Source organism: Kitasatospora sp. NPDC059973, assembly GCF_042737525.1.
Taxonomy (GTDB): Bacteria; Actinomycetota; Actinomycetes; order Streptomycetales; family Streptomycetaceae; genus Kitasatospora.
Map to the genome: position 1 here is coordinate 1 of NZ_JBHWUI010000021.1, position 53,016 is coordinate 53,016.

Sequence of the window (53,016 nt, forward strand, 5' to 3'; positions counted from 1 at the left end):
GCCCCGCCCCGCGCCGCCCAGCGTCAGCGCCGCCCCCGCTACCGCGCCGCCCGGCGCACCCGGCCGCGCCCGGCGGCCAGCACCGCCCCGGCCGTCACCAGCAGGGCGGCGGCCGGCACCACGTCACCGATCCGGTCGTACCAGGTCAGCGTCGACGGCGCGGTGAGCGGCAGCCGCACCGTCAGCGCGCCGGTGCGGTCCGTCCCGAACCGGGCCAGCTCGCGGCCCTGCGCGTCGAAGGCGGCCGAGACCCCGGTGAGCGAGGCCTGGACGGCCGGCCGGCCGGTCTCGGCGGCGCGGATGGCGGCCAGCGAGACGTGCTGCTCGGGCGCCCAGGTGTCCTGGAAGGTCGAGGTCGAGGACTGGTAGACCAGCACCCGGGCGCCGTCCCGGGCGGCCGTCCGGGACATGTCGGGGAAGGCCGACTCGAAGCAGATCAGCGCCCCGACCGGCAGCGGCGCCCCCGTGCGGTCGGTGGCGGGGAGGACGTGGAACGCGTTCCCCGGGGCCCGGTTCTCGCCCGCCGCCCGGCTGACGCCGGCGATCCAGCCCAGCAGCGGGCGCAGCGGGATGTACTCGCCGAACGGCACCAGCCGGATCTTGCGGTAGCGGTCGACCGTCCCGGCGGGGGAGACCAGCACCGCGTCCTTGGAGATCCGCCCGTCGGCCTTGCGGGCGTCCTCCCCGGCCAGGATCTCGGCGCCGGTGACGGCGGAGAGCCGGCTCAGCCGGGCCGCGGCGGCCGGGTCGCGCTCCAGGTCGGCGGTGGTGCTGCTCTCGCCCCAGACGATCAGGTCGACCGGCCGCCCGCCCAGGGCGGCGGTGGCGGCGGCACTCGCCTCGAACCGGGCCTGCGGGTCCTCGACGATGCCGGGCTGGACCAGGGCCACGGTGACCGCCCCGGCGCCGGCGGGCGCGGCGCGCAGCGCGAACAGCAGCGGGCCGGCCGCCAGCACCAGTACGGTGGCCAGCGCCGCCAGGGCGCGCGGCCGCCACCCGGTGGCGGTCAGCACGATCAGCACACCGGTGTTCACGGCCACCACGGCCGCGCTGACCAGCCAGATCCCGCCGGCCGAGGCCAGCGCCAGGACGGCCGGGTGCCGCCACTGGGTGGCGCCGAGCAGCGCCCACGGGCCGCCGAGGGCGTGCCACGAGCGGGCGTACTCGGTGGTCAGCCAGACCGCGGGGACGACGGCCAGGGCGAGCAGCGCGCGCCGGGCGGTCAGCGGCGGGTGCAGCAGCCGGTGGACGGCGAGGCCGACCCCGGCCTGGAGCACGCCGAAGACCACCGCGAGCAGCGGCAGCGCCGGGCCGATGGAGGGGATCAGCCAGTACATCCCGGTGAGGATGAACCCCGCGCCGAACCACCAGCCCCGGACGGCGGCCTCCCGGGCGCTCGGCGCCCGCTGCATCAGCAGCAGGCCGGGCACCAGGGCGACCCAGGCGAGCGCGGCCAGCCCGGGGGCCGGGAAGGCGAACACCGGCAACGCCCCGGCGGCCAGGGCGGCCCCCCGCTCGCGGTAACGGTGGGCCCGGACGGCACGGTCCGGAGGGGTGGGCGCCCGGAGGGCGGGCCGGGGCAGCGTGAGGCGGCGGGACATGCCCCGTATTGTCCGCTTCAGCGGCGATCACTGCCAGGGTCCTGTCACCCGAATGGGTGAAGGACCCTGGCAGGACAGGCCCCGGGAAGAACCGGCCCGGGACTTCCGAGCGCCCGTCAGGCCTCGTCAGGCCTCGCCGGCCCTCGTCGGCTCCCGTCAGCCCTCGTCGCCCTCCAGGTCGCCCTCGGTCTCCAGGAAGGCGGCCTGGAGCTGCTCGATCAGCTCCGGGTCGGGCTGCTCCCAGAGACCGCGCTCGGCCGCCTCCAGCAGGCGCTCGCTGATGCCGTGCAGCGCCCAGGGGTTGGCGTCGGCCAGGAACTCGCGGTTCACCGGGTCGAGGACGTACTCCTGGGTCAGCTTCTCGTACATCCAGTCGGCGACCACGCCGGTGGTGGCGTCGTAGCCGAAGAGGTAGTCGACGGTGGCCGCCATCTCGAAGGCGCCCTTGTAGCCGTGGCGGCGCATCGCCTCCATCCACCGCGGGTTGACGACCCGGGCGCGGAACACCCGGGCCGCCTCCTCGGTCAGGGTGCGGGTGCGGACGGTCTCCGGGCGGGTCGAGTCGCCGATGTAGGCGGTCGGGGCCTTGCCGGTGAGCGCCCGCACGGTGGCCACCATGCCGCCGTGGTACTGGAAGTAGTCGTCCGAGTCGGCGATGTCGTGCTCGCGGGTGTCGGTGTTCTTCGCGGCGACGGTGATCCGCTTGTACGCCGTCTCCATCTCCTCGCGGGCCGGCCGCCCGTCCAGGCCGCGACCGTACGCGTAGCCGCCCCAGACCGTGTACACCTCGGCGAGGTCGGCGTCGGTGCGCCAGTCGCGGCTGTCGATCAGCTGGAGCAGACCGGCGCCGTAGGTGCCCGGGCGGGAGCCGAAGACGCGGACGGTGGCCTTGCGCTCGTCGCCGTGCACGGCGAGGTCGGCCTGGACGTGGGCGCGGACGTAATTGTCCGCGGCGTCCTCCTCCTGGGCGGCGGCCAGGCGCACCGCGTCGTCCAGCAGGGCGACCACGTGCGGGAAGGCGTCCCGGAAGAAGCCGGAGATGCGCAGGGTGACGTCGATCCGCGGGCGGCCCAGCTCCTCCAGGGAGATCGCCTCCAGGCCGGTGACCCGGCGCGAGGCGTCGTCCCAGACCGGGCGCACGCCCAGCAGCGCGAAGGCCTCGGCGATGTCGTCGCCGGCGGTGCGCATCGCGCTGGTGCCCCAGAGCGAGAGCCCGACCGAGGGCGGGCAGGCGCCGTCGTTGTCGGCCCGGTAGCGCTCGACGAGGGAGGCCGCCAGCGCCTGGCCGGTCTCCCAGGCGAGCTTGCTGGGCACGGCCTTCGGGTCGACCGAGTAGAAGTTGCGGCCGGTCGGCAGCACGTTGACCAGGCCGCGCAGCGGCGAGCCCGAGGGCCCGGCCGGGACGAAGCCGCCACCGAGCGCGTGCAGCACGGCGTCGAGCTCGTCGGTGGTGGCCGCCAGGCGCGGCACCACCTGGGTGGCGGCGAAGGCGAGCACGTCGGCGACGGCGGCCGGCAGTCCGGCGGCGACCTTCTCGACGGCCTCCGGCGCCCAGTCCTCGGCCTCCATCGCCTCGACCAGCGCGCGCGCCTGGGCCTCGGCCGCGTCGGTGGCGCCCAGCGTCAGCGCGGCCTCGTCCAGGCCGAGCGCCTCGCGCAGGCCGGGCAGGGCGCTGACGCCGCCCCAGATCTGCCGGGCGCGCAGGATGGCGAGCACGATGTTGACCCGGTCGGTGCCGGCCGGCGCCTGGCCGAGGACGTGCAGGCCGTCCCGGATCTGGGCGTCCTTGATCTCGCAGAGCCAGCCGTCGACGTGCAGCAGGAAGTCGTCGAAGCCGTCGTCCTCGGGGCGCTCGTCCAGGCCGAGGTCGTGGTCGAGCTTGGCGGCCTGGATCAGCGTCCAGATCTGGGCCCGGATCGCGGGCAGCTTGGCCGGGTCCATCGCGGCGATGTTGGAGTGCTCGTCGAGCAGCTGCTCCAGCCGCGCGATGTCGCCGTAGGAGTCGGCGCGGGCCATCGGCGGGACGAGGTGGTCGACCAGGGTGGCGTGGGCGCGGCGCTTGGCCTGGGTGCCCTCGCCCGGGTCGTTGACCAGGAACGGGTAGATCAGCGGGAGGTCGCCGAGGACGGCGTCCGGTCCGCACTCGGCGGAGAGCGCGGCGGTCTTGCCGGGCAGCCACTCCAGGTTGCCGTGCTTGCCGAGGTGGATCACGGCGTCGGCGCCGAACCCGCCGTCCTGCCGCGCGGCCGCGATCCAGCGGTACGCGGCCAGGTAGTGGTGCGAGGGCGGGAGGTCGGGGTCGTGGTAGATCGCGACCGGGTTCTCGCCGAAGCCGCGCGGCGGCTGGATCAGCACCAGCAGGTTGCCGGAGCGGACCGCGGCCAGCACGATGTCGCCGTCCGGGTTCTGCGAGCGGTCGACGTAGAGCTCGCCGGGGGCCGGGCCCCAGTGCTCCTCGACGCGGGTGCGCAGGGCCTCGGGGAGGGTCGCGTACCAGCGGCGGTAGTCGGCGGCCGGGATGCGCACCGGGTTGCGGGCCAGCTGGTCCTCGGTGAGCCAGTCCTGGTCGTAGCCGCCGGCCGCGATCAGCGCGTGGATCAGCGCGTCGCCCTCGTGCATGTTCTCGGGGACGGTGTCCAGCCCCGGCAGGTCCGAGCCGAGGTCCATGCCCTCCGCGCGCAGCCGCGCCAGCAGGCGCATCGCGCTGGCCGGGGTGTCCAGGCCGACGGCGTTGCCGACCCTGGCGTGCTTGGTCGGGTACGCGGACAGCACCAGCGCCAGCCGCCGCTCGGCGGCCGGGATGTGCCGCAGCCGGGCGTGCCGGACGGCGGTGCCGGCGACCCGGGCGGCGCGCTCGGGGTCGGCCGCGTAGACGGTGAGGCCGTCCTCGTCCAGCTCCTTGAAGGAGAACGGGACGCTGATCAGCCGGCCGTCGAACTCCGGGACGGCGATCTGGGTGGCGGTGTCCAGCGGGGAGAGGCCGTCGTCGCTGGCCTCCCACTGCGCGCGCGACCAGGTGAGGCAGAGCGCCTGGAGGATCGGGCGGTCCAGCGCGGCCAGCGCGCCGGCGTCCCAGGCCTCCTCGTCGCCGCCGGCCTGCGCGTCGGCCGGGCGGGTGCCGCCGGCCGCCAGCACGGTGGTGACCAGCGCGTCGGCCTCGCCCAGCGCGGCCAGCAGCGCCGGCTCGGCGCCGCGCAGCGAGGCGCAGTAGTACGCCCTGGCGCGCGCGCCCTGGTCCTCGATCGCCCGGCAGAGGGTGTCGACGAAGGCGGTGTTCCCGCTCATGTGGTGGGCGCGGTAGTAGAGCACCGCGACGATCGGGCCCTCGGTCGTCCGGGCCTCGCGCTCCAGCGGTCCCCAGGCGGGGGCGGAGGCGGGCGGGGCGAAGCCGTGGCCGGTGAGCAGCACCGTGTCGGAGAGGAAGGCGCCCAGCTCGGCCAGGTTGGCGGCGCCGCCGTGGGCGAGGTAGGCGTGCGCCTCGGCCGCGATGCCGGCCGGGACGGTCGACAGCTCCATCAGCTGGGCGTCCGGCGCCTGCTCGCCGGTGAGCACGATCACCGGGCGGGGGCCGGCCAGCAGCGCGTCCAGGCCCTCCTGCCAGGCGCGGCGGCCGCCGAGCAGGCGCACCACGACCAGTTCGACGCCCTCCAGCAGGGCGGGCAGCTCTTCGGGCGAGAGCCGGGCCGGGTTGCCGAGGCGGTACGGGACGGGGCCCTCGGCGGCCCGGGCACTGAGCAGGTCGGTGTCTGACGTCGACAGCAGCAGGATCATGCGAAGGCCCTCCCGGCCTCGATGGCGGGCAAGGGCAAGGTCACGGGCGACGACGGGGTCGCCCGTGGAGGCACGTGCGACGGCGGGGTCGCGGGCATGCGGCGGCGCATGGCGTCAAGCCTTCCTCGGGGTCCGCGCCCCGGGCCGGTGGAGGACGGCAGGAGTTCCTGGCTCCCACGGTTGAACCGTGGTCACAGTGGCGGGACCGCACCGGGTTTGCACCGGCTTCCTCCCCTGCGCCGTCGCTGGCGTGCGGGCGGCCCCGCGGGGCCGCCCGGCAGCATCGTACGGGGTGCGGCTGACCAGGGGGAGAGCGGCCGGGAGTGTGACCCGCGGGACAGCGGCAAGCGATCGGATCATCTGTATGCTCGCGGCCATGCCACCCACACCCGACGCGACCGCGCCGCACCCCGCCGTGTCCGGCCGGGGCCGCGAGGACGCCTGCCCGGGGGCGCTTCGTCTGCACACCGCGGCCGACGGCGCCCTGGCCCGGGTCCGGCTGCCCGGCGGACTGCTGACGGAGGATCAGGCGCTGGCCCTGGCCGGGGCCGCCGAGTCGCTGGGCGACGGCCACCTGGAGATCACCTCGCGCGGCAACGTCCAGCTGCGGGGCCTGGCTTCGGAGTGCGGCGCCGAACTCGGCGGGCGGCTGCGGGCGGTCGGGCTGCTGCCCTCCGACACCCATGAGAGGGTCCGCAACATCGTCGCCTCGCCGGGCCCGGCCGGCGGCTTCGCCGACGTCCGGGCCTGGGCGCGCGAACTGGACGCGAAGCTGTGCGCGAGCCCCTGGGCGGCCGCGCTCTCCGGCAAGTTCCTGTTCGCCCTGGACGACGGACGCGGCGACGTGGCCGCCCTGAACGCCGATGTGACGTTGATCGCAGGCCCGGACGGCAGCGCGCTGCTGCGCCTCGCCCGCGCGGACACCGCCCGGCCCGTCCCCGCCGAGCGGGCCGTCGACACGGCGCTGGCGGTCGCCCGGGACTTCGTGGCCGTGCTGCGCGCCACCGGCCGCGAGGCCTGGCACCTGCGGGACGTACCCGACCTGGTGCCGCCGGGTTCGGTGAAGCTGCCGGCGTTCGCCGGTACGCCGCCGCCGCTCGGCGCGGTGCCCGGCGGCCTCTCGGTCGCCCTGCGGTTCGGCTCCGCCTCCGGCGCGCAGTGGCGGGCGCTGGTCGACGCCGCCGAGGGGGAGCTGCGGCTCACCCCGTGGCGCGGTGCGGTGCTGCCCGCCGCCGCCCCCGGGCGGCTCGCCGGCCTGGCGGCGGCCGGCTTCCGGACCGCGCCCGGAGCCGCCTGGGAGCGGGCCACCGCCTGTACCGGGCTGCCCGGTTGCGGGTCGTCCCGGGCCGACGTCCGGGCCGACGCCGCGCGCGCCCTGGAGGCGGCCGGGACGGGGGGCCTGCCCGTGCACTGGTCGGGCTGTGAACGGCGCTGCGGCCACCCGGCCGGGCGGTGGGTGGACGTGCTCGCCACCGGGCAGGGCTACCGGGTGACGGTGAACGGTCCGGCAGCCGCCGGGGCGGCCGTGGACGTGACGAACGAGGAGACGGCCGAGGCGGTCGCCGAGGCCAGGAGGACCACGAAGTGATCGAGTACGAGAAGGACGGCGCGTCCATCTACCGCCAGTCCTTTGCCACCATCCGGGCCGAGGCCGACCTCGCCGCCCTGCCCGCCGACGTGGCCCAGGTCGCGGTGCGGATGATCCATGCCTGCGGCATGACCGACCTGGTCGAGGACCTGGTGTACTCGCCGGGCGCGGTCGCCTCCGCCCGTGCCGCGCTGCGCGCCGGGGCGCCGATCCTCTGCGACGTGAACATGGTCGCCAGCGGTGTCACCCGCAAGCGGCTGCCCGCCGACAACGAGGTCATCTGCACCCTGACCGACCCGTCGGTGCCCGAGCTGGCCCGGCGGATGGGCAACACCCGCAGCGCCGCCGCGATGGAGCTGTGGCTGCCCCGGCTGGAGGGCGCGGTGGTGGCCGTCGGCAACGCGCCGACCTCGCTGTTCCGGCTGCTGGAGCTGATCGAGGCGGGCGCGCCGCGCCCGGCCGCGGTGATCGGCGTCCCGGTGGGCTTCATCGGCGCCGCCGAGTCCAAGGAGGCCCTGGCGGCGCACCCGTCCGGCCTGGAGCACCTGGTGGTGCGCGGCCGGCGGGGCGGCAGTGCCATGGCCGCGGCGGCCATCAACGCGATTGCGAGTGAGGAAGAGTGACGGACGCTCAGCAGACCGGCCGGCTGTACGGGGTCGGGCTCGGCCCGGGGGACCCTTCGCTGGTCACCGTCCGCGCCGCCGAACTCATCGGCAAGGCCGACGTGGTGGCGTACCACAGCGCCCGGCACGGCCGGTCCATCGCCCGGTCCATCGCCGAGCGCTATCTGACGGGCGGTCAGATCGAGGAGAAGCTGGTCTACCCGCTCACCGTCGAGACCACCGACCACCCGGGCGGCTACCGGGGTGCGCTGGACGACTTCTACCAGGAGGCCGCCGACCGGCTGGCCGCCCACCTCGACGCCGGCCGCAGCGTGGTGGTGCTCGCCGAGGGGGACCCGCTCTTCTACGGCTCCTACCAGCACATGCACAAGCGCCTCGCGCACCGCTACCCCACCGAGGTGGTCCCCGGCGTGACCTCGGTCAGCGCCGCCGCCGCCCGGCTCGGGGTGCCGCTCACCGAGGCGGAGGAGACGCTCACCGTCATCCCGGGCACGCTGCCCGAGGAGGAGCTGACCGCGCGGATCGCCTCCGCCGACTCCGCCGTCATCATGAAGCTGGGCCGCACCTTCCCCGCCGTCCGCCGCGCCCTGGAGCGGGCCGGCCGGCTGGCCGACGCCCAGTACGTCGAGCGGGCCTTCATGGCGGGCGAGCGCACCGGCCCGCTGGCCGACGTCGACCCCGAGAGCGTCCCCTACTTCTCGGTCGCCGTGCTGCCCAGCAAGGTCGCGCCCTTGGAGCGGCCGGCCCCGCCGGCCGCGGGCCCCGGCAGCGTGACGGTCATCGGCACCGGCCCGGCCGGCCCGCTCTGGCTCACCCCCGAGGCGCGCGGCGCCCTCGCCGCCGCCACCGACCTGGTCGGCTACACCACCTACCTGGACCGGGTGCCCGAGCGCCCCGGCCAGCAGCGCCACGGCTCCGACAACAAGGTGGAGTCCGAGCGGGCCGAGTTCGCGCTGGACCTCGCCCGGCGCGGGCACCACGTCGCGGTGGTCTCCTCCGGCGACCCGGGCGTCTTCGCGATGGCCACCGCCGTCCTGGAGGTCGCCTGCGAGGAGGCCTACGGCGACGTCCCGGTCCGGATCGTGCCGGGGATGACGGCCGCCCACGCCGCCGCCTCCCGGGCCGGCGCCCCGCTCGGCCACGACTACGCGGTGGTCTCGCTCTCCGACCGCCTCAAGCCCTGGGAGGTGGTCGCCAAGCGGCTGCGCGCGGCGGCCGAGGCCGACCTGGTGCTGGCCCTGTACAACCCCGGTTCGCAGTCCCGCACCACCCAGGTCGGCCTGACCCGGGACCTGCTGCTGGAGTACCGCGACCCCGGGACGCCGGTGGTGATGGCCCGCGATGTCGGCGGCCCGACCGAGCGCGTGCGCACCGTCCGCCTCGGCGACCTCGACCCCGCCGAGGTCGACATGCGCACCATCCTGCTGATCGGCTCCTCCCAGACCCGGGCCGTCCGGCGCGGCAACGGCACCCAGGTGGTCTGGACGCCCCGCCGCTACCCGGAGGTGTGAGCCCCGCCCTCCTCCCCGCCCGCGGCGGGGAGGAGGGCGGCCGGGGACGACGGAGGCCGGCGGGCCGGTTCAATGGTCCGCGCGAGGTGAGGAGCGGGCGGCGTGGCGGAGGTCGGTGGACGGGCCGGGCAGCTGAGGAGCAGCGGGCTGCGGCCCGGGTGGACGACGGGCGCCTGTGCGACGGCGGCGACCAAGGCGGCCTACCAGGCGCTGCTGACCGGGGCCTTCCCGGATCCGGTGGTGATCACCCTGCCGAAGGGCCAGCGGCCCGGCTTCGCGCTGGCGGCGGAGGAGCGGGCGGCCGACCGGGCGATGGCCGCGGTGGTGAAGGACGCCGGGGACGATCCGGACGTGACGCACGGTGCGCTGATCCGCTCGACGGTGTGGGCGGGGGAGCCGGGCAGCGGGGTGGTGTTCCGGGCCGGTCCCGGCGTCGGGACGGTCACCAAGGCCGGACTGCCGCTGGCCGTCGGCGAGCCGGCCGTCAACCCGGTGCCCCGGCAGATGATCCGGGACGCGGTCGCCGAGGTGGCGGCCGAGTTCGGCGGCGGCGGGGACGTCGTGGTGGAGGTCTCGGTGGACCACGGCGAGGAGATCGCCCGCTCCACCTGGAACCCGCGCCTGGGCATCCTCGGCGGGCTCTCGATCCTCGGCACGACCGGGATCGTCGTCCCCTACTCCTGCTCCGCCTGGATCGACTCCATCCGGCGCGGGGTGGACGTGGCCCGGGCCGCCGGGCGCGCCCATGTCGCGGGCTGCACCGGTTCGACCTCGGAGAAGGTGGCCGCCACCGTGCACGGCCTGCCCGAGGACGCGCTGCTCGACATGGGCGACTTCGCCGGGGCGGTGCTCAAGTACCTGAAGCGCCACCCGGTACCGCGGCTGACGGTCGCGGGCGGCTTCGCCAAGCTCTCCAAGCTGGCCGCCGGTCACCTGGACCTGCACTCGGCCCGCTCCCAGGTCGACCAGGGCTACCTCGCGGGCCTGGCCCGAACCGGCGGCGCCGGGCCCGAGCTGGTCGCGGCGGTCGCGGCCGCCAACACGGCCCTGGAGGCGATCCAGCTCTGCCGCACGGCCGGCGTTCCGCTCGGTGATCTCGTCGCCGAGGCGGCCCGGGCCACCGCGCTCGGGGTGCTGGTCGGCTCGCCGGTCGCGGTGGACGTCATCTGCATCGACCGGGCCGGCACGATCGTGGGCCGGGCGGAGCCGCTCGGCCCGTGAGGTCGCGGGGCGCCGGATCCGTAACAGGAGTGTGGCGGTGGTGTGCCGATGCCTCGTCAATCCGGAGCAGAAATGGACAAAGGTGACGCATTGCCTGCCCCTGACCCTGTTGCTATCTCAAGCATGAGATATGGTCTGGCGAGTGACAGGCGACTATCTCACCCGCATCGGCACCCTCATCCGCACCGCGCGTCAGCACCGTGGTTGGTCCCAGGCCCAGCTCGGCGAGGCCCTCGGCACCAGCCAGAGCGCGGTCAACCGCATCGAACAGGGCAAGCAGAACGTCAGCCTTGAGATGATCGCCCGCATCGGCGAAGCCCTCGACAGCGAGATCGTCTCCCTCGGCTACGCCGGCCCCATGCACCTGCGGGTCGCCGGCGGCACCCAGCTCTCCGGCGCGATCGACGTCCGCAGCAGCAAGAACGCCTGCGTCGCGATCCTCTGCGCCTCGCTGCTGACCACCGGCCGCACCACGATCCGCCAGGTCGCCCGGATCGAGGAGGTGTACCGGATCCTCGAAGTGCTCACCAGCATCGGCGTCAAGAGCCGCTGGACCAACGAGGGCCGCGACCTCGAACTCACCCCGCCCGCCGAGCTCGACCTCGCGGCGATGGACGTCGAGGCCGCCCGCCGCACCCGCAGCGTGCTGATGTTCCTCGGCCCGCTGATGCACCGCGCCGACCGCTTCGCCATCCCGTACGCGGGCGGCTGCGACCTCGGCACCCGCACCGTCCAGCCGCACCTGACCGCGCTGCGCCGCTTCGGCCTGGAGGTCGCCACCACCTCCGGCGCCTACCACGCCTCCGTCCAGCCCGGCGCGCCGATGGACCGGCCGATCGTGCTGACCGAGCGCGGCGACACCGTCACCGAGAACGCCCTGCTCGCCGCCGCCCGGCACGACGGCATCAGCGTCATCCGCAACGCCTCCCCCAACTACATGGTCCAGGACCTCTGCTTCTTCCTGGAGCGGCTGGGCGTGAAGATCGAGGGCATCGGCACCACCACCCTCACCGTGCACGGCGTCCCCGAGATCACCCGCGACGTCGACTACACCCCGGCCGAGGACCCGGTGGAGGCGATGAGCCTGCTCGCCGCCGCGGTGGTCACCTCCTCCGAGCTGACGATCCGCCGGGTGCCGATCGAGTTCCTGGAGATCGAGCTCGCGGTGCTGGAGGGGATGGGCCTCGACTACGACCGGACCCCCGAGTACCGGGCCCACAACGGCTACACCCGGCTGGTCGACCTCACCGTGCGCCCCTCCAAGCTGACCGCGCCGGTCGACACCATCCACCCGATGCCGTTCCCCGGCATCAACATCGACAACGTGCCGTTCTTCGCCGCGATCGCCGCGGCCGCCAACGGCACCACGATGATCCACGACTGGGTGTACGACAACCGCGCCATCTACCTGACCGAACTCACCCGGCTCGGCGCGGACATCAAGCTGCTCGACCCGCACCGGGTGCTCGTCCAGGGCCCGACCCGCTGGCGCGCCGCCGAGATGGTCTGCCCGCCGGCGCTGCGCCCGGCCGTGGTCATCCTGCTCGCGATGCTCGCCGCGAAGGGCACCTCGGTGCTGCGCAACGTGTACGTCATCAACCGCGGCTACGAGGACCTCGCCGAGCGCCTCAACTCGATCGGCGCCCAGATCGAGACCTTCCGCGACATCTGACGGACCGCTCGCCGGCCGGCCTCACCCGTCGAGGCCGGCCAGCAGGCCGGCGACCTCCGGCCCGTGGGTCCGCATCGGGTCTCCGTCGCTGCTCGTGGCCCGGCTACTCGCCGGTCGCGCCGTCCAGGTGCTCGCGCAGCAGGTCGGCGTGGCCGTTGTGGCGGGCGTACTCCTCGATCATGTGGGTGAGGATCCAGCGGAGCGAGAAGGCCTCCTCGCCGTGGTGTCCGAGGGAGTCCAACGACTCGGCGGCGGCGACCAGTTCCCGGGCGTGGTCGCACTCGCCGCGCCAGACGGCGAAGGCCTCCGCCGGGTCGGCCGTGTCGACGTCGAACTCGGCGAAGCTGCCGTCGGGGTGCTTCCAGAAGCCGGGCCTGGCCTCGTCGGCGAAGGTGTTGCGGAACCAGCCGCGCTCCACCTCGGCGAGGTGGCGGACCAGGCCGAGCAGCGAGAGCGCGGACGGCCGCAGGACGCGCGCGCGGAGCTGCTCGGTGCTCAGCCCGGCGCATTTCATCGCCAGCGTGTCCCGCTGGAAGTCCAGGAAGCTGACCAGGGTGGCGCGTTCGTCGGCGGTCTGTTCGGTCCGGGTGCGCTCTTCGGCTCTCATCGGCCCATCCTGGCAGGGCCGCCGCCGGCCGTCGCCCGGTTTACCGGGGAGCGAGACCGCGCGCCGCGAGCCAGTCCAGGGCGGCCGGCACCGATGCGGCGACCGGCACCCCGGCCGGCGGCGCCGGCCGCTCCACGACCACCACCGGCAGGCCGAGTTCGCGCGCCGCGGTGAGCTTGGGGGCGGTGGCGGCGCCGCCGCTGTCCTTGGTGACCACGACGTCGATCCGGTGCTCGCGCAGCAGCGCCCGCTCGCCGTCCAGGGTGAACGGGCCGCGGTCGAGCAGCACGTCGAGGGCGGCGGGCACCGGCGGCTCGGGCGGGTCGACCGAGCGGGCCAGGAAGCGCAGGCCGTCGAGGTGGGCGAAGGCGCCGATGCCCTGGCGGCCGGTGGTGAGGAAGACCCGCCGGCCCAGCCCGGGCAGCACGGCGGCGGCGGCGTCCAGCGACTCCACCGGATGCCAGCGGTCGCCGTCCACCGGCGACCAGCCGGGCCGGCGCAGCGCCAGCAGCGGGACGCCGGTGGCCGCGGCGGCCAGCGCGGCGTTGCGCGACATGACGGCCGCGAACGGGTGGGTGGCGTCGACCACCGCGTCCACCCGCTCCGCGCGCAGCCAGGCGGCGAGCCCGTCCGGTCCGCCGAAGCCGCCGATCCGGACCTCGCCCGCGGGCAGCCGCGGTGCGGCGACCCGCCCGGCGAGCGAGCTGGTGACCCTCGGCCCGGTGGTCCCCGGCCGAGTGAGCCCCGGCCCGGGGCCTTCCGGCGCCGGGTCGGAGGCCAGGGCGGCGGCGAGGGCCCGCGCCTCGGTCGTGCCGCCGAGGACGAGCAGGTGGGCCCTCACGCGCCGCAGGGCTCGTGCGGGCGCTCGCGGTCCGCCGAGTAGAGGTGGCTGTCCCGGAACTGCTCGGCGGTCAGCGTGCGGCCGATCAGGATGACGGCGGTGCGCACCACGCCCGCCGCCTTCACCTGCTCGGCGATGCCGGCGACGGTGCCGCGCAGCACCAGCTCGTCCGGGCGGCTCGCCATCGCCACGACGGCGACCGGGCAGTCGGCGCCGTAGTGCGGCAGCACCTGCTCGACCACGTCGTCGATGTACCCGGCGGCGAGGTGCAGCACCAGCAGCGCGCCGCTGCGGCCGAGCGTGGCGAGGTCCTCGCCCTCGGGCATCGGGGTGGCCCGCTTGGCGATCCGGGTGAGGATGACGGTCTGGCCGACGGTCGGCACCGTCAGTTCCCGCTTGAGTGCGGCCGCCGCAGCGGCGAAGGCGGGCACGCCGGGCACGATCTCGTAGGGCACGCCGGCCGCGTCGAGCCGGCGCATCTGCTCGGCGACGGCGCTGAACACGGACGGGTCGCCGGAGTGCAGCCGGGCCACGTCCTGCCCGGCCTCGTGGGCGGCGACCAGCTCGGCGACGATCCGGTCCAGGTCGAGCTGGGCCGTGTCGACCAGCCGGGCACCGGCCGGGCACTCGTCCAGCAGCTCGCGCGGCACCAGGCTGCCGGCGTACAGGCAGACCTCGGCGCGGGCCAGGATGCGCGCACCGCGCAGGGTGATCAGGTCGGCGGCGCCCGGGCCGGCCCCGATGAAGTAGACGGTCACGAGCTCGCTCCTGGATCGGTCGAAGGTTTGACGGCGGACCACTGGGTGACCGGCATCGCCTGCCGCCAGCCGGTGAAGCCGCCCACGGGCACGGCGTGCGCCACGGCGAGGCGCAGCAGCTCGCCGCCGTGCCGCCGGTACCAGCTGGTCAGCAGGGCCTCGGACTCCAGCGTCACGGTGTTGGCGACCAGCCGGCCGCCCGGCGGCAGCGCCGCCCAGCAGGCGTCCAGCAGGCCGGGCGCGGTGAGGCCGCCGCCGATGAACACGGCGTCCGGGGCGGGCAGCCCGGCGAGCGCGTCCGGCGCCGCGCCGGTGACCACCCGCAGCCGGGGCACGCCCAGCGCGGCGGCGTTGCGGCCGATCCGCTCGGCCCGGACGGGGCTCCGCTCGACGGTCACCGCCCGGTTGTCCCGGTGGGCGCGCAGCCACTCGATCGCGATCGAGCCGGAGCCGCCGCCGACGTCCCAGAGCAGCTCGCCGGGGGCGGGCGCGAGGGTGGCCAGGGTGGCGGCGCGCACGTGCCGCTTGGTCAGCTGGCCGTCGCTCTCGTAGGCGCTGTCGGGCAGGCCGGGCACCAGTGAGGTCCGGGGGCCGTCCGCCAGCTCGACGGCGATGACGTTCAGCGGGTCGCCCGCGGGGTGCGGCCAGCCGTCGGCCGGGCCGTCCAGCCGCCGCTCGCCGGGGGAGCCGAGCTGTTCCAGCACGTGCAGCCGGGCGGTGCCGAAGCCGCGTGCGGTGAGCAGCGCGGCGACGGCGGCGGGCGTCCGGGCGTCGGCGCCGAGGACGAGCAGCCGGCGGCCGGCGTGCAGGGCGAGCGCCAGGGTGTCCAGGGGGCGGCCGACCAGGCTGACCACCTCGGTGCCCTCCAGCGGCCAGCCGAGCCGGGCGCAGGCGTAGGAGACGGAGGAGGGGTGCGGCAGGACGCGCAGCCGTTCGGCGCCGACGGTCTCGGCGAGGGTGCGGCCGATGCCGAAGAACATCGGGTCGCCGCTGGCCAGCACGGCCACCCGACGGGCGGCGTGCTCGGCGAGCAGCCCGGGGACGGCCGGGCGCAGCGGGGACGGCCACGGCACCCGTTCGGCGGCCACCTCGGCGGCGGGGAGCAGGGCCAGCTGGCGCGGGCCGCCGATCACCACCTCGGCCGTCCGCAGCGCCGCCCGGGAGGTGGTGGCGAGGCCGGGCCAGCCGTCGGCGCCGATCCCGACGACGGTGATCGGCGGTGGCAGCTCGGGCACCGGGGGCTCCTCATTCGGTCAGTGTCGTGCGGGTCTGCGGGTCTGCGGTCTGTGTGCCACAGCCGGCCGGTCGGTCGGCCTGCCGGTCGGCGCCGCTCGGCCGACGAAGGCGTGGCCGGGGCAGCCTACCTGGCGGTACGCGGCCACCACCCGGTCAGGGTGCACGCCCCGGTGGCCGCGGTCAGCGTCGTCCGGGGGCAGTTCAGCGCCCCCCGCGTGCGATCCGGTCCGGTGCCCGGCCTGCCCCGTTCAGCGTTCGGTGCGGCGGGTCCAGTCCCCGGAGGGGATCAGCGCCGGGTGGGCCCGCAGACGGGCGGCGACGGCGGGGCCGGCCAGGTAGACCCAGGCGTCCTCGGTGGACCCGGCCGCCGTCCGGACGGCCAGCCGCTCGCGCACGTACTCGCCGGTGCCGTCGGCCCGGCAGTCCTCCAGCCGGTCGAGCGCGGCGAGCGCGGCGGCGTACCCGCCGGGGCGCACGGTGATCAGCTCGCCGAGGATCCGCCGACCCGGTGTGCCGTCCGGCACCGCGTACGGGAACCCCGGGCCGTCGTGCAGCGCGGCACCCTCCAGTACGGCCGGCCGGATGTCCGCGCAGCGCCCGGCGAGGTGCACGGCGTGGTTGCGGCCGCCGGTGCGGAGCGTGCCGTAGACGAAGAACGGCAGGGCGCTTGGCCGGGCGCCCGGCGGGCCGGCCGTCGGTGCGTCGGCTGTCGGCCCGTCGGTTGTCGGTGCGTCGGACAAGGGGCCTCCCGGTGCGTGCTCCCCCGGCCGGGGGAGCGCCCACCGTAGCGCCCGCGCCGCGCGCGCCCCCGGGGCGGCGGCGACCGTCTGGTGATACCCACTGGCGCGCGGGTGCGGTGATGCGCTGTCATGGCGGTTGACCGCCAGTACCGTCCTAGGGGGACACCCATGACAGCACCCGTCTCACGCACGCTCGCCAAGGCCCCGGCCGGCGGACCCGCCGACGCCGTCCCCGGTCCGGCCGGCCTGGGGAAGGCGGTCTGGCTGGCGCTCGCCGTGGTGTACGTGGTGTGGGGCTCGACGTACCTGGCGATCCGGATCGCCCTGGAGACGATGCCCTCCTTCCTCTCCGCCGGGGCGCGCTTCCTCGTCGCCGGGCTGGTGCTGGGCGGCTTCGTGCTGTTCCGCGAGGGGCGGGCCGGGCTCCGGCTGGACCAGCGGCAGTTCGGCTCCTCCGCGCTGGTCGGCCTGTTGCTGCTGACCGGCGGCAACGGGCTGGTGGTGCTCGGCGAGAACTCCATCCCGTCGGGGTTGACGGCGCTGCTGGTGGCGGCCGTCCCGCTCTGGATGGTGCTGCTCACGGCGGCCACCGGTGACCGGCCCAAGCCCGTGGAGCTGTCCGGGGTGCTGCTCGGGCTGGCCGGGCTCGCGGTGCTCTCCGCGCCCGCGATCGGCGGGGACATCGCACCGGCCGGCGTGATCGCGGTCATCTGCGCCACGCTGACCTGGGCGGCCGGCTCGTTCGCCGCCAAGCGGATCCCGATGCCGGGCAACGTCTTCGCGGGGAGCGCGTACCAGATGATCGTGGGCGGGCTGGGCAACGTGGTGATCGGACTGGCCCGCGGGGAGCAGCACGGGCTGGACGTCGGCGCCTTCTCCACCCGGTCCTGGCTGGCGCTCGGCTACCTGGTGGTGGTCGGTTCGCTGGTCGGCTTCACCGCCTACGCCTGGCTGCTGCAGTCCGCGCCGCTGACCCTGGTCGCCACGTACGCCTACGTGAACCCGGTGGTGGCCGTGCTGCTCGGCTCGCTGGTGCTGGCCGAACCGCTGACCGGCCCCACCCTGGTGGGTGGGGCGATCGTGGTGGTCGGCGTCTGTCTGGTGGTCAGCGTCAGCCGGCTGCCGGCGCGGGCACCCCGGACGCCTTCGCGTAGGTGAGGACGAGCACGCCGTTGGCCAGCACCCGGGTGTCGACCAGGGTGAAGGCGTTCGGCGAGAACCCGGCCCGGAAGAGCGGGATGCCGGAGCCGACCGCGACGGGGTTGAGCTTGACGATCAACTCGTCGATCTCGGGCAGCAGTTGACCGGCGAGGTCGCCGCCGCCGCAGAGGTAGATGCCGAGGCCCTCCTCCTGCTTCAGCCGGCGCACCAGGTCGAGCGGCTCCTCCGCGGTGACCTCGACGGCCGGGTCCGGGCTGCTGGTGAGCGAGCGGGAGACCACGATCTGGCGCAGGTGGGCGTAGGGGCTGGAGAGGCCCGCGGCCAGGCCCGGCTCGTAGCTGGCGCGGCCCATCAGGACGGTGTCGAAGCGCTCGTTGGGCGCGTCCGCCAGGCCGAACGCGGCCCGGGCGGGGGTGGGCAGTGCGTCGCCCATCTCGCCGGTCAGGAAGGGGAGGGCCCCGGGGATGTAGGGGTCGAAGAACCCGAAGTCGCCGTCCGGGGCGGCGATGTAACCGTCGAGGGTGGCGGCGACGTAGTAGGTGAGCTTGCGCATTCACGTCCTTGGAGACCCGGTCGAAAGCCCTGCGCCCTCAACCACTCCGGCTATAGTACTCAGTCTGTAGTGGTTGTCCAGATGTTTCTGAAGGAGGATCAGGGCCGTGGTCCAGAACCCCGCTCGCCGTACCGCCCTCACCGACGCCGCGATCGACGTCCTCGCCCGCGAGGGCGCCCGGGGACTCACCTTTCGCGCGGTCGACGTACAGGCGGGCGTCCCCGCCGGCACCGCGTCCAACTACTTCGCCAACCGCGACGACCTGCTCCACCAGACCGCCCGTCACATCCACCACCGGCTCATCCCGGACCCGGCCGTCATCGCCGAGCTGCTGCGGGCCCCGCGCGACCGCGCCCTGGTCACCGCCCTGATGCACGACCTGCTGGGCCGGATCACCGCCGAGCGGGCCGGGTACCTGGCGCTGCTCGAACTGCGGCTGGAGGCCACCCGTCGGCCGGACCTGCGCGCCGAGCTCACCGGGACGATCCGCGAGCAGTTGGAGGCGAACATCGCCTACCACGTGGGCGAGGGCCTCCCCGGCGACCGGGAGACGGTCGTCGTCCTCTACCTCGCGATGACCGGCCTGCTGGTCGAACACCTCACCCTCCCCGAGGTGCTGGGCGTCGACGGCCTCGCCGCGCTGGTCGGGACGATGGTCGAGCGGATCGTGCCGAGCGCCTAGCGGGAGCGGGCGGGCCGCGGCTCGGCGTCCCGCCGCGGCTCGCACTCCTGGCGACCTGCTGGCGACCTCCTGGCGACGCCAAGGGGGGTGGCGGCGGCGCCCCTCCGCCGCCCGCTCAGTCGGCGGGGCCGTCGGCCCAGGTGACGAGCAGGGCGCTGAGGGCGACCCCCGGCCCGAGGCCGAAGACCAGGCCGCGCCCACCGGCGGCCGGGGGCGTCCGGTGGGTCCGGGCCAGGACGGAGAAGACCGTCGCCCCGCCCAGGTTGCCCTCCTCGGCGAGCACCGCCTTGGAGTGCCGGAGGAAGTCCTCGTCCACGCCGAGCAAAGTGCCGAGCCGGTCGAGGATCGCGGGGCCGCCCGGGTGCAGCACACCGAAGTCGAGCTCCCGGGCGTCGTGCCGGTCCAGCCAGTCGAGCAGGGCCGGCCCCAGGTCGGTGACCGAGCGGAGCGAGGCCCGGGTGGAGGCGAAGTGGTCGCCGCGGTCGTCGGTCAGCTTGCGGTACCGGTCGGTGGACCCCGGCACGGTGTACTCGAAGCGGTGGCCGAGGCGCAGCCCGGGCGTGCGCCGCTCGCTCGTGACGACGGCCGCGCCGACGAGGTCCCCCCAGAGCCCCTTGTAGATCTGGTCCTCGATCGACGTCCGGCTGTCCTGGTAGAGCGAGGAGAGCGACTCGCCCGCGACCACCAGGACGACGCCGCCCGGGTTTCCGGCCAGGTACTCCTGGGCCGCGATCAGGACGTGCGCGCCGCCCGCGCAGGCCAGCTGCGTCATCGGCCGGCGGCTGATGTCCGGGCGGAGCCCGAGCCGCTGCTGGAGCAGGATGTCCAGCCCCGGCACCCCGTCACCGGTGGCGCTGCTGACGACGACGCAGTCGACGTCCCCGGTGCCCGCCCCCGCGTTGGCCAGCGCCTCGCGGGCGGCGCTCTCGGCGGCGGCCAGCAGGTCGGCCATGGTGGTGGTCTTGCGCTCGGCGGCGGTGCGGTCGGGCGAGGTGACGACCTCGTACGGCTGGAAGTACCGGCGGGTGCCGGGCAGGTTGCTCAGGGCCATCCGTACCGTCTGGGCCTGCCGGGGCGAGTAGCCGGGATTGCGGGCGAGGATGTCGTCGCGTATCCGTTCGGCCCGGACGAGGTGGGGGCCCGCGACCACGGCCGGTCGGCCGACGTACGCGGTGGTCGGGGTAGGCATGTCGCGGCGTCCTCGGAGCGTCCGTACCGCACCCGGGCGGGTGCGGCAGTCGGCACCCGTGCGGTGGCCGTACGGAGCGCGTCGACACGCTGTGACGCACCGTGACACTCGCGGGATCCCCCCACCGGATACTGACGTCCCCACGCTACCTGTCCCGCTCCGGGACTTCCGCCGGATGGTGGGCCTGATGGGGGTCGGGTGACCGTGGGTGCGCACGGTACGGCCCCGGGCGGAGCACCGCCGCGACTACGCAGAGTCGCTGTCGTGGGGCGGGTCTCGGTGCACGGGACGGTCGGGGGCCCCGTGCACCGGGCCGGCTCAGCCGGCGTTCCCCAGCGCGGCCTCGCAGAGCCGCTCCGCCAGTTCGCCGAAGGCGGCGCCCAGTTCCTCGTCCGCGATCCCGGTCGCGTAGGCCTGGAAGGCGAGCGCCGCCTGGGCCTGGACGGCCGGCGTGGCGTAGCCCGGGTCGATCGGGTACGGCTCGCCGGGCGGCCAGGGGAGCGGCCAGTGCCGCGGCCACGGCAGCCGCCGGTCCGGCGGGGTCGGGCACCAGTCGTCCCCCACCTCGGTGAGGATGCCGCCCGGGTCGCCGCCGGACAGCCGGGCGGTGATGGCCGCGTTGGCCACCGCGTTGACCGTCCCGGCGACGGCCAGCCGCAGCTCGGTGGCGCCGGGCGGCAGCGGCTGGGGGTTGAGCCCGGCCTGCCCGCCGCCGTGCGCGGCCAGGTGGACGTGCCGGGTGGGCCCGAGGACGGGCAGGTGCGGGCGGATGCCGTCCAGGGCCTCGGGGTGGAGCCGGCCCAACAGCTGGAGCAGGGTGGCGGATTGGCTGACGAGGGTCATCGGGAACCCCTTCCGGGGTGACGGGGGTCGCTGCCGGTAGCCGATCGTATGCGGATCGTGCCGTCAGGCGGCCGCCGACACACCCTCAGTGCGCGGCGGCGAGCAGCTCCCGGGTGTAGTCGGTGTGCGGGGCGGCGAACAGCCGGTCGCGGTCGGCCGATTCGACCAGCCGGCCGCCGTGCATCACCGCGACGCGGTCGCAGAAGTGCCGTACCACGGCGAGGTCGTGCGAGACGAAGAGGAAGGCGACGCCCAGGCGTTCGCGCAGCTCCATCAGCAGGTTGAGCACCTGGGCGCGGACCGAGACGTCCAGCGCGGAGACCGGTTCGTCGGCGATGATCAGGCGCGGTTCGGGGGCGAGTGCCCGGGCGATGCCGATCCGCTGGCGCTGGCCGCCGGAGAACTCGTGCGGATAGCGGTCCAGGTGGCCGGCCGCCAGCCCGACCTGCTCCAGCAACTCGGCGGACCGCTCGCGCCGTTCGGCGGGGCCGAGGGCGGTGTGCAGGCGCAGCGGCGTGTCCAGGGTCTGGGCGACGGTGCGGCGCGGGTTGAGCGAGGCGTACGGATCCTGGAAGACCAGCTGGATCTCGCGGGCGAGCCGGCGGCGCAGCGCCCGGTCGGGCGCGGTGACGTCGATCCCGTCGTAGCGCACCCGGCCGGCGGTCACCGGCTGCAGGCCGGCCAGCACGCGTGAGGTGGTGGACTTTCCGGAGCCGGACTCGCCGACCAGCCCGAGCGTCTCACCGGGCGCGATCCGCAGGCTCACGCCCTCCACCGCGCGCACGGGTTCGCCGCGCCGGCCGGTGGGGCGCCGCCGCCCGGGGAAGTGCACGGCGAGCTCCTCGACCTCCACCAGCGGGTGGTCGGGGGCGGCGCCCGCCCGTGGTGCGAAGGTGAAGGACGGCGACGGTTCGTCGACGGTGGCCAGCGGTGTGCCCGGCACGGTGTCCGCGGTCAGCGCCGCGCCCACCAGGGCCCGGGTGTAGGGCTGTCGCGGCGCCGCCAGCAGCTCGGCGGTCGGCGCGGACTCGACCTGCCGGCCGTCGCGCAGCACCAGTGTGCGGTCGGTCGTCCCGGCCACCACGCCGAGGTCGTGGCTGACCAGCAGCACCGCGGTGCCGTGCTCGCGCTGCAACTCGCCCAGCAGGTCGAGGACCTGCCGCTGGACGCGGGCGTCCAGCGCGGTGGTCGGCTCGTCGGCGATCAGCACGTCGGGGTCGTTCATCAGTGCCATGGCGATCATCACCCGCTGACGCATGCCGCCCGAGAACCGGTGCGGGTGGTCGCCGGCCCGGGCGGCCGGGATGCCGACCCGGTCCAGCATGGCGACGGCCCGCCGCCGGGCCTCGGCACGCCCGGCGCCCGGGTGGTGCAGCCGGTACATCTCGGCCAGCTGCGCACCCACGCCGTGGAACGGGCTGAGCGAGGTGAGCGCGTCCTGGAAGACCAGGGCGACCCGGCCGCCGCGCACCTCGCGCAGCACCGACTCACCGGCGCCGACCAGCTCCCGGCCGGCGAGCCGGATCGAGCCGGTGACGGTGGTGGTGCGCGGGTCGTGCAGGCCGAGCACGGCCAGGCCGGTCGCGGACTTGCCGGAGCCGGACTCGCCGACCAGGCCGAGGACTTCACCCCGGGCGAGGTCGAAGGAGAGGCCGCGGACGGCGTGCACGGGAGCGCCGCCGCGCGGGTCGGCGAAGGCGACGGAGAGGTCGCGGACGCTCAGCACCGCTTCGGTGGAGGGGGTCATCGGTACTCCAGAGGGGTCAGCTGAGACGGATGCGGGGATCGAGCCAGGCCACCGCGAGGTCGGCCAGGGCGACGAACAGCACCACGAAGCAGGCGGCGAGCAGGACGGCGCCGACCACGGCCGGCAGGTCCTGCCCGGAGACGGCCTCGGCGGCGAAGGTGCCCACGCCGTTCAGCCCGAACACCGTCTCGGTGATCACCGCGCCGCCGAGCAGCGCGCCGGCCTCCAGCCCGAGCAGCTGCACCAGCGGACCGGCGGCGCCGCGCGAGGTGTACTTGAGGTGGGTGCGCACCCGGCCGAGGCCCTTGCCGCGCGCGGTGCGGACGTACTCCTCGTTCATCGTCTCCAGCAGCTGGGAGCGCGAGAGCCGGGCGAAGACGGCCGAGTTGACGAAGCCGAGGACGAGCCAGGGCAGCAGCATCCCGCCCGCCCAGGCGGCCGGGTCCTCGGCCGGCGGGGTGTAGGAGGGCAGCGGCAGCAGGCCGGTCGAGTAGACCAGCGCCCACTGGGCGACGTACCCGAGGAAGTAGATCTGCACGCTGGCGCCGACCAGGGTGAAGCCGGAGAGCAGCCGGTCCGTCCTGGTCCCGTGGCGCAGGGCGGAGACGAAGCCGGTGCCGAGCCCGAACAGCACCAGGACGGCGAGCGCGCCGGCGGTGAGCGAGAAGGTCACCGGCAGGTGGTCGACCAGGGCCTCGGTGACGGGCTGGTGGAGCCGGTAGGAGTAGCCGAGGCAGGGTGCGTCGCAGTGGATGACCGAGCCGTCGACGTCCGCGATGTCCCGCCCGGCCACGACTCCGGCGAGGTAGTCGGTGTACTGGGTGAGCAGTGGCTGGTCCAGGCCCATGCTCTGGCGGACGGCCGCGACCTGGCCGGAGTCGCAGCGCGGGCCGCAGGCCGCGCGGGCCGGGTCGGCGGGGGCGGCGTAGAAGAGGGCGAAGGCGGCGGCGGAGACCGCGACCAGGACGGCGAGGGCCTGGAGGGTCCGCCGCAGGGCGAAGGAGAGCATGGCCGGTCCGGGGTCGAGGGGGGACGGGGTCGGGGACGGGACGGCGGGGGCGGCCGGGGCCGCCTGGGCGGTCCCGGCCCCGACCCCGCGGGCCGGGCGGGGTCAGGACTTGAGGTAGAGCCAGGCCAGCCCGACCGAGCCGTAGATCGGGTGGACGAACGCCCCGCCGACGTTGCTGCCGCGCAGCTGGTTCACGGCCGGGTAGGCGAAGGGCAGCACCGGTACGTCCTTCATCACCGTCTGCTCCAGCGCGTACAGCTCCTTGGCCTTGGCGCGCGGCTCGCCGATCTGGTTGATCCGGTCGATCTCCTTGTCCACCTCGGCGTTGCGGTAGCGGGCGGAGTTGAGGTCGCCGTTGGCCCGGCCGTCGAAGGAGAACGGGACCAGCGTGGAGGGGGTCGGCCAGTCGACCGAGCTGGTCTCCTCGAACAGGTCGTACGGGGAGTCGGCGCGGTGCGCCTCGTCCAGCAGCGCCTTGGGGTCGACCGGCTTCGGCACGATGGTGATGCCGGCCTTGGCGAAGCCCTCCACGAGCACCTGGGCGACCCGCTGCCCGTTCGGCGTGGAGGCGTAGGCGTAGGTCAGCGCGGCCGGCGGCTGCTTGGCCCGGGCGAGTGCCTGCTTGGCGGCCTCCGGGTCGCCCTCCGGCTTCGCCGGGTACAGGTCGTACTTCTGCCAGTCGACCAGGGCGGGGGAGCTGAGCGTGGTGGCCAGCTCGCCGACCCGGGAGCCGCCCTGGACCTGGCGGGCCTGCTGGCGCGGGTAGGCCAGATGCAGGGCCTTGCGGACCTCGACGTCCGGCACCCGCTCGTTGTTGATCACGAGCTGGGTGACGAAGGCGCCCTGGCGGCCGGAGACCACCAGCTCCTTGGCCTTCGGGTCGGTGTCCACGTTCTGGTAGAGCTCGGGGGAGAGCTGGGTCGCCACCGTGGTGGCGTCGGCGCCGCCGTCCCGGCCGGAGAGGATCTCCTGGTTGATGTTGAGCGCCTCCTTGCCGAAGGTGAAGACGAACCGCTCCGGGTACTGCGAGCGGATCGGGTCGGTCTCCGCCTTCCAGTGCGGATTGCGCTCCAGCACCAGCCGGGTGTTCTGGACGTGCTCGGCGATCCGGTACGGGCCGCTGGCGAACGGCAGCCGGTCGTAGTCCGTGCCGGTGTCCTTGTCCCTGCGCACCGGCGAGGAGGAGGACTGCGCGGCCATGTACGGCACGTCGGCCTGCGGCTGCGGGAAGTGCAGGACGAGGGTGCGGTCGTCCGGGGTCTCGATCGCGGCGAGGTCGCCGTCCTGCGGGCCGGGGTACTTCTTGCGCGCGTCGTCGTAGCTGGCCTCGCCGGTGAGCCACTGCGGCCAGTACGGCGGGCCGACCTCGTAGCCCTTGCCGAAGGAGCGCTCGATGCCGTACTTGACCTGCTGGGAGGTGATCGGCTGCCCGTCCTCCCAGGCCACGCCCTCCTTCAGCCGGTACGTCCAGGTGCGGCCGCCGTCGGCCGGGGTCCCGGTGTCGGTGGCGAGGTCGCCGACCAGCCTGGCCTTGCCGTCCACCACCTGGTACTGGGTCAGCTGGCGGCCCCAGAGCAGCGAGGTGTTGTACGCGGCGCCGGCGTAGACCTTCTGCGGGTCGAGGTGGCGGAAGTCGGTGGTGTTGTAGACGTTGACGGTGCCGCCCGCGCGGGCGCCGGGGACGGCGGGGGCCGGGCCGGCGCTCTCCTTCTCGGTGCCGAGCGCGGCGGTCAGCGGCGAGGACTCCCGGGCGGTGGCCCCGGCCCCGGTGCCCGGGGTGGAGCCCGCGCCGGCCGAGCAGGAGGTCGCCAGCACCGCGGTGGCGACGACGGCGAGGGATGGTTTGATCCAGCGCATGGCGGAACTCTCCTTGCCCCGGAGACGGGGCGGTCGGGTGAAAAGGGAGGGGGAGGGAGGAGGGGAAGGCGGCGCTCAGCGCGCGGCGCGCGGGTCGAGCGCGTCCCGGACGGCGTCGCCGAGCAGGTTGAAGGCGAGCACGAAGAGCAGCAGTGCCACGCCGGGGAAGAACATGTAGGTGGGGTCGGCCTGGAAGACCTCGGAGCCCCGCGCGATCATCCGGCCCCAGTCCGGGACGGGCTCGTTGATGCCCACGCCGAGGAAGGACAGCACCGCCTCGGAGGCGACGAACGTCGGCACCGCCATCGTGGCGTGCACCAGGAGCTGCGCCCGGACATTCGGCAGGAGTTCGCGGAACACGATATGGAATCCGCTCGCCCCGAGCGCCCGGGCGGACTGCACGAAATCCCTTTCCCGAAGTGACCGGACGGCGGCCCGGAGGGAAAGCGCGAGCGGAATCCAGCCGAACGCGGAGAAGACCAGGATCAGCACCAGGAACTGCATCCACTCGGGTTCGGCGGTGTCCGGGTCGACCAGTCGGGACTGGATGACGGGGCTGAGCGCGAGCAGCAGGAGCAGGGTCGGAAAGGCCAGCAGCACATTGGAGAGGAAACCGAAGAGCCGGTCCGTGATCCCGCCGAGGTAGCCCACCGCGACGCCGGCCAGCACCCCGAGCGTGGTGGTGACGGCGGCCGAGGCGAAGGCGATCAGCAGTGAGGTGCGGATGCCGTAGAGCAGCTGGGTGAGGACGTCGCGGCCGAGCCCGGGCTCCAGGCCGAACCAGAAGTCGGCCGAGATGCCGCCGTTCGGCGCCATCGGCAGTCCGCCGTCGCTGAGCAGGCCGGGAGTGTTCTGGCCGTAGTGCTCGACCGGGTTCCTGCCGTAGAGGGCGGCGATCAGCGGGGCGGCGAGCGCGAGCAGCAGGAAGACCACGACGACCGCGAGCGCGGTGGCCGCGACCCGGTCGCGGCGGATCCGGCGCAGCAGGCCCTGCGGGGCCCGCGCGGCGGCGGGCGCCGTCCCGGCGGACGGCTCTGCGACTGTCTCGACCACTGCCATGAGAGGCGTACTCCCCGAATTCTCCGCCGCCCCGTGGGTGAGGGTGCGCTGGTGTGCATGTGACGGCCGGCCTGCGGGGGTTTCCCGGCGGCCTGCCGAACGCCATCAGATCGGACGCCGCCGGATTTCCGCAAATCATTCCCGGCGGAGTTCGGGTGCAATGTTTCGGGAATTGTGACGGCTTCATTCCGCCGCAATACTGCCGTTGCAGAAGAACGGTCATACCGGGGCAAAGGAGGCGGCCCGTCCCGCATTCTGAGATCTCCGCCACAGCGGCCGGGGCATTGGTACGATCCCGGTGAGCCGCGACTGGCGCGCACGGATGGAACCGACCATCGGGAAGCGGCTCCGTGCACCCGCACGCCAAGTTGCCGAGCGCCTGGGCCGTCCGTACTCGTCCACCCGTCACGAGGAGACCGCCTTGGCCACCCCCGTCAGCCCTGCCGCGCCCGACGCCGCCGCACCGCACACCGCCGCACCGCACACCGCCGCGAGTGCCACCGCCAACACCGCCTTCCGCAGTGCCCTCGACGTCGTCCGCGAGGTGGAGCCGAGGATCGCCGCCGCCATCGGCCGGGAGATCGACGACCAGCGCGCCTCGCTCAAGCTGATCGCCAGCGAGAACTACGCCTCACCGGCCGTTCTGCTCGCCATGGGCAACTGGCTCAGCGACAAGTACGCCGAGGGCACCGCCGGCCGCCGCTTCTACGCGGGCTGCCGCAACGTCGACACGGTCGAGACGATCGCCGCGGAGCACGCCCGCGCGCTCTTCGGCGCGGACCACGCCTACGTCCAGCCGCACTCCGGCATCGACGCCAACCTGACCGCCTTCTGGGCCGTCCTCTCCCAGCGCGTCGAGAGCCCCGCCCTGCAGCGCGCCGAGGTCCGCAACGTCAACGACCTCACCGAGCAGGACTGGGCCGAGCTGCGCCACGAGCTGGGCAACCAGCGGATGCTCGGCATGTCCCTGGACACCGGCGGCCACCTCACGCACGGCTTCCGGCCGAACATCTCCGGCAAGATGTTCGAGCAGCGCAGCTACGGCACCGATCCGGTCACCGGCCTGATCGACTACGACGCGCTGCGGGCCACCGCCCGCGAGTTCCGCCCGCTGATCCTGGTGGCCGGCTACTCCGCCTACCCGCGACTGGTGAACTTCCGCGTCATGCGCGAGATCGCCGACGAGGTCGGCGCGACCCTGATGGTCGACATGGCGCACTTCGCCGGCCTGGTCGCGGGCAAGGTGCTGACCGGCGACCACGACCCCGTCCCGCACGCCCACATCGTCACCACCACCACCCACAAGTCGCTGCGCGGCCCGCGCGGCGGCATGGTGCTCTGCACCGCCGAGCTGGCCGAGCACGTCGACCGCGGCTGCCCGCTGGTCCTCGGCGGCCCGCTCTCGCACGTGATGGCCGCCAAGGCGGTCGCCTTCGCCGAGGCCCTCCGCCCCGAGTTCCGCACGTACGCCCGCGGCGTCGTCGACAACGCGCGGGCCCTCGCCGAGGGCCTGCTGCGCCGGGGCGGCACGCTGGTCACCGGCGGCACGGACAACCACCTGGTGCTCGCCGACGTCTCCGGCTACGGCCTGACCGGCCGGCAGGCCGAGGCGGCGCTGCTGGACTCCGGCATCGTCACCAACCGCAACTCCGTCCCGCAGGACCGCAACGGCGCCTGGTACACCTCCGGCGTCCGGCTCGGCACCCCCGCGCTGACCACCCGGGGCCTGGGCACCGCCGAGATGGACGAGATCGCCGCCCTGATCGACACCGTCCTGCGCGCCACCACTCCCGTCGCGACCTCCGCCGGCGCGCCGTCCAAGGCCCAGTACACCCTGGACGACGCGGTCCGCGAGGGCGTCGCCAAGCGCGCCGCCGACCTGCTGGCGGGCTTCCCCCTCTACCCGGGCGTCGACCTGGTCTGAGGCCCGCGCGGCCCGGCCCCCGCGGGGACCGGGCCGCGTGCCGGCGTGCTCAGTACTGCAGCGACTTGAGCTGCAGGAACTCCTCCAGGCCGGGGCGGCCCAGCTCGCGGCCGAGGCCCGAGTTCTTGTAGCCGCCGAACGGGGCGAGCGGGTTGAAGCGGCCGCCGTTGAGGTCGACCTGGCCGGTGTCGAGGCGGCGGGCGAAGGCGGCGGCGGTGTCGGTGTCCGCCGCCCAGACGCCGCCGGCCAGGCCGTACTGGGTGCCGTTGGCGAGTTCGGCGGCGTGGTCCTCGTCGCGGTAGGCGAGGACGGCCAGCACCGGGCCGAAGACCTCCTCCTGGGCGACCGTCATGTCATTGGTGACGTCGGCGAGGACGGTCGGCCGGACGTAGAAGCCGGTGTCCAGACCGGCCGGGGCGTCCGCCCCGCCGACGACCAGCCGGGCGCCCTCGGCGAGCGCGCCGGTGATGTAGCCGCGCACCCGCTCCCGCTGCCGGGCGCTGACCACCGGGCCGATCCGGGTCCGCGAGTCGGCCGGATCGCCCGGGAGGTACTTGGCGGCGGCCTTCGCGGCGAGTCCGACCGCCTCCTCGTACTGGTCCTGGTGCACCAGCAGCCTGGTCCAGGCGCTGCACGTCTGACCGGAGTTGGCGAACACGTTGGCGACGTTGACGTTGACCGCCCGGGCCAGGTCGGCGCCGGGCAGCACCACGTTGGCCGACTTCCCGCCCAGCTCCAGCGCGACCCGCTTGATGCCCCGCCCGGCGGTCTCGGCGACGGTCCGGCCCACGGCGGTGGAGCCGGTGAACGAGACCACGTCCACCTCCGGGTGCCCGACCAGGGCCGCGCCCGCCACCGCACCGGTGCCGGTGACCAGGTTGAACACCCCGGCGGGGAAGCCCGCTTCGTGGACCAGCCGCGCGAACAGCCGGGCGACCAGCGGGGTGTCCTCGGCGGGCTTGAGCACCACCGGGCAGCCGGCCGCCAGGGCCGGCACGACCTTGGCCACGATCTGGTGCAGCGGGTAGTTCCACGGCGTGATCGCCGCGACCACCCCGGCCGGCTCGGCGAGCACCACCGAGTTCCCGATCCGCTCCTCGAAGGGGTACTCGGCGAGCAGCGCGAGGTAGGAACCGGCCACGGCCAGCGGCAGGCCGGCGTGCACGGCGGTCGCGAAGCCGACCGGCGCGCCCAGCTCGGCGACCACCGTGTCGGCTATCTCCTCCTGGCACCCGGCCAGGCCGTCCCGCAGCCGGGTGAGCAGCGCCAGCCGCTCCTCGCGGGAGGTGGCGGCCCAACTCCGGGCCGCCCGGCGGGCGGCGGTCACGGCAGCGGCGACGTCGGCCGTGCCGCCGGCGGGGACGGTGGCGAGCACCTGTTCGGTCGCCGGGTTCAGTACCGTGATCGACCCGGCGTCCAGCGAGGGCCGCCATTCGCCGTCGATGTACTGGTCGCCGTACTGGGTGCCCTGCTCCGCGTCCTGCTGCACCGGGTGGTCCTCTCATCGGATCGTCCGCCCGAGGAGCCGCGCGGGGCCGCCGCTGGGGGCCGCCGGAGGTCGCTCGGGGGTCGCTGGGGGTCGCTGGCCAAAGGGCCAGTCAAGGCCGCCCGGGCAGCCCGGCGCAAGAGCCGGACCCCCCTACTGCCCGGCCTCCTACCTCTCCGGCCCCTACCGCCCCGGGGATGGTGACAAAACGGGCACGCGAGCGGCAGTATGGACGAACCGGTCCTCCCGGGCCGCCGTCCCGCCGAGTGCTCACAAACGCGCACCGGACGAAAACGTCCGTGCGACATCTCCTCAACTCCGGACAGCGGACGGTAGATTGCGGCGCACTCCGGTGTGCGTCACTACCGTGGGCAGCGGGTTCGAACGGCGTCCGCCCACGCCGGTCCGCAGGCTGCTCCGGAAGGCCGGGCGGTGACGTCCGTCGCCGGCCCGCGCACCCGTGCGCCCGGGCGGGTCCGCGCCGGAGGTCGTTCCCAGTGGTCGTCCGCACCGTGTGAGGAGCAACTTCGTGACCGACGCCGCGCTGAGCGCCGAGCAGTACCGGCCCACCGAGCCGGGCCGGCTCGATGACGTCCCCGGCTGGTTCTGGGACCACGACCGCCACCTCTTCGAGTGGTTCCTCGACCGCCAGGAGAAGGCGGGCGTCACCGGGGACCTGCTGGAGATGGGCGCCTACCTGGGGCGCAGCGCGATCGTGATCGGCGACCACCGGCAGCCCACCGAGACCTTCACGGTCTGCGACCTCTTCGACTCGGACGCCCCGGACGACGAGAACGCCGCCGAGATGTCCATGTCCTACCGGAAGTCGCTCACCCGGAAGGCGTTCGAGTCCAACTACTTGTCCTTCCACGACGCACTGCCGGAGATCATCCAGGCGCCCACCTCGGCACTGGCCGACGGCCGCCTCCCGGCCGGCGCGTTCCGCTTCGTCCACATCGACGCCTCGCACCTCTACGAGCACGTGGTGGACGACCTCCGGGTGGCCCGGGCGGCGCTCCAGCCGGAGGGCGTGGTGGTCCTGGACGACTACCGTTCCGCGCACACCCCGGGCGTCGCCGCCGCCACCTGGGAGGCGGTGTTCAACGGGGGCCTCACCCCGATCGTGCTGAGCGAGAGCAAGTTCTACGGCACCTGGGGCGATCCGGAGCCCGCCCGGCGCGCCCTGCTGGACCGGACCGGGCTGGCCGAGGGCGTCCAGCTCGCCGTCGAGCACCTGAACGGCCAGCGGGTGGTCCGGGTCGGCGGCAGCTCCCACGGCATCGCCCCGTTCCGCCCCTCGCGCCACCACGACCGGCTGGCCGCCGAGGCCGCCCGCCGGGAGGCGGAACGGGCCGAGGCGGAGGCCCTGCGCGCCCAGCAGGAGGCCGACGTCGACCTCGCCGTCCGCCGTGCCCGCGCCGCCGAACGCCGCCGCCCCGCCAACGTCGCCAAACGCGTCGCGGGCGACCTCCTCCCCCCGGTCCTCACCGCCGCCATCCGCCGCGCCCGCCGCGGCTGACCACCCCGGCGCGTCGGTCAGACCCGGGAGGCCTCGCCGGTCTGGCGGGGCAGGGTGGCCGCGGGGCCGGCGGCATCGGCGGCGGCCGTCTCGGCCAGTTCCCGCTTGACGGCGGCCAGCGAGGGGTTGGCCCAGGCGCTGGCCACGCCCCAGCGGTAGAAGGCGAGCCCGATCAGGGCGACGATCAGCAGGTCCCAGCCCTTGGGGAGGTAGCCCCGGCCGCCGAAGTCGGCGCTGCCGGCCCAGGAGACGGCGGCCATCACGAACAGGTAGGCGATCATCCAGGCGCCGGCCTTGAGGTGCGGCTTGAGCTCGGCCCACGGCTTGCGCAGTTCGTACCAGGCCCAGATCGGCAGGCCGGCGGCCATCAGCAGGATGACCTTGCCGGTCAGCGGCCAGCGGGCCCAGTAGAGCACCAGCGAGCCGAAGACCATCGCCACCGGGGCGATCACCGGCATCGCGCGCAGCCGGACCGGTCGCGGCAGCTCGGGGGCGAGGCGGCGCAGCGCCATCACCGCGACCGGGCCGGTGACGTAGGAGATCACGGTGGCGACCGAGACGATCTCGGCGAGCGAGCCCCAGCCGCGGAAGACCGCCAGGAAGAGGAAGGCGATCAGCAGGTTGAGCAGCAGGGCCGGGCGCGGGATGCCGGTCCTGGGGTCGACCCGGCCGAAGATCCTGGGCAGGTGGCCGTTCTCCTGCACGCCGTGGATCATGCGCGAGGTGGTGGCGGCGTAGATCATGCCGGTGCCGCTGGGGGAGACGAAGGCGTCCGCGTACAGCAGCAGCGCGAGCCAGTTGAGGCCCCAGGCGATCGACAGGTCGGCCAGCGGCGAGGTGTAGCCGAGCCCGCTCCAGCCGTTGCTCAGGTCCGCCGTCGGGACGGCGCCGAGGAAGGCCACCTGCAGCGCGACGTAGATCACCAGGGCGATCAGGATCGAGCCGATCACGGCCTTGGGCAGCGACTTGCCGGGGTCGCGGGCCTCGCCGGCCAGGTTCAGCGGGGACTGGAACCCGTTGAAGGCCCAGACGATGCCGGAGACGGCGACCGCCGTGAACACCGCGCTCCAGCCGTTCGGCGCGAAGCCGCCGTGGTCCGTGAAGTGGGCGGTGTCGAAGTGCGCCAGCAGCAGGGCGCCCGCGGTCAGCGTCGGCACGACCACCTTGAACACGGTGATCGCGGTGTTGGTCTTGGCGAACAGCGTGATCGCGAACCAGTTCAGCGCGAAGTAGCCGACCAGCAGCACGCTCGCCACGGCGACCCCGCTGACCGAGAGCTCCTCGCCGTCGAACAGGCCCTTCGCCCAGCCGAAGTGCCAGGAGCTCATGTACTGCACCGAGGCGGTGGCCTCGCCGGGGATCACCGAGACGATGGCGATCCAGTTGGCCCAGGCCGCCAGGTACCCGGCGAGCGAGCCGTGCGAGTACTGCCCGTACCGCACCATCCCGCCGGCCTTGGGGAACATCGACCCGAGCTCGCTGTAGGTCAGCGCGATGGTGAGCGCGACCGCGGCGCCGATCACCCAGGCGACGATCGAGGCCGGTCCGGCGAGCCGGGCGGCCCGCTCGGCACCGAAGAGCCAGCCGGAGCCGATGATCGAGCCGAGGCCCACGGCGGTGAGACTGATGGTGCCGAGCGAACGGCGGTAGTGCTGATGGGAAGCCGTCGTCGACTCAGGCGCGCTCAACGTATCGGTCCTCTGTCTCCTGGGGTTCCGGACAAACGCACAGCAGACTATGGTGCGAAATAGGACGAAAACCTCAGATGAAGCTCAGATCATCCGATTGTTGCCATCTCGTGTCCGAAGATCGGACACGTACGGACCTGCACCCTGCGGCGCCCGTGCCGCCCCATTCCCGCAGAGCCGCCGGCGCAGGCTCCTGCCGACCCATCCGGGCACAAAGAAATTCCCCGCAGGAACTCTTTCGAGTTCCTGCGGGGAATTGTTCTGGTGTCCGAGGGGGGACTTGAACCCCCACGCCCGATAAAGGGCACTAGCACCTCAAGCTAGCGCGTCTGCCATTCCGCCACCCGGACAGGGTGTGTGCTTCGGGGACTTTCTGCTCGCCCCCTCGGCGACAGAGAGAACATTACCAGGGTTCTGGAGTGCTTCTCACCTGCGTTTCCCCGGTAGGGACCACCGGGGTGGCGGGGATGGGTCGCAGGACTGAGCGAAGCGGTGGTTCAGGGGCGGGAAGCGGTCGGACTGTGACCGGCGGGCGGTCGGGAGCGGTCGGGAGTGGTCCGACACGGGCAAGTTGTCGACGGTGCGGCCGTGCCGGGGGCGGCTCTCCTAGCCTCTGTGGACCGAGGGCGCCATGAGCGGAACGCCTGATTCCCGGGGTCGCGGACGAAGGGCGGCTGGACGTGGAGCAGATCAGCGGGGCGGCGGAGGCCGAGCCCAGACGTGTGGCGTCCGGATGCCCGGCATCCGGACGCGCCGGGAGCGGGCCGGCCGAAGGGGTGTGGCGGTTCCCGGTGCCGGCGGTGGAGGCCTCGGTGCCGCGGACCAGGCACGCGGTGCGGGACCGGCTGCTGGCCCAGGGGATGGCGGGGGTGCGCTACCAGGAGCTGGTGGACGACCTGCTGCTGATCGTCTCGGAGCTGGTGGGCAACGCCGTGACGCACGCCGCCGAGCTGTCGCCGGAGGTGACCACCGAACTCGTGGTCGGAGCGGGCTGGGTCCGGGTGTCGGTCGAGGACGGCGACCCGTACCGGCCGAAGGCCCTGGAGAGCGACGCCGGGCGGACCGGCGGGCGGGGGCTGCTACTGGTGAAGAGCGTCACCCTGCAGGCGGGCGGGGTCTGCGACGTGGAGCGGACGGGGGAGGGCGGCAAAGTGGTCTGGGCCTCGCTGCCCATCCCCCGGGAGGACGCGCGGTAGCGGATGGTCCTACCAGTCCCGGCCGGCGATCTCGCGGATGCCGGGCAGCGCGGCCTCGAAGACGGTCCGGAACCACACCGAGAACGGCCGCTCGTCCTGGAGCTCGCGCAGCTCCTGCGCGGACACGAAGGCGAAGTCGTCCACCTCGTCCGGGTCGGGCACGACGTCGGCGGTGACCAGGCCGACGAACAGGTGGTTCCACTCCCGCTCGATCAGGCCGGAGGCCTCGTCCGGCAGGTCGTACCGGACGGTGCCGGCCTCGCAGAGGAGCGCGGGGGCGACGCCCAGCTCCTCGGCGGTGCGCCGGGCCGCGGCGACGAACGGCGGCTCGTCGGGGTACGGGTGGCCGCAGCAGGTGTTCGACCAGACGCCGGGGGAGTGGTACTTGCCGAGGGCCCGGCGCTGGAGCAGGAGCCGTCCCTGGCGGTCGAAGAGGAACACCGAGAACGCCCGGTGCAGCCGGCCCGGCTGCTGGTGGGCCCAGTGCTTCTCGGCGGTGCCGATCGTGACGCCCTCGTCGTCGACGAGCTCCAGCAGGATCTCGGTGCCGGCGGGCGCTCCGGCCGCGGCTCGGGGGTCGGCCGTCACGTCGGTCTCCACGTCGAGACCGGTGTCGATCTCCGAGGTGAAGTGCGTCGGGCTGGTCGGCGGACTCTGGGGCATGAGGCCTCTTTCGGGGGCAATGGGAGCACCGGTGGCGTCGTGCCCCAGTCTGCCGTACGGGTGGCGGTCCGCAGGCGTCCCACACACAACAGGGCGGATCATGACCGTTCCCGCACCATTCCCGGTATCGGAATGGGCGACGGATTAGCAGAGGCGTTCGGAACGCGTTCGGCGCCCGTTCGATTCCGACGGCGTGCGGACGGTGAACGGACACCTCGACGGCACCCCTCCTTCACCGCCGCCGGACCCGGTGTCCGCCCGGGCCACCGGCCGCGTTCGGGCTGGTCGCCACGGTCGCCTACCATCACTGATGACACGGTGCCCGCATCCTCGCCGGCATCGGCGCGCCACCCCGACGGCCTGCGGCGGCGCACGGTCCGGCGGCTTGCGGCAGCGCACAGCCCGCCGGGCGGCTGCGGCGTTCGGCCCGACGGATCAGCACAGCACGACGGATCAGGAGACCCCGCATGATCGGCCTCGTTCTGGCAGCCGGCGCCGGCCGCCGGCTGCGCCCGTACACCGACACCCTGCCGAAGGCGCTGGTGCCGGTCGACGGGGAGCGGACCGTCCTGGACCTCACCCTCGGCAACTTCGCCGAGGTCGGCCTGCGCGAGGCGGCGATCGTCGTCGGCTACCGCAAGGAGGCGGTCCAGGACCGCAAGGCGGCCCTGGAGCAGAAGTACGGCGTGAAGCTCACCCTGGTCGAGAACGACAAGGCCGAGGAGTGGAACAACGCCTACTCCCTCTGGTGCGCGCGCGAGCTCTTCGGCGAGGGCCTGCTGCTGGCCAACGGGGACACCGTGCACCCGGCCTCCGTCCAGCGGACCATGCTGGAGGGCAACCGGCGCCTCACCGAGGAGGGCCGCGCCCCCGGCATCCTGCTCGCCCTCGACACGGTGAAGAAGCTCGCCGACGAGGAGATGAAGGTCGTCGTCGACCCGGCCACCGGCATGCGGCGCATCACCAAGCTGATGGAGCCGGCCGAGGCGACCGGCGAGTACATCGGCCTCACCGTGATCAACCCGTCGGCCGCCGCCGACCTCACCGACGCGCTGCGCGCCACCTACGAGCGCGACCCGCAGCTGTACTACGAGGACGGCTACCAGGAGATGGTCGACCGCGGTCTGCGGATCGACGTGCAGCCGATCGGCGAGGTCTCCTGGGTCGAGGTCGACAACCACGACGACCTGGCCAAGGCGCGGGAGATCGCGTGCCAGTACTGACGCGGCTGGTGCCGTCGCCGGTCTTCGTGGAGATCCGCTCGGGGGCGCTCGACGCCCTCGGGGGGATCCTCGCCGACCAGCGGCTCTCCACCTCGGGCCGGATCGCGGTGGCGATCAGCAACGGCTCCGGGGCGGTGCTGCGCGAGCGGCTGGAGCCGGCCCTGCCGGGCGCCGACTGGTACAACGTCGACGACGGCAGCCTCGACAGCGCGGTGCGCCTGGCGGACGCGATGCGCGGCGGCCACTACGACGCGATCGTCGGCCTCGGCGGTGGCAAGATCATCGATGCCGCCAAGTACGCCGCCGCGCGGGTCGGCCTGCCGGTGGTCGCGGTGGCCACCAACCTCGCGCACGACGGCATCTGCTCTCCCGTCTCCACCCTCGACAACGACGCCGGCCGGGGGTCCTACGGCGTGCCCGGGCCGATCGGCATCGTGGTCGACCTCGACGTGATCCGGCAGGCTCCGCCGCGCTTCGTGGCGGCCGGCATCGGCGACGTCATCTCCAACATCTCCGCCTGCGCGGACTGGGAGCTGTCCCAGGCCGAGACCGGCGAGCCGGTGGACGGACTGGCCGTGGCGATGGCCCGTTCGGCGGGCGAGAACCTGCTGCGGCACCCAGGAAACCTTCAGGATCAGGACCTCCTGACAGCGCTCGCGGAAGCCCTGGTACTGTCCGGCATCGCGATGAACATCGCCGGCAGCACCCGGCCCTCGTCGGGGGCCTGCCACGAGATCTCGCATGCCCTGGACGTGCTGTATCCCAAGCGATCCGCCCAGCACGGCGAACAGGTCGGCCTCGGGGCCGCCTTCGCCAGCTTCCTGCGGGGCGAGCGCGAGCTGACCGGTCTGATCGTGGAGCGCCTGTCGCGCCACGGCCTGCCGGTGACCGCAGCTCAGATCGGCTTCACCGAGGCGGAGTTCACCGAGGCGGTGCACTACGCTCCGAACACCCGCCCGGGCCGCTTCACCATTCTTGAGCACCTCGACCTCTCCCCCTCAGCGATCAGGGACGCGTACGCCGACTATGTCCAAGCCGTCAACAGCTGACCCCGCCACGAAGGGCTCGCCCCCGGCCCCGGTGGATCTGACCCGCCGCCCCTCCGTCGAGGAGCTGCGCGCGGTGATCCACCCGGAGGGCATGCTCCAGCGCCGCAGCGCGGAGCACTGGGCGGGCCGCCTCTACATGCGGCGGATCTCGCTGCGGATCACCCGCGTGCTCTCCACCGTGACGGCGATCACGCCCAACGGTCTGACCTACCTGATGATGCTCACCGGCATCCTGGCCGGTGCCGCGCTGATCGTCCCGGGCCTCACCGGCGCGGTCCTCGGCGCCCTGCTCATCCAGGTCTACCTGCTGCTGGACTGCGTGGACGGCGAGGTCGCCCGCTGGCGCCGGCAGACCTCGCTCACCGGCGTCTACCTGGACCGGGTCGGCCACTACATGTCCGAGGCGGCCCTCCTGACCGGTCTCGGCCTGCGCGGCTGCGACCTCTTCCACCGGAGCGGCACCGCCTCGCACTGGGAGTGGGCCTTCCTCGGCACGCTCGCCGCGCTCGGCGCCATCCTGATCAAGTCCGAGACGGACCTGGTGGACGTGGCCCGGGCCCGCAGCGGTCTCACGGCGGTCGAGGACAGCGCCTCGGTGCCGCGTTCCTCCGGCGTGGCCAGGGCCCGCCGGGCGGCCTCCTTCCTCAAGTTCCACCGGCTGGTGGGCGCGGTCGAGGCCTCGCTGCTCATCCTCGCCGCGGGCGTCGCGGACGCCGTGCACGGCGGGCTGCTCTTCACCCGGCTCGCGGTGGTCGTGCTGGCCGCGATCGCGATGCTGCAGACCGTGCTGCACCTGCTGAGCATCGTCCTCTCCAGCAGGCTCCGGTGAGCGCCGTGACGGAGCACCTCCCGGCCGCCGCCGACACCTTCCGGCTCGGCGCGGTCATCATCACCATGGGCAACCGCCCGGCCGAGCTGAACGCCCTGATCGAGTCGGTCCGCGCCCAGGAGGGCCCGACCGTCGAACTGGCCGTGGTCGCCAACGGCGCCCCGCTGCCGCCGCTGCCGCCGGGCGTGCGCAGCGTCGAGCTGCCGGAGAACCTCGGCATCCCGGGCGGCCGCAACGTCGGCATCGAGCTGTTCGGCAAGGACGGCCGGGAGGTCGACGCCGTCCTCTTCCTGGACGACGACGGCCGGCTCCCGGGCACCGACTCGGCCCGGCTGCTGCGCGAGGCCTTCAGCGCCGACCCGGAGCTGGGGATCGTCAGCTTCCGGATCGCCGACCCCGACACCGGCGTCACCCAGCGCCGGCACGTCCCCCGGCTGCGCGCCAGCGACCCGCTGCGCTCCTCCCGGGTGACCACCTTCCTGGGCGGCGCGAGCGCCGTGCGCTGCACGGTGTTCGAACAGGCAGGCCAGCTGCCCGCCGAGTTCTTCTACGCGCACGAGGAGACCGACCTCGCCTGGCGCGCGCTGGACGCCGGCTGGGCCATCGACTACCGGGCGGACGTGGTGCTCCACCACCCGACCACCTCGCCCGCCCGGCACGCCACGTACTTCCACAACGTGGCCCGCAACAGGGTGTGGCTCGCGAGACGGAACCTTCCGGCCCTGTTCGTGCCTCTCTATCTGGGAACCTGGTTCCTGCTGACCCTGGCCCGCCGCCCCTCCCCGGAGGCGCTGAAGGCCTGGTGGGGCGGGTTCCGGGCGGGCTGGCGCGAACCCTGCGGTACGCGGCGGCCCATGCGATGGCGTACCGTTTGGCGACTGACCAGGCTGGGCCGACCGCCGGTCATCTGATCGTACGGTCGGGCGGCCCCGCGGTGATTTGAACCGTACGGTTCAGTCGTCGTACGGTCGTCCGATCGCAGCGGCCGGTGACCACGCACCGGCCGGACTCCCCCGTGATCCGAGTGGATCCCCCTCGGCGAAAGGCCGGCGGACCCCCGTCGACCGGCCTCCCCGACGATCCCGCGCGAAGGACGAATGTGTCGACAGTGAGTGAACCCGTCAGCCTCTCAGCCCCGAGGGGGGCGGACGCGGGCCTGACCCCCAAGCAGCTTGCGGACAAGTACGGTCTCGCGGTCAGCGGCAGACGACCCGGCCTCGTCGCATACACCAAGCAGCTGTGGGCCCGCCGGCACTTCATCTGGGCCTTCGCCACCGCCCGCCTGGTGGCCCAGTACACCGACGCCAAGCTCGGCCAGCTCTGGCAGGTCGTGACCCCGCTGCTGAACTGCGCGGTGTTCTACCTGGTCTTCGGTGTGATCCTGCGCAGCAAGGACGGGTTCCCGGACGGCACGTACACCGCGTGGCTCTGCATCGGTGTCTTCGTGTTCCAGTTCACCCAGAACGCGGTGCAGTCCGGCACCCGGGCGATCTCCGACAACCTCGGCCTGATCCGGGCCCTGCACTTCCCGCGTGCCTCGCTGCCGATCGCCTTCACGGTGATCCAGCTCCAGCAGCTGATGATCTCGATGGTGGTGCTGGTCGGCGTGGTGCTGGCCAGCGGCATCGAGCCCGGCCGGACCTGGCTCGCGGTGGCCCCGGCGCTCGTCCTGCAGTCGATGTTCAACACCGGGGTGGCCCTGGTGATGGCGCGGATCGGTTCCAAGACCAGTGACATCTCCCAGCTGATCCCGTTCGCGATGCGCGCCTGGATGTTCCTCTCCGGCGTGATGTTCAGCATCCAGGACAAGATCAACGGCTGGCCGGAGTTCTGGCAGAAGGTGATGCAGCTCAACCCGGCCTCGGTCTACATGGACCTGATCCGGCACGCCTTCGCGCCGGTCATCTACAACAAGCACGTCCCCCAGCACCAGGTGCTCCCGCCGCACCAGTGGGCGTACGGCATCGCCTGGGCGGTCGGGATGTTCGTGATCGGATACGTCTTCTTCTGGAAGGCCGAGGAGGAGTACGGCCGTGGCTGACACCGACCTGCGAAAGGGCCTGACCGTGCAGGACAGCGACGTCGCACGCGAGCCCACCGTCGTCGTCGACGACGTGCACATCGTCTACCGGGTGCACGGCGCCGGCTCCGGCAAGGGCAGCGCCACCTCCGCGATCAGCCGGATCATCAGCCGCAAGCGCTCCGCGGGCGTGCGCGAGGTGCACGCGGTGCGCGGGATCAGCTTCACCGCGTACAAGGGCGAGGCGATCGGCCTGATCGGCTCCAACGGCTCCGGCAAGTCGACCATGCTGGCCGCCATCGCGGGCCTGCTGCCGACCGAGAAGGGCGGCATCTACACCAACGGCCAGCCCTCGCTGCTGGGCGTCAACGCGGCGCTGATGAACGAGCTCACCGGCGAGCGCAACGTCGTCCTCGGCTGCCTGGCGATGGGGATGACCCCGGCCCAGGTGCGGGAGCGCTACCAGGACATCGTCGAGTTCTCGGGCATCAACGACAAGGGCGACTTCATCTCCCTGCCGATGCGCACCTACTCCTCCGGCATGGGCGCCCGCCTGCGGTTCTCCATCGCTGCGGCGAAGACCCACGACGTGCTGCTGATCGACGAGGCGCTGGCCACCGGCGACCAGGCGTTCCAGCAGCGCAGCAAGAAGCGGATCGACGAGCTGCGCGGCTCGGCCGGTACGGTCTTCCTGGTCAGCCACGACAACAGCTCGATCCGCGAGGTCTGCGAGCGGACCATCTGGATCGAGGCCGGCGAGCTGGTGATGGACGGCCCGACCGAGGAGGTCGTGAGCCGCTACGAGCGCGGCGACCGGCCGTAGGACCGCAAGGGCCCCGCACGGAGGGCCGGTGACCGGGGCAGCCCGGCCGCCGGCCCTCCGTCGTTCCCCGGCCCGCCCGACCCCGGGTGGAACCCCGCCGTCCCCCGGGTGGCCCGCCGCTGCCCGGGTGAGCGCCCCGCGCGCCGGGTGGGGCGCCCTTTTCCGGCGCGGGCGGTGGTGTCAGGCTGTAAGGCGCGGGGGTGGTGTGTCGCAGGTGACCCCCGATATCGGACGCGTGTCCGACTCGGGCCGGTCGTACCGAGCGGTGTAGAACGGGGGAGTGACAGCAGTGTCGGCTTCGGCCCAGCCCAGTAGTGAGTCCCGGCCCGGCGACGGGACGGCGGACGGTCCAGCGGGAGTGACCCTGGACAAGGCGAGCGCGGAGAACTTCCCGGTCGCCCCGTTCTTCCTGCCCGCCGCCTGGCGCGACGACCTGATGGCCGTCTACGGCTTCGCCCGGCTGGTGGACGACGCCGGCGACGGCGACCTCGCCGACCCGGCCGGCGCCGCCCGGCTGCTCGGGGTGGCCGGGCGGCCCCCCGCCACCACCCCTTCGGCCCAGCCCGCCCCGCCGGGTCCGGACGAGGTCGCCTTCCGGCTCGCACTGCTCGACGGGCTGGAGCGGGACCTCGACCGGGTCTTCGAGACCGCCCTGCGCCCCGCGGCCGCCGAGGCGCCCCGCCACCCGCTGATGCGCGCGCTCGTCCCGCTGGTGGACCGGCACGCGCTGACCCCGGAGCCGTTCCGCCGTCTGATCGAGGCCAACCGGGTGGACCAGACCACCGCCCGCTACGCCACCTACCGGGACCTGGTCGGCTACTGCACGCTCTCCGCCGACCCGGTGGGCCGGCTGGTGCTGGCCATCGCGGGCGTCTCCACGCCCGAGCGGATCGAGCTCTCCGACGCCGTCTGCAGCGGCCTCCAGGTGGTCGAGCACCTCCAGGACGTCGCCGAGGACCTCGCCCGCGGCCGGATCTACCTCCCGGCCGAGGACCTGGCCCGCTTCGGCGTCACCGAGGCCGACCTCGCCGCCCCGTCCGCCGGCGGCGCGGTGCGTGAGCTGGTCGCCTTCGAGGTCGGACGGGCCCGCACCCTGCTGGACCGCGGCGCGCCGTTGGTAGGTACGGTTCGGGGGAGGCTTCGACTGCTCCTGGCGGGATTCACCGCCGGCGGGTACGCGGCCCTGGCCGCCATCGAGGGCGCCGGGTACGACGTGCTCGCCCAGCAGACGAAGCCCGACAAGCGCCGCCTCGCAGCGAAGGCGGCGGCCATCTTCGCGAAGGGAAGGTGAACGCCCGAGTGGCGGCATCACCACTGGCGTCGGCGCAGGTCATGGCGGCGTACCGGTACTGCGAGGCAGTCACCGGACTGCAGGCCCGCAACTTCAGCTACGGCATCCGCCTGCTGCCGGAGCCGAAGCGGCTGGCCATGTCGGCCCTGTACGCCCTGGCGCGGCGGGTCGACGACATCGGCGACGGCGAGCTCCCCGCGGACCGCAAGGCCGAGGCACTGCTGCGCACGCGCGAGCTGCTGGACGAGATCCGCGCGGGGTCGGTGTCGGAGGACGACACCGACCCGATCAAGGTCGCCCTGGCGGACACCGCCCGGCGCTTCCCGATCCCGCTCGGCGGCTTCGACGAGCTGATCGACGGCGTCGAGATGGACCTCAAGGGCGCCGAGTACCAGACGTACGAGGAGCTCAAGGTCTACTGCCGCTGCGTCGCCGGCGCGATCGGCCGGATCTCGCTCGGCGTGTACGGCTGCGACGACCCCGAGCGCGGGGCCCGGTACGCCGACACGCTGGGCCTGGCGCTCCAGCTCACCAACATCCTGCGCGACCTGCGCGAGGACGCCCTCAACGGCCGCACCTACCTGCCCGCCGAGGACCTCGTCCGGTTCGGCTGCGAGCGGGGCTTCGCGCTGCCCAGGCCGCCGGCCGGCGCCGACTTCACCGGGCTGGTCGCCTTCGAGGCGGCCCGGGCCCAGGCCGCCTTCGAGGAGGGCCTGCGGCTGCTGCCGATGCTCGACCGCCGCAGCCGCGCCTGCACCGCGGCGATGGCCGGGATCTACCACCGGCTGCTCGGCCGGATCGCGGCCGAGCCGGAGTCGGTGCTGCGCGGCCGGGTCTCGCTGCCGGGCTGGGAGAAGGCGTACGTGGCGCTTTCCGGGCTCGCCGGGGGGCGTTCTTGATTCTCGCCGCACTTCTGTCACGCTGTGTCAGCGGGGAATCACTTATGGGTAGAGCCGTGTTGACCACCGTGTTGGGCACGACCGTGTTGACCACGAGCGCCCCGGACCGGACCGGGTCGGGCGCCGGATGCGAGGGGGAGGGCCGATGACCGGGCGAGCCGATGCCGCGCGCCCGGCCGCCGTCGTGGTCGGCGGCGGCCTGGCGGGCATCACCACCGCGCTCCGGCTGGCCGAGGCCGACCACCGGGTCACCCTCGTCGAGGGCCGTCCCCGGCTGGGCGGCCTGGCCTTCTCGTTCCAGCGCGGCGAGCTGACCGTCGACAACGGCCAGCACGTCTACCTGCGCTGCTGCACCGCCTACCGGGGCCTGCTGGACCGGCTCGGCGCGAGCCGGCTGGTCCACCTCCAGGACCGGCTGGACGTTCCGGTGCTCGGCGTGTCCGGGCCCGAGGCCGCGCCGGTGCGCACGCTCGGCCGGCTCCGCCGGGCGGGCCTGCCCGTCCCGCTGCACCTGGCCGCCAGCCTGGCCACCTACCCGCACCTGGCGCCCGCCGACCGGGCCCGGGTGGTCCGCGGCGCGATCGCGCTCCAGGGCCTCGACCTCGCCGATCCGGCGCTGGACGCGGTCTCGTTCGGTGACTGGCTGCGCCGCCACGGGCAGAACGGGCGCACCATCGCCGCGCTCTGGGACCTGGTCGGCGTGGCCACCCTGAACGCCCGGGCCGACCAGGTGTCGCTGGCGCTGGCCGCGATGGTCTTCAAGACCGGCCTGCTCTCCGATCCGGGCGCCTCCGACATCGGCATGGCAGCCGTCCCGCTCGGCGTGATCCACCACGACCGGGCGCTCGCCGAGCTGGAGCGCGCCGGCGTGCAGGTACTGCTGCGAGCCCGGGCGACCGAGCTCAAGCCGTCCGCCCCGCAGCACGCCGTCCGGCTGGAGAGCGGCGAGCTGCTCACCGCCGACACGGTGGTGCTGGCCGGCGCCCAGGACACCGCCGCCGCCCTGCTGCCGCCCGACGCCGTCGACGCCCAGCAGCGGCTGGCCGGCTTCGGCACCGCGCCGATCCTCAACGTGCACGTGGTCTACGACCGCAAGGTGCTGCGGCGCCCGTTCTTCGCCGCGCTCGGCTCGCCGGTGCAGTGGGTCTTCGACCGCACCGCGCACTCCGGGCTGGCCGCCACCGAGCTGGGCCGGGCCCACCCCGGGGCTCAGTACCTGGCGCTCTCCCAGTCCGCCGTCCAGGACGAGATCGACCTGCCGGTGGCCGAGCTGCGCCGCCGCTACCTGCCCGAGCTGGCCCGGCTGCTCCCCGCCGCCGGCGGGGCCGAGGTGCTGGACTTCTTCGTCACCCGCGAGCGCACCGCCACCTTCGACCCGGCCCCGGGCACGGCCGCCGTCCGCCCGACGGCCCGGACGCACGTCCCCGGCCTGCTGCTGGCCGGCGCGTGGACGGCCACCGGGTGGCCCGCGACCATGGAGGGCGCCGTCCGCAGCGGCCACGCCGCGGCCGACGCGGCGCTCGCCGGCGCCGGCACCCGGCTCCCGGTGGACCGCGGCGACGGGAGGTGGCCCCGGTGACCCAGGGCCCCGCCGCCGGTCCCGGCGACCCCGCGAGATCCGGCCGCCCCACCGCCGGCCGCACCGGTCTCATCGACATCGCAAGCGCCCGGCCGTCCCGCGCGGCCCGGCACCACCAGGGAGAGGGAACGCACGTGGAGTCACGCACCGGCACTGCCGTCGGAGGCACGGCGCACGCCGAACCGGTCTCGGTGCCGGAGCTGCTCGCCCGCAGCCGCACGCTCTGCACCCCGCCGTTGCGGGCCGCCGTCGCCCGTTTGGCCGCACCGATGGACACCGTCGGGGCCTACCACTTCGGCTGGATCGACCGGGACGGCACGCCGGCCGCGGGGGACGGCGGCAAGGCCGTGCGCCCCGCCCTGGCCCTGCTCTCGGCCCAGGCCGTCGGCGCCCCGGCGGAGGCCGGTGTGCCCGGTGGGGTGGCCGTTGAACTGGTGCACAACTTCTCCCTGCTCCATGATGATCTGATGGACGGTGACGAGACCAGACGGCACCGGGCCACCGCCTGGACGGTCTTCGGACCGGCCCAGGCGATCCTGGTGGGCGACGCCCTGGCGACGCTCGGTACCGAGGTGCTGCTCGACGCGGCCACCGCCGGTGGCACGAGCCCCGCCGACGCCGCGCGCGCCGTCCGGCTCCTCACCACCGCCACCCGTCGGCTCATCGACGGCCAGGCCATGGACGTCGCCTTCGAACAGCGGGACAGCGTCACCGTCGCCGAGTGCCTGGAGATGGAGGGCGGCAAGACCGCCGCCCTGCTCGCCGCCGCCTCCGCGATCGGCGCCGTCCTGGCCGGCGCCGACGACCGGGTCTCGGACGCCCTCCAGCGCTACGGCCACCACCTCGGACTGGCCTTCCAGGCGGTGGACGACCTGCTCGGCATCTGGGGCGCCACCGAGGTCACCGGCAAGCCGCACTGGGGGGACCTCCGCCAGCGCAAGAAGTCCCTGCCGGTGGCCGCGGCCCTCGCCGAGGGTGGCCCGGCCTCGCGCCGGCTCGCCGAACAGCTGGCCGACCCCTCGGGGCGCGGCGAGGAGAGCGAGCCCGAGCTCGCCGCCCGCGCCGCGCTGATCGAGGAGGCCGGCGGCCGCGCCTGGACCCAGGAGGAGGCCCGCCGCCAGCACACGACTGCCCTCGCCGCTCTGGACGAGGTGCCCATGCCCGATGTGGTGCGCGAGCACTTCGTCGCACTCGCCGAATTCGTGGTGGTACGAGAGAGGTGACGTTACGTTGACAGCAACCGCGGACGGCCGGCTCGACCCTGAGTACGATTCCGAGCCGGTCGCGGTGGGCGACCGCCCCCCGGCGCTGCTGAGCGCCGGGCGGTCGGCCGACCGGCCCGACCAGGAGCAGGACGGTCCGCTCTCGGCCGAGGAGGCACTGGCGCGCGCCACCACCCACCTGCTCTCGCTGCAGAGCTCCGAGGGCTGGTGGAAGGGCGACCTGGAGACCAACGTCACCATGGACGCCGAGGACTTACTGCTCCGGCAGTTCCTCGGGATCCGGACGGAGGAGCAGACCAAGGCCACCGCCGAGTGGATCCGCTCCCAGCAACGGGAGGACGGCACCTGGTCCACCTTCCACGGCGGACCGGCGGAGCTCTCCACCACGGTCGAGGCCTACGTCGCCCTCAAGCTCGCCGGTGACGATCCCGACGCCCCGCACATGCTCGCCGCCGCCCGCTACGTCCGGTCCGCCGGCGGCATCGCGGCCGCCCGGGTCTTCACCCGGATCTGGCTGGCCCTCTTCGGCTGGTGGCCCTGGGCGCGGCTGCCCGAGATGCCACCGGAGATCATCTTCCTGCCCAAGTGGCTCCCGCTGAACATCTACGCTTTCGGATGCTGGGCCCGGCAGACCATCGTGCCGCTCACCATCGTCTCGGCGCACCGCCCGGTGCGCCCCGCGCCGTTCCCGCTGACCGAGTTGCACACCGACCCGGAGCACCCCTTCCCCGAGCGCCCGCTCGCCCCCGCCACCACCTGGGACGGCGTCTTCGAACGCCTGGACAAGGTGCTGCACGCCTACCACCGCCGGGCGCTGCGCCCCCTGCGCCGGCTCGCCCTCTCGCAGGCCTGCCGCTGGATCGTCGAGCGGCAGGAGGCGGACGGCTGCTGGGGCGGCATCCAGCCGCCCGCCGTCTACTCGCTGATCGCCCTGCACCTGGAGGGCTACGAACTCGACCATCCGGTGATGCAGGCCGGCCTCTCCTCCTTCGACCGCTTCACCGTGCACACCGAGGACGGCCGGCGCTGGCTGGAGGCCTGCCAGTCCCCGGTCTGGGACACCTGCCTGGCCACCATCGCGCTGGCCGACGCCGGGCTGCCGGCCGATCACCCCGCGCTGGTCTCGGCCGTCGACTGGATGCTCGCCGAGGAGATCACCCGGCGCGGCGACTGGTCCGTCCAGCGGCCCTCGCTCGCCCCCGGCGGCTGGGCGTTCGAATTCGAGAACGACACCTACCCCGACATCGACGACACCGCCGAGGTGGTGCTCGCCCTGCGCCGGGTGGCCCACCCCGATCCCGCCAAGGTGACCGGCGCGGTCGACCGCGGGGTCGGCTGGAACCTCGGCATGCAGTCCAAGAACGGCGCCTGGGGCGCCTTCGACGTCGACAACACCAGCACCCTGCCCAACAAGCTGCCGTTCTGCGACTTCGGCGAGGTGGTCGACCCGCCGTCCGCCGACGTCACCGCCCACGTGGTGGAGATGCTCGCCGAGGTCGGCAAGGGCAAGGACCCCCGCACCCGCCGGGGCGTGGAGTGGCTGCTGCGCAACCAGGAGGCCGACGGCTCCTGGTTCGGCCGCTGGGGCACCAACTACATCTACGGCACCGGCTCGGTGCTGCCCGCCCTGGTCGCGGCCGGCGTCCCGGACGAGCACCCGGCGATCCGCCGCGCCGTCCGCTGGCTGGAGGACCGGCAGAACACCGACGGCGGCTGGGGCGAGGACATGCGCTCCTACGAGGACCCGGCCCGCTGGGCCGGGCGCGGCGACTCCACCGCCTCGCAGACCGCGTGGGCGCTGATGGCGCTGCTCGCCGCCGGCGAGGGCCCGGACGGCCGGGCCAACCCGGCGGTCGTGCGCGGGGTCGACTGGCTGGCCCGCACCCAGCTGCCCGAGGGCACCTGGGACGAGCCGCAGTTCACCGGGACGGGCTTCCCGTGGGACTTCTCCATCAACTACCACCTCTACCGGCTGGTCTTCCCGGTCACCGCGCTCGGCCGGTACCTGCACGGCACTCCCGCCACCGGCCGGGACAGCGTCCCCGGTGCCAAGGGCGCCCCGGCCGGCGGCAGCCCGGTGATCGGGGCGGCCCGGTGAAGCCCGCTCCGCTGCTGGTGCTCTGCGCACTCGGCCCCGAGGTCTGGGCCCTGCGCGGAGGGGACTGGCGCGGCGCCGCCGGCGGGCCGCCGGTACTGGTCCGCACCGGTGTCGGTCGCCGCCGGGCCGCCCACACGGTCAGACGGCTGCTCACCTCGGCCCCCGGCGGCTACGGCGCCGTCGTGGTGGCCGGATTCGGCGCGGCCGTCGCGCCGGGAATAACACCCGGTGACGTGATCGTTGCGGACGGCGTGCGCGATGCCGAGGGGAACCTCTTCGCGGTCGACTCCGGGCCCGAGCTCAGCCGGGCGCTGAAGACGCGCGGGCTGACGGCCCACACCGGCGTGCACCACACCGCCGACCACGTGGTGCGCGGTCTGGAGCGGCGCGCCCTGCACCTGCAGGGCGCACTCGCCGTCGACATGGAGGCCGCGGCGGTCCTCGCCGCCCTCCAGGAGATCCGCCCGGCCCTGCCCGCCGCCGTCCTGCGGGTGGTGGTCGACACCCCCGAGCGCGAGCTGCTGCGCCCGGGCACCCTGCCGGCCGGCGTCCGCGCCTGGCGGACGCTGCGGGCCACCGTGCCCGCGCTCGTCGACTGGCACGAGCAGAACCGGCCGCGGCCGGCAGGCCCGCGGTCCGCAAGCCTCAACCACCCCACACCCTCGACGCTCCCTCAGGAGGCGAGCTAGCCATGGCCATGCCGTTGCGCCAAACCGTGCGGGTCGGCACCTACCTCATGCAGCAGAAGCTCAAGCGGCGGGACAAGTTCCCACTGATCGTCGAGCTGGAGCCGCTCTTCGCCTGCAACCTCGCCTGTGAGGGGTGCGGCAAGATCCAGCACCCGGCGGGTGTGCTGAAGCAGCGGATGCCGGTCGCCCAGGCGGTCGGCGCGGTGCTGGAGTCGGGCGCCCCGATGGTCTCGATCGCCGGCGGCGAGCCGCTGATGCACCCGCAGATCGACGAGATCGTCCGCCAGCTGGTGGCGCGCCGCAAGTACGTCTTCCTCTGCACCAACGCGCTGCTGCTGCGCAAGAAGCTGGACAAGTTCACCCCCTCGCCGTACTTCACCTTCACCGTGCACATCGACGGGCTGCGCGAGCGGCACGACGCCTCGGTGGCCAAGGAGGGGACCTTCGACGAGGCGGTGGAGGCGATCAAGGAGGCCAAGCGGCGCGGCTTCCGGGTCACCACCAACAGCACCTTCTTCAACACCGACACCCCGCAGACCATCATCGACGTGCTGGACTACCTCAACGACGACCTCAAGGTCGACGAGATGATGATCTCCCCGGCGTTCGCCTACGAGAAGGCGCCCGACCAGGAGCACTTCCTCGGCGTGGAGCAGACCAGGGAGCTCTTCCGCAAGACCTTCTCCGGCGGCAACCGGCGCCGCTGGCGGCTCAACCACAGCCCGCTCTTCCTGGACTTCCTGGAGGGCAAGGTCGACTTCGAGTGCACCGCCTGGGGCATCCCCAACTACTCGCTCTTCGGCTGGCAACGCCCCTGCTACCTGATGGCCGACGGGTACGTGCCCACCTACCGCGAACTGATCGAGAAGACCGACTGGTCGAAGTACGGCCGCGGCAAGGACGCGCGCTGCGCCAACTGCATGGCGCACTGCGGCTACGAGCCGACCGCCGTCCTCGCCACCATGGGCTCGCTCAAGGAGTCGCTGCGCGCGCTCACGGAGACCGTCGGCGCCAACCGCGGTCACTGACCGCGCCCCGCCCGGCACGGGGCCGCCCCCGTGCCGGGCGGTCCTGCCACAGGGGGGCACCACAGCACTGCTCCGAGTCGTGAGGTGAACACATGCCACTGCTCTCCGGCGCCACGTCCCCGGCCGACCTCAGAAAGATCCCGGCCGCCGACCTCCCACTCCTCGCCGACGAGATCCGCGCCTTCCTGATCGATGCCGTCACCCGGACCGGAGGCCACCTCGGCCCGAACCTCGGGGTCGTGGAGCTGACCATCGCGCTGCACCGGGTGTTCGACTCGCCCTACGACCGGATCGTCTGGGACACCGGCCATCAGAGCTACGTTCACAAACTGCTCACCGGGCGGCAGGACTTCTCGAAACTGCGTTCCAGGGGAGGCCTGTCCGGCTACCCCTCGCGCGCGGAGTCCGAGCACGACCTGGTCGAGAACTCGCACGCCTCCACCGCCCTCTCCTACGCCGACGGCCTCGCCAAGGCCGCCCAGCTGCTCGGCCAGCACGACCGGCAGACCGTCGCGGTGATCGGTGACGGCGCGCTCACCGGCGGGCTCGCCTGGGAAGCGCTCAACAACATCGCCGAGGCGCGGGACCGCCCGCTGGTGATCGTCGTCAACGACAACGAGCGCTCCTACGCCAGGACCATCGGCGGCCTCGCCCACCACCTCGCCACGCTGCGCACCACCCAGGGGTACGAGCGCTTCCTCGCCCTCGGCAAGGAAGCGCTGCAGCGCACCCCGCTAGTCGGGCAGCCGATCTTCGACGCGCTGCACGGCGCCAAGAAGGGGTTCAAGGACGCCTTCGCCCCGCAGGGCATGTTCGAGGACCTCGGGCTCAAGTACCTCGGCCCGATCGACGGCCACGACCTGGGCGCCGTCGAGCAGGCGCTGCGCCAGGCTCGCGGCTTCGGCGGCCCGGTCATCGTCCACTGCCTGACCGTCAAGGGCCGCGGCTACGGTCCGGCCGAGCAGGACGAGGCGGACCGCTTCCACGCCGTCAACCCGATCGACCCGTACACCTGCCTGCCCATCGCGCCCAGTGCCGGGGTCTCCTGGACGTCGGTGTTCGGCGAGGAGATGCTCGCGCTCGGCGCCGAGCGGCCGGACGTGGTCGCGATCACCGCCGCGATGCTCCAGCCGGTCGGGCTGGCGAAGTTCGCCAAGGCCCACCCGGAGCGGACCTTCGACGTGGGGATCGCCGAGCAGCACGCCGTGACCAGTGCGGCGGGGCTGGCCACCGGCGGGCTGCACCCGGTGGTCGCGGTCTACGCGACCTTCCTCAACCGGGCCTTCGACCAGGTCCTGATGGACGTCGCCCTGCACCGGCTGGGTGTGACCTTCGTCCTCGACCGCTCCGGGGTGACCGGGCCGGACGGCGCCTCGCACAACGGCATGTGGGACATGTCGATCCTCCAGGTCGTCCCCGGCCTGCGGCTGGCGGCCCCGCGCGACGCCGACCAGCTGCGGGCCCAGCTGCGCGAGGCGGTGGAGGTGACGGACGCGCCGACGGTGATCCGGTTCCCCAAGGGGAACATCGGGCCGGCCGTCCCGGCCGTGGAGCGGATCGGCGGCGTCGACGTGCTGCTGCGGACCGGCGAGCTGCCGGAGATCCTGCTGGTCGCGGTGGGCACCATGGCGGGCGCCGGGCTGGACGCGGCGCGCCTGCTGCTGGCCGAGGGGTTCACCGCGACGGTCGTCGACCCGCGCTGGGTCAAGCCGGTCGACCCGGCCCTGCCCGCGCTGGCCGCCGCGCACCGGCTGGTCGTCACGGTCGAGGACAACGGCCGGACCGGCGGCGTCGGCGCGGCGGTCGCCCAGGCGCTGCGGGACGCCGACGTGGACGTCCCGGTGCGGGTGCTCGGCCTGCCGCAGGAGTTCCTCGGCCACGCCGCCCGGGGCGAGATCCTGGAGGAGGCCGGGTTGACCGGCACCGGGGTCGCCGCGCAGACCGCGGCCTTCGCCAAGAACCTGCTACCGACCCGAGGAGCGAACCAGCGCCATGCAGGCTGACCCCGGCAACGAACCCCGCTTCGACCTCGCCGCCCTGCTCGCCGAGCGCGGGGGCGAACGGTACGAGCTGCACAGCCGCCACCTGAATCCGCAGCTGCCGCGGATGCTGCACACCATCGGCTTCGACAAGTACTACGAGCGCGCCGAGGGCCCGTACTTCTACGACGCCGAGGGCAACGAGTACCTCGACATGCTCGCCGGGTTCGGCATCTTCGCGCTCGGCCGGCACCACCCGGTGGTGCGCGGGGCCGTCCAGCAGGTGATGGACCTCGACCTGCCGGACCTGGTCCGGTTCGACTGTTCGCCGCTGCCCGGCCTGCTCGCGGAGCGGCTGCTCTCGTACGCGCCGGGGCTGGACCGGGTCTTCTTCGGCAACAGCGGCACCGAGGCGGTCGAGACGGCCCTGAAGTTCGCCCGCTACGCCACCGGGCGCCGGCGCGTGCTCTACGCCGACCACGCCTTCCACGGGCTGACCACCGGTTCGCTCTCGGTCAACGGCGAGAGCGGGTTCCGCAAGGGCTTCGATCCGCTGCTGCCGGACACCGCGATCCCGCTCGGTGACCTCGGGGCACTGGCCAAGGAGCTGAAGAAGGGCGACGTCGCGGCCCTGATCGTGGAGCCGATCCAGGGCAAGGGCGTGCTGGCCCCGCCGCCCGGCTGGCTGCGGGCGGCGCAGGAACTCCTGCACGAGCACAAGGCGCTGCTGATCTGCGACGAGGTGCAGACCGGCATCGGCCGGACCGGGGAGTTCTTCGCCTACCAGCACGAGGAGGGCGTGCTGCCCGACCTGGTCTGCGCGGCCAAGGCGCTCTCCGGCGGCTACGTCCCGGTCGGGGCGACGCTCGGCAAGGGCTGGATCTTCGAGAAGGTCTACTCCTCGATGGACCGGGTGCTGGTGCACTCGGCCAGCTTCGGCTCCAACGCGCAGGCGATGGCGGCGGGCCTGGCGACCCTGGAGGTGATGCGGGACGAGAAGGTGGTCGAGAACGCCCGCGCCGTCGGGGACCGGTTCCGGGAGCGGCTGGCGGCGCTGGTCGACCGGTACGAGCTGCTGGCCGAGGTCCGCGGCCGGGGCCTGATGATCGGCATCGAGTTCGGCCGGCCGAAGTCGCTGAAGCTGCGGACCGGGTGGACGGCGCTGCAGGCGGCCCGCAAGGGCCTGTTCGCCCAGATGGTGGTCGTCCCGTTGCTGCAGCGGCACCGTATCCTCACCCAGGTCTCCGGCGACCACCTGGAGGTGATCAAGCTGATCCCGCCGCTGATCATCACCGACCGGGACGTGGACCGGTTCATCGACGCCTTCACCGACGTGATGGACGACGCGCACCGCGGGAGCGGCCTGATGTGGGACTTCGGGCGGACGCTGGTGAAGCAGGCGGTCGGCAACCGCTGAGCGGGCCGGGCCGCGGCGGAGTGGGGAGTGGGGCCGGGCCGCCAAACCCAACCCGGGGTTACACCCCGGCAAACTTCGGGACGCCGCGCCCGCTGAAGTAGAGGAATTACTACCCCGCGGCAAA

Annotated in this window: 42 protein-coding genes, 1 tRNA gene and 2 riboswitches; of the genes, 25 read left to right on the forward strand and 18 right to left on the reverse strand. The window is 74.0% G+C overall.

Features of this window, described 5'->3' with window-relative positions; translation table 11 throughout:
• Nucleotides 1-38: 38 nt before the first annotated feature.
• Together lnt and cobN are read right to left on the reverse strand one after the other, a co-directional pair.
• Nucleotides 39-1,601 carry an apolipoprotein N-acyltransferase gene (gene lnt / locus ACFWA9_RS08460; protein WP_380384589.1) on the reverse strand — a complete coding sequence of 521 codons (1,563 nt, stop codon included), beginning with the start codon at nucleotides 1,599-1,601 and terminating at the stop codon, nucleotides 39-41.
• 156 nt (nucleotides 1,602-1,757) lie between these two features.
• The gene (cobN, locus tag ACFWA9_RS08465; protein WP_380384592.1) at nucleotides 1,758-5,372 is read right to left on the reverse strand and encodes a cobaltochelatase subunit CobN; all 3,615 of its coding nucleotides are present in this window, start codon (nucleotides 5,370-5,372) and stop codon (nucleotides 1,758-1,760) included.
• A gap of 161 nt (nucleotides 5,373-5,533) precedes the next feature.
• Nucleotides 5,534-5,604: riboswitch (cobalamin riboswitch) on the reverse strand.
• 144 nt (nucleotides 5,605-5,748) lie between these two features.
• Between cobN and ACFWA9_RS08470 the strand changes: the two genes are divergently transcribed.
• The 5 genes from ACFWA9_RS08470 (at nucleotide 5,749) to ACFWA9_RS08490 (ending at nucleotide 11,987) form a co-directional block, all read left to right on the forward strand.
• A complete protein-coding gene (locus ACFWA9_RS08470; RefSeq protein WP_380384595.1) occupies nucleotides 5,749-6,960 on the forward strand; it encodes a hypothetical protein in 1,212 nt (403 codons plus the stop codon).
• Nucleotides 6,957-7,583: a precorrin-8X methylmutase gene (locus ACFWA9_RS08475; RefSeq protein WP_359806975.1), complete on the forward strand. Its 627-nt coding sequence runs from the start codon at nucleotides 6,957-6,959 to the stop codon at nucleotides 7,581-7,583. The genes ACFWA9_RS08470 and ACFWA9_RS08475 overlap by 4 nt, the downstream gene beginning before the upstream one ends.
• Nucleotides 7,580-9,094 carry a precorrin-2 C(20)-methyltransferase gene (locus tag ACFWA9_RS08480; RefSeq protein ID WP_352292495.1) on the forward strand — a complete coding sequence of 505 codons (1,515 nt, stop codon included), beginning with the start codon at nucleotides 7,580-7,582 and terminating at the stop codon, nucleotides 9,092-9,094. Before ACFWA9_RS08475 ends, ACFWA9_RS08480 begins: the two co-directional genes overlap by 4 nt.
• 102 nt (nucleotides 9,095-9,196) lie before the next feature.
• Nucleotides 9,197-10,315 carry a cobalt-precorrin-5B (C(1))-methyltransferase gene (locus ACFWA9_RS08485; RefSeq protein ID WP_380384599.1) on the forward strand — a complete coding sequence of 373 codons (1,119 nt, stop codon included), beginning with the start codon at nucleotides 9,197-9,199 and terminating at the stop codon, nucleotides 10,313-10,315.
• A gap of 142 nt (nucleotides 10,316-10,457) precedes the next feature.
• The gene (locus ACFWA9_RS08490; RefSeq protein ID WP_380384601.1) at nucleotides 10,458-11,987 is read left to right on the forward strand and encodes a UDP-N-acetylglucosamine 1-carboxyvinyltransferase; all 1,530 of its coding nucleotides are present in this window, start codon (nucleotides 10,458-10,460) and stop codon (nucleotides 11,985-11,987) included.
• A 103-nt stretch (nucleotides 11,988-12,090) separates the two neighbouring features.
• Here ACFWA9_RS08490 and ACFWA9_RS08495 read toward each other — a convergent pair whose 3' ends face one another.
• The 5 genes from ACFWA9_RS08495 to ACFWA9_RS08515 form a co-directional block, all read right to left on the reverse strand.
• The gene (locus ACFWA9_RS08495) at nucleotides 12,091-12,594 is read right to left on the reverse strand and encodes a DinB family protein (RefSeq protein WP_352292491.1); all 504 of its coding nucleotides are present in this window, start codon (nucleotides 12,592-12,594) and stop codon (nucleotides 12,091-12,093) included.
• Nucleotides 12,595-12,634: 40 nt separating this feature from the next.
• On the reverse strand, nucleotides 12,635-13,435 hold the full coding sequence (locus tag ACFWA9_RS08500) for a cobalt-precorrin-6A reductase (RefSeq protein ID WP_380384604.1): 801 nt from the start codon (nucleotides 13,433-13,435) through the stop codon (nucleotides 12,635-12,637).
• The gene (cobM, locus tag ACFWA9_RS08505) at nucleotides 13,432-14,193 is read right to left on the reverse strand and encodes a precorrin-4 C(11)-methyltransferase (protein WP_380384607.1); all 762 of its coding nucleotides are present in this window, start codon (nucleotides 14,191-14,193) and stop codon (nucleotides 13,432-13,434) included. The genes ACFWA9_RS08500 and cobM overlap by 4 nt, the downstream gene beginning before the upstream one ends.
• Nucleotides 14,190-15,428, reverse strand: coding sequence for a precorrin-6y C5,15-methyltransferase (decarboxylating) subunit CbiE (cbiE, locus tag ACFWA9_RS08510; protein ID WP_380384610.1), 1,239 nt, complete (start codon nucleotides 15,426-15,428; stop codon nucleotides 14,190-14,192). The genes cobM and cbiE overlap by 4 nt, the downstream gene beginning before the upstream one ends.
• A gap of 249 nt (nucleotides 15,429-15,677) precedes the next feature.
• A complete protein-coding gene (locus ACFWA9_RS08515; protein WP_380384613.1) occupies nucleotides 15,678-16,169 on the reverse strand; it encodes a gamma-glutamylcyclotransferase family protein in 492 nt (163 codons plus the stop codon).
• A 168-nt stretch (nucleotides 16,170-16,337) separates the two neighbouring features.
• On the opposite strand from ACFWA9_RS08515, the gene ACFWA9_RS08520 reads away from it, so the two are divergent.
• Nucleotides 16,338-17,327 carry an EamA family transporter gene (locus ACFWA9_RS08520; protein WP_380384616.1) on the forward strand — a complete coding sequence of 330 codons (990 nt, stop codon included), beginning with the start codon at nucleotides 16,338-16,340 and terminating at the stop codon, nucleotides 17,325-17,327.
• On the opposite strand, the gene ACFWA9_RS08525 is transcribed toward ACFWA9_RS08520, so the two are convergent.
• Nucleotides 17,281-17,883 carry a dihydrofolate reductase family protein gene (locus ACFWA9_RS08525; protein WP_352292478.1) on the reverse strand — a complete coding sequence of 201 codons (603 nt, stop codon included), beginning with the start codon at nucleotides 17,881-17,883 and terminating at the stop codon, nucleotides 17,281-17,283. The two genes, ACFWA9_RS08520 and ACFWA9_RS08525, sit on opposite strands and share 47 nt — an antisense overlap.
• Before the next feature lie 106 nt (nucleotides 17,884-17,989).
• Here ACFWA9_RS08525 and ACFWA9_RS08530 point away from each other — a divergent pair, with 106 nt between their 5' ends.
• Nucleotides 17,990-18,565, forward strand: a complete 576-nt coding sequence (locus tag ACFWA9_RS08530; protein WP_380384619.1) for a TetR/AcrR family transcriptional regulator — start codon at nucleotides 17,990-17,992, stop codon at nucleotides 18,563-18,565.
• Nucleotides 18,566-18,680: 115 nt separating this feature from the next.
• On the opposite strand, the gene ACFWA9_RS08535 is transcribed toward ACFWA9_RS08530, so the two are convergent.
• From ACFWA9_RS08535 to ACFWA9_RS08560, 6 genes are all read right to left on the reverse strand, one after another.
• Nucleotides 18,681-19,754, reverse strand: a complete 1,074-nt coding sequence (locus ACFWA9_RS08535; protein WP_380384622.1) for a PhlD — start codon at nucleotides 19,752-19,754, stop codon at nucleotides 18,681-18,683.
• A 318-nt stretch (nucleotides 19,755-20,072) separates the two neighbouring features.
• Nucleotides 20,073-20,597, reverse strand: coding sequence for a hypothetical protein (locus ACFWA9_RS08540; protein ID WP_352292472.1), 525 nt, complete (start codon nucleotides 20,595-20,597; stop codon nucleotides 20,073-20,075).
• A gap of 85 nt (nucleotides 20,598-20,682) precedes the next feature.
• Entirely contained in the window at nucleotides 20,683-22,344 is a 1,662-nt protein-coding gene (locus tag ACFWA9_RS08545; RefSeq protein ID WP_380384625.1) for a dipeptide ABC transporter ATP-binding protein, read from the reverse strand.
• Between the two features lie 16 nt (nucleotides 22,345-22,360).
• The gene (locus tag ACFWA9_RS08550; protein WP_329490711.1) at nucleotides 22,361-23,353 is read right to left on the reverse strand and encodes an ABC transporter permease; all 993 of its coding nucleotides are present in this window, start codon (nucleotides 23,351-23,353) and stop codon (nucleotides 22,361-22,363) included.
• 102 nt (nucleotides 23,354-23,455) lie between these two features.
• A complete protein-coding gene (locus ACFWA9_RS08555; RefSeq protein WP_380384628.1) occupies nucleotides 23,456-25,210 on the reverse strand; it encodes an ABC transporter substrate-binding protein in 1,755 nt (584 codons plus the stop codon).
• A gap of 75 nt (nucleotides 25,211-25,285) precedes the next feature.
• On the reverse strand, nucleotides 25,286-26,269 hold the full coding sequence (locus ACFWA9_RS08560) for an ABC transporter permease (protein ID WP_352292464.1): 984 nt from the start codon (nucleotides 26,267-26,269) through the stop codon (nucleotides 25,286-25,288).
• Nucleotides 26,270-26,564: 295 nt separating this feature from the next.
• A riboswitch (ZMP/ZTP riboswitch) is annotated at nucleotides 26,565-26,661 on the forward strand.
• A 29-nt stretch (nucleotides 26,662-26,690) separates the two neighbouring features.
• On the opposite strand from ACFWA9_RS08560, the gene ACFWA9_RS08565 reads away from it, so the two are divergent.
• Entirely contained in the window at nucleotides 26,691-28,193 is a 1,503-nt protein-coding gene (locus ACFWA9_RS08565) for a glycine hydroxymethyltransferase (RefSeq protein WP_380384631.1), read from the forward strand.
• Nucleotides 28,194-28,242: 49 nt separating this feature from the next.
• On the opposite strand, the gene ACFWA9_RS08570 is transcribed toward ACFWA9_RS08565, so the two are convergent.
• Nucleotides 28,243-29,682 (reverse strand): aldehyde dehydrogenase family protein, encoded by a 1,440-nt coding sequence (locus ACFWA9_RS08570; RefSeq protein ID WP_380384634.1) that lies wholly within the window; start codon nucleotides 29,680-29,682, stop codon nucleotides 28,243-28,245.
• A gap of 526 nt (nucleotides 29,683-30,208) precedes the next feature.
• Between ACFWA9_RS08570 and ACFWA9_RS08575 the strand changes: the two genes are divergently transcribed.
• Nucleotides 30,209-31,198: a class I SAM-dependent methyltransferase gene (locus ACFWA9_RS08575; protein ID WP_329490715.1), complete on the forward strand. Its 990-nt coding sequence runs from the start codon at nucleotides 30,209-30,211 to the stop codon at nucleotides 31,196-31,198.
• Between the two features lie 17 nt (nucleotides 31,199-31,215).
• On the opposite strand, the gene ACFWA9_RS08580 is transcribed toward ACFWA9_RS08575, so the two are convergent.
• Complete coding sequence (locus tag ACFWA9_RS08580; protein ID WP_380384637.1) at nucleotides 31,216-32,886, reverse strand: APC family permease; 1,671 nt, start codon at nucleotides 32,884-32,886, stop codon at nucleotides 31,216-31,218.
• Between the two features lie 262 nt (nucleotides 32,887-33,148).
• Nucleotides 33,149-33,236: transfer RNA gene (locus ACFWA9_RS08585), tRNA-Leu, on the reverse strand.
• A gap of 372 nt (nucleotides 33,237-33,608) precedes the next feature.
• Here ACFWA9_RS08585 and ACFWA9_RS08590 point away from each other — a divergent pair.
• A complete protein-coding gene (locus tag ACFWA9_RS08590; protein ID WP_329492345.1) occupies nucleotides 33,609-34,082 on the forward strand; it encodes an ATP-binding protein in 474 nt (157 codons plus the stop codon).
• A 9-nt stretch (nucleotides 34,083-34,091) separates the two neighbouring features.
• Here the strand turns inward: ACFWA9_RS08590 and idi are convergent, their stop codons facing one another.
• Nucleotides 34,092-34,745, reverse strand: coding sequence for an isopentenyl-diphosphate Delta-isomerase (gene idi, locus ACFWA9_RS08595; protein WP_329490717.1), 654 nt, complete (start codon nucleotides 34,743-34,745; stop codon nucleotides 34,092-34,094).
• Between the two features lie 467 nt (nucleotides 34,746-35,212).
• Here idi and ACFWA9_RS08600 point away from each other — a divergent pair, with 467 nt between their 5' ends.
• From ACFWA9_RS08600 to ACFWA9_RS08670, 15 genes are all read left to right on the forward strand, one after another.
• Nucleotides 35,213-35,968: a phosphocholine cytidylyltransferase family protein gene (locus ACFWA9_RS08600; protein ID WP_329490718.1), complete on the forward strand. Its 756-nt coding sequence runs from the start codon at nucleotides 35,213-35,215 to the stop codon at nucleotides 35,966-35,968.
• Nucleotides 35,956-37,017, forward strand: coding sequence for an iron-containing alcohol dehydrogenase family protein (locus tag ACFWA9_RS08605; RefSeq protein WP_352292456.1), 1,062 nt, complete (start codon nucleotides 35,956-35,958; stop codon nucleotides 37,015-37,017). The genes ACFWA9_RS08600 and ACFWA9_RS08605 overlap by 13 nt, the downstream gene beginning before the upstream one ends.
• Before the next feature lie 91 nt (nucleotides 37,018-37,108).
• Nucleotides 37,109-37,846: a CDP-alcohol phosphatidyltransferase family protein gene (locus ACFWA9_RS08610; protein ID WP_329492346.1), complete on the forward strand. Its 738-nt coding sequence runs from the start codon at nucleotides 37,109-37,111 to the stop codon at nucleotides 37,844-37,846.
• Between the two features lie 65 nt (nucleotides 37,847-37,911).
• Nucleotides 37,912-38,757, forward strand: coding sequence for a glycosyltransferase (locus tag ACFWA9_RS08615; RefSeq protein ID WP_329492347.1), 846 nt, complete (start codon nucleotides 37,912-37,914; stop codon nucleotides 38,755-38,757).
• Nucleotides 38,758-38,945: 188 nt separating this feature from the next.
• Entirely contained in the window at nucleotides 38,946-39,887 is a 942-nt protein-coding gene (locus tag ACFWA9_RS08620) for an ABC transporter permease (protein WP_352292454.1), read from the forward strand.
• Nucleotides 39,880-40,689 (forward strand): ABC transporter ATP-binding protein, encoded by an 810-nt coding sequence (locus ACFWA9_RS08625; RefSeq protein ID WP_329490721.1) that lies wholly within the window; start codon nucleotides 39,880-39,882, stop codon nucleotides 40,687-40,689. Before ACFWA9_RS08620 ends, ACFWA9_RS08625 begins: the two co-directional genes overlap by 8 nt.
• 358 nt (nucleotides 40,690-41,047) lie before the next feature.
• Nucleotides 41,048-41,980, forward strand: coding sequence for a squalene synthase HpnC (gene hpnC, locus ACFWA9_RS08630; protein WP_329490722.1), 933 nt, complete (start codon nucleotides 41,048-41,050; stop codon nucleotides 41,978-41,980).
• A 41-nt stretch (nucleotides 41,981-42,021) separates the two neighbouring features.
• The gene (hpnD, locus tag ACFWA9_RS08635) at nucleotides 42,022-42,879 is read left to right on the forward strand and encodes a presqualene diphosphate synthase HpnD (RefSeq protein WP_380384688.1); all 858 of its coding nucleotides are present in this window, start codon (nucleotides 42,022-42,024) and stop codon (nucleotides 42,877-42,879) included.
• A 145-nt stretch (nucleotides 42,880-43,024) separates the two neighbouring features.
• Nucleotides 43,025-44,458 (forward strand): hydroxysqualene dehydroxylase HpnE, encoded by a 1,434-nt coding sequence (gene hpnE, locus ACFWA9_RS08640; protein ID WP_380384643.1) that lies wholly within the window; start codon nucleotides 43,025-43,027, stop codon nucleotides 44,456-44,458.
• 134 nt (nucleotides 44,459-44,592) lie between these two features.
• Nucleotides 44,593-45,681 (forward strand): polyprenyl synthetase family protein, encoded by a 1,089-nt coding sequence (locus ACFWA9_RS08645; protein ID WP_380384646.1) that lies wholly within the window; start codon nucleotides 44,593-44,595, stop codon nucleotides 45,679-45,681.
• Nucleotides 45,682-45,688: 7 nt separating this feature from the next.
• Nucleotides 45,689-47,779, forward strand: a complete 2,091-nt coding sequence (shc, locus tag ACFWA9_RS08650; RefSeq protein ID WP_380384649.1) for a squalene--hopene cyclase — start codon at nucleotides 45,689-45,691, stop codon at nucleotides 47,777-47,779.
• On the forward strand, nucleotides 47,776-48,468 hold the full coding sequence (locus ACFWA9_RS08655; protein ID WP_380384652.1) for a 1-hydroxy-2-methyl-2-butenyl 4-diphosphate reductase: 693 nt from the start codon (nucleotides 47,776-47,778) through the stop codon (nucleotides 48,466-48,468). Before shc ends, ACFWA9_RS08655 begins: the two co-directional genes overlap by 4 nt.
• A gap of 2 nt (nucleotides 48,469-48,470) precedes the next feature.
• Nucleotides 48,471-49,496, forward strand: a complete 1,026-nt coding sequence (gene hpnH, locus ACFWA9_RS08660; RefSeq protein ID WP_329490725.1) for an adenosyl-hopene transferase HpnH — start codon at nucleotides 48,471-48,473, stop codon at nucleotides 49,494-49,496.
• A 92-nt stretch (nucleotides 49,497-49,588) separates the two neighbouring features.
• Nucleotides 49,589-51,499, forward strand: coding sequence for a 1-deoxy-D-xylulose-5-phosphate synthase (gene dxs / locus ACFWA9_RS08665; RefSeq protein ID WP_380384655.1), 1,911 nt, complete (start codon nucleotides 49,589-49,591; stop codon nucleotides 51,497-51,499).
• Nucleotides 51,489-52,892 carry an aspartate aminotransferase family protein gene (locus ACFWA9_RS08670; RefSeq protein ID WP_352292446.1) on the forward strand — a complete coding sequence of 468 codons (1,404 nt, stop codon included), beginning with the start codon at nucleotides 51,489-51,491 and terminating at the stop codon, nucleotides 52,890-52,892. Before dxs ends, ACFWA9_RS08670 begins: the two co-directional genes overlap by 11 nt.
• The last annotated feature ends 124 nt before the right edge of the window (nucleotides 52,893-53,016 follow it).

What these genes read in the sequence shown, in the direction of transcription:
- lnt (WP_380384589.1), bottom strand. Translation starts at nt 1,601, where the DNA reads ATGTCCCGCCGCCTCACGCTGCCCCGGCCCGCCCTCCGGGCGCCCACC.
- cobN (WP_380384592.1), bottom strand. Translation starts at nt 5,372, where the DNA reads ATGATCCTGCTGCTGTCGACGTCAGACACCGACCTGCTCAGTGCCCGG.
- ACFWA9_RS08470 (WP_380384595.1), top strand. Translation starts at nt 5,749, where the DNA reads ATGCCACCCACACCCGACGCGACCGCGCCGCACCCCGCCGTGTCCGGC.
- ACFWA9_RS08495 (WP_352292491.1), bottom strand. Translation starts at nt 12,594, where the DNA reads ATGAGAGCCGAAGAGCGCACCCGGACCGAACAGACCGCCGACGAACGC.
- ACFWA9_RS08520 (WP_380384616.1), top strand. Translation starts at nt 16,338, where the DNA reads ATGACAGCACCCGTCTCACGCACGCTCGCCAAGGCCCCGGCCGGCGGA.
- ACFWA9_RS08525 (WP_352292478.1), bottom strand. Translation starts at nt 17,883, where the DNA reads ATGCGCAAGCTCACCTACTACGTCGCCGCCACCCTCGACGGTTACATC.
- ACFWA9_RS08535 (WP_380384622.1), bottom strand. Translation starts at nt 19,754, where the DNA reads ATGCCTACCCCGACCACCGCGTACGTCGGCCGACCGGCCGTGGTCGCG.
- ACFWA9_RS08540 (WP_352292472.1), bottom strand. Translation starts at nt 20,597, where the DNA reads ATGACCCTCGTCAGCCAATCCGCCACCCTGCTCCAGCTGTTGGGCCGG.
- ACFWA9_RS08545 (WP_380384625.1), bottom strand. Translation starts at nt 22,344, where the DNA reads ATGACCCCCTCCACCGAAGCGGTGCTGAGCGTCCGCGACCTCTCCGTC.
- ACFWA9_RS08550 (WP_329490711.1), bottom strand. Translation starts at nt 23,353, where the DNA reads ATGCTCTCCTTCGCCCTGCGGCGGACCCTCCAGGCCCTCGCCGTCCTG.
- ACFWA9_RS08555 (WP_380384628.1), bottom strand. Translation starts at nt 25,210, where the DNA reads ATGCGCTGGATCAAACCATCCCTCGCCGTCGTCGCCACCGCGGTGCTG.
- ACFWA9_RS08560 (WP_352292464.1), bottom strand. Translation starts at nt 26,269, where the DNA reads ATGGCAGTGGTCGAGACAGTCGCAGAGCCGTCCGCCGGGACGGCGCCC.
- idi (WP_329490717.1), bottom strand. Translation starts at nt 34,745, where the DNA reads ATGCCCCAGAGTCCGCCGACCAGCCCGACGCACTTCACCTCGGAGATC.
- ACFWA9_RS08600 (WP_329490718.1), top strand. Translation starts at nt 35,213, where the DNA reads ATGATCGGCCTCGTTCTGGCAGCCGGCGCCGGCCGCCGGCTGCGCCCG.
- ACFWA9_RS08610 (WP_329492346.1), top strand. Translation starts at nt 37,109, where the DNA reads ATGCTCCAGCGCCGCAGCGCGGAGCACTGGGCGGGCCGCCTCTACATG.
- ACFWA9_RS08615 (WP_329492347.1), top strand. Translation starts at nt 37,912, where the DNA reads ATGGGCAACCGCCCGGCCGAGCTGAACGCCCTGATCGAGTCGGTCCGC.
- hpnD (WP_380384688.1), top strand. Translation starts at nt 42,022, where the DNA reads ATGGCGGCGTACCGGTACTGCGAGGCAGTCACCGGACTGCAGGCCCGC.
- hpnE (WP_380384643.1), top strand. Translation starts at nt 43,025, where the DNA reads ATGACCGGGCGAGCCGATGCCGCGCGCCCGGCCGCCGTCGTGGTCGGC.
- hpnH (WP_329490725.1), top strand. Translation starts at nt 48,471, where the DNA reads ATGGCCATGCCGTTGCGCCAAACCGTGCGGGTCGGCACCTACCTCATG.
- dxs (WP_380384655.1), top strand. Translation starts at nt 49,589, where the DNA reads ATGCCACTGCTCTCCGGCGCCACGTCCCCGGCCGACCTCAGAAAGATC.
- ACFWA9_RS08670 (WP_352292446.1), top strand. Translation starts at nt 51,489, where the DNA reads ATGCAGGCTGACCCCGGCAACGAACCCCGCTTCGACCTCGCCGCCCTG.